The sequence below is a fragment of the Paenarthrobacter sp. TE4293 genome (genome assembly GCF_050435325.1).
Classification (GTDB): Bacteria; Actinomycetota; Actinomycetes; order Actinomycetales; family Micrococcaceae; genus Arthrobacter; species Arthrobacter nitroguajacolicus_C.
In genome coordinates this window covers 55,228-111,430 of the sequence record NZ_JBNJRY010000011.1, presented here as the reverse complement: position 1 = coordinate 111,430, position 56,203 = coordinate 55,228, and the positions used below count along the sequence as shown (strand labels likewise).

54 protein-coding genes (2 of these 54 running past the window's edge) are annotated in these 56,203 nt (G+C 62.4%); 31 read left to right on the top strand and 23 right to left on the bottom strand.

All coding sequences use genetic code 11. The annotated features are described in order from the left end of the window. Nucleotides 1-1,982: the 5' portion of a carboxypeptidase regulatory-like domain-containing protein gene (locus tag QF015_RS19770; RefSeq protein ID WP_429390509.1), read on the bottom strand. The gene continues 739 nt to the left of window position 1, outside the view; only the first 1,982 of its 2,721 coding nucleotides appear in the window; the start codon lies at nucleotides 1,980-1,982; the stop codon falls past the left edge of the window. 193 nt (nucleotides 1,983-2,175) lie between these two features. Between QF015_RS19770 and QF015_RS19765 the strand changes: the two genes are divergently transcribed. Together QF015_RS19765 and QF015_RS19760 are read left to right on the top strand one after the other, a co-directional pair. Beyond that, nucleotides 2,176-2,748, top strand: coding sequence for an RNA polymerase sigma factor (locus QF015_RS19765; protein ID WP_310208284.1), 573 nt, complete (start codon nucleotides 2,176-2,178; stop codon nucleotides 2,746-2,748). Between the two features lie 215 nt (nucleotides 2,749-2,963). Then, entirely contained in the window at nucleotides 2,964-3,569 is a 606-nt protein-coding gene (locus QF015_RS19760; protein WP_429390508.1) for a hypothetical protein, read from the top strand. A gap of 23 nt (nucleotides 3,570-3,592) precedes the next feature. Here QF015_RS19760 and QF015_RS19755 read toward each other — a convergent pair whose 3' ends face one another. Beyond that, nucleotides 3,593-4,309, bottom strand: coding sequence for a TetR/AcrR family transcriptional regulator (locus QF015_RS19755; RefSeq protein WP_310208289.1), 717 nt, complete (start codon nucleotides 4,307-4,309; stop codon nucleotides 3,593-3,595). A 106-nt stretch (nucleotides 4,310-4,415) separates the two neighbouring features. Here QF015_RS19755 and QF015_RS19750 point away from each other — a divergent pair, with 106 nt between their 5' ends. The 3 genes from QF015_RS19750 (at nucleotide 4,416) to QF015_RS19740 (ending at nucleotide 8,291) form a co-directional block, all read left to right on the top strand. Then, on the top strand, nucleotides 4,416-5,789 hold the full coding sequence (locus QF015_RS19750) for a flavin monoamine oxidase family protein (protein WP_429390507.1): 1,374 nt from the start codon (nucleotides 4,416-4,418) through the stop codon (nucleotides 5,787-5,789). 85 nt (nucleotides 5,790-5,874) lie between these two features. After that, entirely contained in the window at nucleotides 5,875-6,762 is an 888-nt protein-coding gene (locus tag QF015_RS19745) for a universal stress protein (protein ID WP_429390506.1), read from the top strand. A gap of 23 nt (nucleotides 6,763-6,785) precedes the next feature. Further along, a complete protein-coding gene (locus tag QF015_RS19740; protein ID WP_429390505.1) occupies nucleotides 6,786-8,291 on the top strand; it encodes an APC family permease in 1,506 nt (501 codons plus the stop codon). A gap of 2 nt (nucleotides 8,292-8,293) precedes the next feature. On the opposite strand, the gene QF015_RS19735 is transcribed toward QF015_RS19740, so the two are convergent. Further along, nucleotides 8,294-8,848 carry a hypothetical protein gene (locus QF015_RS19735; RefSeq protein ID WP_429390504.1) on the bottom strand — a complete coding sequence of 185 codons (555 nt, stop codon included), beginning with the start codon at nucleotides 8,846-8,848 and terminating at the stop codon, nucleotides 8,294-8,296. A 106-nt stretch (nucleotides 8,849-8,954) separates the two neighbouring features. Between QF015_RS19735 and QF015_RS19730 the strand changes: the two genes are divergently transcribed. Next, on the top strand, nucleotides 8,955-9,338 hold the full coding sequence (locus QF015_RS19730; protein ID WP_310208302.1) for a VOC family protein: 384 nt from the start codon (nucleotides 8,955-8,957) through the stop codon (nucleotides 9,336-9,338). Between the two features lie 66 nt (nucleotides 9,339-9,404). Here QF015_RS19730 and QF015_RS19725 read toward each other — a convergent pair whose 3' ends face one another. Continuing rightward, entirely contained in the window at nucleotides 9,405-9,854 is a 450-nt protein-coding gene (locus QF015_RS19725; protein WP_310208305.1) for a DUF5997 family protein, read from the bottom strand. 33 nt (nucleotides 9,855-9,887) lie between these two features. On the opposite strand from QF015_RS19725, the gene QF015_RS19720 reads away from it, so the two are divergent. Beyond that, nucleotides 9,888-10,613: a LysR family transcriptional regulator substrate-binding protein gene (locus tag QF015_RS19720; protein ID WP_397337216.1), complete on the top strand. Its 726-nt coding sequence runs from the start codon at nucleotides 9,888-9,890 to the stop codon at nucleotides 10,611-10,613. On the opposite strand, the gene QF015_RS19715 is transcribed toward QF015_RS19720, so the two are convergent. Beyond that, nucleotides 10,614-11,312, bottom strand: coding sequence for a GntR family transcriptional regulator (locus QF015_RS19715; protein ID WP_310208311.1), 699 nt, complete (start codon nucleotides 11,310-11,312; stop codon nucleotides 10,614-10,616). A gap of 109 nt (nucleotides 11,313-11,421) precedes the next feature. Here QF015_RS19715 and QF015_RS19710 point away from each other — a divergent pair, with 109 nt between their 5' ends. Genes QF015_RS19710 through QF015_RS19695 form a run of 4 tightly spaced genes read left to right on the top strand, consistent with a single transcriptional unit; the run spans nucleotide 11,422 to nucleotide 17,008 of the window. Then, nucleotides 11,422-12,180 (top strand): LamB/YcsF family protein, encoded by a 759-nt coding sequence (locus QF015_RS19710; RefSeq protein WP_429390503.1) that lies wholly within the window; start codon nucleotides 11,422-11,424, stop codon nucleotides 12,178-12,180. A 48-nt stretch (nucleotides 12,181-12,228) separates the two neighbouring features. Further along, nucleotides 12,229-13,578 carry an MFS transporter gene (locus tag QF015_RS19705; RefSeq protein WP_310208317.1) on the top strand — a complete coding sequence of 450 codons (1,350 nt, stop codon included), beginning with the start codon at nucleotides 12,229-12,231 and terminating at the stop codon, nucleotides 13,576-13,578. A gap of 6 nt (nucleotides 13,579-13,584) precedes the next feature. Then, a complete protein-coding gene (locus tag QF015_RS19700) occupies nucleotides 13,585-15,240 on the top strand; it encodes a 5-oxoprolinase/urea amidolyase family protein (protein ID WP_429390502.1) in 1,656 nt (551 codons plus the stop codon). A 7-nt stretch (nucleotides 15,241-15,247) separates the two neighbouring features. Then, on the top strand, nucleotides 15,248-17,008 hold the full coding sequence (locus QF015_RS19695) for an acetyl/propionyl/methylcrotonyl-CoA carboxylase subunit alpha (RefSeq protein ID WP_429390501.1): 1,761 nt from the start codon (nucleotides 15,248-15,250) through the stop codon (nucleotides 17,006-17,008). Between the two features lie 78 nt (nucleotides 17,009-17,086). Here QF015_RS19695 and QF015_RS19690 read toward each other — a convergent pair whose 3' ends face one another. Continuing rightward, nucleotides 17,087-18,334 (bottom strand): D-arabinono-1,4-lactone oxidase, encoded by a 1,248-nt coding sequence (locus QF015_RS19690; RefSeq protein WP_429390500.1) that lies wholly within the window; start codon nucleotides 18,332-18,334, stop codon nucleotides 17,087-17,089. Nucleotides 18,335-18,462: 128 nt separating this feature from the next. Here QF015_RS19690 and QF015_RS19685 point away from each other — a divergent pair, with 128 nt between their 5' ends. Next, nucleotides 18,463-19,467, top strand: coding sequence for a LacI family DNA-binding transcriptional regulator (locus QF015_RS19685; protein WP_400404504.1), 1,005 nt, complete (start codon nucleotides 18,463-18,465; stop codon nucleotides 19,465-19,467). Here the strand turns inward: QF015_RS19685 and QF015_RS19680 are convergent, their stop codons facing one another. The 3 genes from QF015_RS19680 to QF015_RS19670 form a co-directional block, all read right to left on the bottom strand. Then, entirely contained in the window at nucleotides 19,468-20,463 is a 996-nt protein-coding gene (locus tag QF015_RS19680) for a bile acid:sodium symporter family protein (protein WP_429390499.1), read from the bottom strand. A 165-nt stretch (nucleotides 20,464-20,628) separates the two neighbouring features. Next, nucleotides 20,629-22,125: a SulP family inorganic anion transporter gene (locus tag QF015_RS19675; protein ID WP_429390498.1), complete on the bottom strand. Its 1,497-nt coding sequence runs from the start codon at nucleotides 22,123-22,125 to the stop codon at nucleotides 20,629-20,631. A 21-nt stretch (nucleotides 22,126-22,146) separates the two neighbouring features. Then, nucleotides 22,147-23,253: a GTP pyrophosphokinase gene (locus QF015_RS19670; RefSeq protein ID WP_429390497.1), complete on the bottom strand. Its 1,107-nt coding sequence runs from the start codon at nucleotides 23,251-23,253 to the stop codon at nucleotides 22,147-22,149. A gap of 164 nt (nucleotides 23,254-23,417) precedes the next feature. Between QF015_RS19670 and QF015_RS19665 the strand changes: the two genes are divergently transcribed. The 5 genes from QF015_RS19665 (at nucleotide 23,418) to QF015_RS19645 (ending at nucleotide 30,618) form a co-directional block, all read left to right on the top strand. Continuing rightward, complete coding sequence (locus QF015_RS19665; protein WP_429390496.1) at nucleotides 23,418-26,129, top strand: Z1 domain-containing protein; 2,712 nt, start codon at nucleotides 23,418-23,420, stop codon at nucleotides 26,127-26,129. Next, entirely contained in the window at nucleotides 26,126-27,118 is a 993-nt protein-coding gene (locus QF015_RS19660; protein ID WP_429390495.1) for a PD-(D/E)XK motif protein, read from the top strand. Before QF015_RS19665 ends, QF015_RS19660 begins: the two co-directional genes overlap by 4 nt. 185 nt (nucleotides 27,119-27,303) lie before the next feature. Further along, nucleotides 27,304-28,944, top strand: a complete 1,641-nt coding sequence (locus QF015_RS19655; RefSeq protein WP_429390494.1) for a hypothetical protein — start codon at nucleotides 27,304-27,306, stop codon at nucleotides 28,942-28,944. Between the two features lie 196 nt (nucleotides 28,945-29,140). Next, complete coding sequence (locus QF015_RS19650) at nucleotides 29,141-29,812, top strand: hypothetical protein (protein WP_429390493.1); 672 nt, start codon at nucleotides 29,141-29,143, stop codon at nucleotides 29,810-29,812. Between the two features lie 2 nt (nucleotides 29,813-29,814). Then, the gene (locus QF015_RS19645) at nucleotides 29,815-30,618 is read left to right on the top strand and encodes a DUF6339 family protein (RefSeq protein ID WP_429390492.1); all 804 of its coding nucleotides are present in this window, start codon (nucleotides 29,815-29,817) and stop codon (nucleotides 30,616-30,618) included. On the opposite strand, the gene QF015_RS19640 is transcribed toward QF015_RS19645, so the two are convergent. Further along, nucleotides 30,552-32,099 (bottom strand): DNA cytosine methyltransferase, encoded by a 1,548-nt coding sequence (locus tag QF015_RS19640; protein ID WP_429390491.1) that lies wholly within the window; start codon nucleotides 32,097-32,099, stop codon nucleotides 30,552-30,554. The genes QF015_RS19645 and QF015_RS19640 overlap by 67 nt on opposite strands. Before the next feature lie 246 nt (nucleotides 32,100-32,345). Between QF015_RS19640 and QF015_RS19635 the strand changes: the two genes are divergently transcribed. After that, nucleotides 32,346-33,167, top strand: a complete 822-nt coding sequence (locus QF015_RS19635) for an alpha/beta hydrolase (RefSeq protein WP_310208338.1) — start codon at nucleotides 32,346-32,348, stop codon at nucleotides 33,165-33,167. A gap of 40 nt (nucleotides 33,168-33,207) precedes the next feature. Continuing rightward, nucleotides 33,208-34,143 (top strand): carbohydrate kinase family protein, encoded by a 936-nt coding sequence (locus QF015_RS19630; RefSeq protein WP_310208341.1) that lies wholly within the window; start codon nucleotides 33,208-33,210, stop codon nucleotides 34,141-34,143. A gap of 3 nt (nucleotides 34,144-34,146) precedes the next feature. Here QF015_RS19630 and QF015_RS19625 read toward each other — a convergent pair whose 3' ends face one another. Next, nucleotides 34,147-35,208, bottom strand: coding sequence for a glutathione S-transferase family protein (locus tag QF015_RS19625; protein WP_310208344.1), 1,062 nt, complete (start codon nucleotides 35,206-35,208; stop codon nucleotides 34,147-34,149). Nucleotides 35,209-35,292: 84 nt separating this feature from the next. Between QF015_RS19625 and QF015_RS19620 the strand changes: the two genes are divergently transcribed. Next, entirely contained in the window at nucleotides 35,293-36,102 is an 810-nt protein-coding gene (locus QF015_RS19620) for an HAD family hydrolase (RefSeq protein WP_429390490.1), read from the top strand. A 68-nt stretch (nucleotides 36,103-36,170) separates the two neighbouring features. Then, complete coding sequence (locus QF015_RS19615) at nucleotides 36,171-37,001, top strand: isocitrate lyase/PEP mutase family protein (RefSeq protein ID WP_429390489.1); 831 nt, start codon at nucleotides 36,171-36,173, stop codon at nucleotides 36,999-37,001. A 41-nt stretch (nucleotides 37,002-37,042) separates the two neighbouring features. Here QF015_RS19615 and QF015_RS19610 read toward each other — a convergent pair whose 3' ends face one another. Then, on the bottom strand, nucleotides 37,043-37,909 hold the full coding sequence (locus QF015_RS19610) for an SDR family oxidoreductase (protein WP_429390488.1): 867 nt from the start codon (nucleotides 37,907-37,909) through the stop codon (nucleotides 37,043-37,045). A 124-nt stretch (nucleotides 37,910-38,033) separates the two neighbouring features. Between QF015_RS19610 and QF015_RS19605 the strand changes: the two genes are divergently transcribed. Together QF015_RS19605 and QF015_RS19600 are read left to right on the top strand one after the other, a co-directional pair. Next, nucleotides 38,034-38,303: a hypothetical protein gene (locus QF015_RS19605; RefSeq protein WP_429390487.1), complete on the top strand. Its 270-nt coding sequence runs from the start codon at nucleotides 38,034-38,036 to the stop codon at nucleotides 38,301-38,303. Nucleotides 38,304-38,316: 13 nt separating this feature from the next. Beyond that, nucleotides 38,317-39,114 carry a glycerophosphodiester phosphodiesterase gene (locus tag QF015_RS19600; protein WP_429390486.1) on the top strand — a complete coding sequence of 266 codons (798 nt, stop codon included), beginning with the start codon at nucleotides 38,317-38,319 and terminating at the stop codon, nucleotides 39,112-39,114. On the opposite strand, the gene QF015_RS19595 is transcribed toward QF015_RS19600, so the two are convergent. After that, nucleotides 39,077-40,945: a glycoside hydrolase family 2 protein gene (locus QF015_RS19595; RefSeq protein WP_429390533.1), complete on the bottom strand. Its 1,869-nt coding sequence runs from the start codon at nucleotides 40,943-40,945 to the stop codon at nucleotides 39,077-39,079. The genes QF015_RS19600 and QF015_RS19595 overlap by 38 nt on opposite strands. A gap of 65 nt (nucleotides 40,946-41,010) precedes the next feature. Here QF015_RS19595 and QF015_RS19590 point away from each other — a divergent pair, with 65 nt between their 5' ends. Together QF015_RS19590 and QF015_RS19585 are read left to right on the top strand one after the other, a co-directional pair. Next, entirely contained in the window at nucleotides 41,011-41,982 is a 972-nt protein-coding gene (locus QF015_RS19590; protein ID WP_310208607.1) for a D-2-hydroxyacid dehydrogenase family protein, read from the top strand. A gap of 59 nt (nucleotides 41,983-42,041) precedes the next feature. Further along, entirely contained in the window at nucleotides 42,042-43,184 is a 1,143-nt protein-coding gene (locus QF015_RS19585) for a glycerate kinase (protein WP_429390485.1), read from the top strand. On the opposite strand, the gene QF015_RS19580 is transcribed toward QF015_RS19585, so the two are convergent. Further along, complete coding sequence (locus QF015_RS19580; protein ID WP_310208363.1) at nucleotides 43,185-43,427, bottom strand: DUF2630 family protein; 243 nt, start codon at nucleotides 43,425-43,427, stop codon at nucleotides 43,185-43,187. A 93-nt stretch (nucleotides 43,428-43,520) separates the two neighbouring features. On the opposite strand from QF015_RS19580, the gene QF015_RS19575 reads away from it, so the two are divergent. Continuing rightward, a complete protein-coding gene (locus QF015_RS19575; RefSeq protein WP_310208365.1) occupies nucleotides 43,521-43,964 on the top strand; it encodes a YdeI/OmpD-associated family protein in 444 nt (147 codons plus the stop codon). 31 nt (nucleotides 43,965-43,995) lie between these two features. Here QF015_RS19575 and QF015_RS19570 read toward each other — a convergent pair whose 3' ends face one another. Continuing rightward, nucleotides 43,996-45,255, bottom strand: coding sequence for an MFS transporter (locus QF015_RS19570; RefSeq protein WP_429390484.1), 1,260 nt, complete (start codon nucleotides 45,253-45,255; stop codon nucleotides 43,996-43,998). Nucleotides 45,256-45,311: 56 nt separating this feature from the next. On the opposite strand from QF015_RS19570, the gene QF015_RS19565 reads away from it, so the two are divergent. After that, a complete protein-coding gene (locus QF015_RS19565; protein ID WP_429390483.1) occupies nucleotides 45,312-46,265 on the top strand; it encodes a DUF5937 family protein in 954 nt (317 codons plus the stop codon). Between the two features lie 30 nt (nucleotides 46,266-46,295). On the opposite strand, the gene QF015_RS19560 is transcribed toward QF015_RS19565, so the two are convergent. The 4 genes from QF015_RS19560 to QF015_RS19545 all read right to left on the bottom strand — a co-directional run bounded on the left by QF015_RS19560 (nucleotide 46,296) and on the right by QF015_RS19545 (nucleotide 48,406). Continuing rightward, nucleotides 46,296-46,598: a DUF4193 domain-containing protein gene (locus QF015_RS19560; protein WP_310208373.1), complete on the bottom strand. Its 303-nt coding sequence runs from the start codon at nucleotides 46,596-46,598 to the stop codon at nucleotides 46,296-46,298. Nucleotides 46,599-46,786: 188 nt separating this feature from the next. Beyond that, the gene (locus tag QF015_RS19555) at nucleotides 46,787-47,338 is read right to left on the bottom strand and encodes a dihydrofolate reductase family protein (protein WP_310208375.1); all 552 of its coding nucleotides are present in this window, start codon (nucleotides 47,336-47,338) and stop codon (nucleotides 46,787-46,789) included. Between the two features lie 25 nt (nucleotides 47,339-47,363). Further along, nucleotides 47,364-47,687 (bottom strand): hypothetical protein, encoded by a 324-nt coding sequence (locus QF015_RS19550; protein WP_429390482.1) that lies wholly within the window; start codon nucleotides 47,685-47,687, stop codon nucleotides 47,364-47,366. Between the two features lie 152 nt (nucleotides 47,688-47,839). Then, a complete protein-coding gene (locus QF015_RS19545) occupies nucleotides 47,840-48,406 on the bottom strand; it encodes a type 1 glutamine amidotransferase domain-containing protein (RefSeq protein ID WP_310208381.1) in 567 nt (188 codons plus the stop codon). Between the two features lie 194 nt (nucleotides 48,407-48,600). Here QF015_RS19545 and QF015_RS19540 point away from each other — a divergent pair, with 194 nt between their 5' ends. Then, nucleotides 48,601-49,092, top strand: coding sequence for a DUF2975 domain-containing protein (locus QF015_RS19540; protein ID WP_310208383.1), 492 nt, complete (start codon nucleotides 48,601-48,603; stop codon nucleotides 49,090-49,092). Further along, the gene (locus QF015_RS19535) at nucleotides 49,092-49,355 is read left to right on the top strand and encodes a helix-turn-helix domain-containing protein (RefSeq protein ID WP_429390481.1); all 264 of its coding nucleotides are present in this window, start codon (nucleotides 49,092-49,094) and stop codon (nucleotides 49,353-49,355) included. The genes QF015_RS19540 and QF015_RS19535 overlap by 1 nt, the downstream gene beginning before the upstream one ends. Here QF015_RS19535 and QF015_RS19530 read toward each other — a convergent pair. From QF015_RS19530 to QF015_RS19520, 3 genes are all read right to left on the bottom strand, one after another. Next, nucleotides 49,352-51,850: a hypothetical protein gene (locus QF015_RS19530; RefSeq protein ID WP_429390480.1), complete on the bottom strand. Its 2,499-nt coding sequence runs from the start codon at nucleotides 51,848-51,850 to the stop codon at nucleotides 49,352-49,354. The two genes, QF015_RS19535 and QF015_RS19530, sit on opposite strands and share 4 nt — an antisense overlap. A 6-nt stretch (nucleotides 51,851-51,856) precedes the next feature. Next, nucleotides 51,857-52,543 carry a peptidoglycan-binding protein gene (locus tag QF015_RS19525; protein ID WP_429390479.1) on the bottom strand — a complete coding sequence of 229 codons (687 nt, stop codon included), beginning with the start codon at nucleotides 52,541-52,543 and terminating at the stop codon, nucleotides 51,857-51,859. A gap of 136 nt (nucleotides 52,544-52,679) precedes the next feature. Next, nucleotides 52,680-54,035, bottom strand: coding sequence for a uracil-xanthine permease family protein (locus tag QF015_RS19520; protein ID WP_310208396.1), 1,356 nt, complete (start codon nucleotides 54,033-54,035; stop codon nucleotides 52,680-52,682). A 254-nt stretch (nucleotides 54,036-54,289) separates the two neighbouring features. Here QF015_RS19520 and QF015_RS19515 point away from each other — a divergent pair, with 254 nt between their 5' ends. Together QF015_RS19515 and QF015_RS19510 are read left to right on the top strand one after the other, a co-directional pair. Continuing rightward, nucleotides 54,290-54,895 (top strand): malonic semialdehyde reductase, encoded by a 606-nt coding sequence (locus QF015_RS19515; protein WP_429390478.1) that lies wholly within the window; start codon nucleotides 54,290-54,292, stop codon nucleotides 54,893-54,895. A gap of 279 nt (nucleotides 54,896-55,174) precedes the next feature. Then, nucleotides 55,175-55,690, top strand: coding sequence for a 2'-5' RNA ligase family protein (locus tag QF015_RS19510; RefSeq protein WP_429390477.1), 516 nt, complete (start codon nucleotides 55,175-55,177; stop codon nucleotides 55,688-55,690). Here the strand turns inward: QF015_RS19510 and pgm are convergent. Continuing rightward, nucleotides 55,680-56,203, bottom strand: partial view of a phosphoglucomutase (alpha-D-glucose-1,6-bisphosphate-dependent) gene (gene pgm / locus QF015_RS19505; RefSeq protein WP_429390476.1) — the 3' portion only. Its footprint extends 1,138 nt past the window's final position; the window shows 524 of its 1,662 coding nt (coding positions 1,139-1,662); its start codon lies beyond the right edge, outside the window; its stop codon occupies nucleotides 55,680-55,682. The genes QF015_RS19510 and pgm overlap by 11 nt on opposite strands.

Below are 56,203 nucleotides of genomic sequence, written 5' to 3'. Positions count from 1 at the left end.
GGAACAACGGTCAGTACCGAACCGACCTTCGCTGTCCCGGACACCGTGGGAACCGGCGCAGTCAACGTGCCCGCCGCCACGACGGGTGTCGCAGCGGAGGTTTTCGCCGCCGTCGTAAATCCGGTCTTTGAACCGGTCACCCGGACGGTCATGGTCTTGCCGAGGTCAGCCGCAGCCAGGGTGTACGTAGCTGAGGTAGCGCCGGTTACGGCAACACCACTCCGCAGCCACTGGTACGCCAGGGTCACCGGGGCGGGTCCCCATGTCCCGGGAACAGCGGTCAACACCGAACCAACCTTCGCCGTCCCGGAAACCGTGGGGACCGGCGCAGTCAGGGTCCCTGAAGCAACAGTGACAGAGGCCTGACCGTAGTACGGCTGGAGCGGCCAGTCGTGGACGCTGAGCCGGGCGGTGACTTTTTTACCGGCGTCTGAGGCCTGCACGACGAAAGTTTTCGCGTTCGACCGGTAATCCTGGACGCCGTTGACGAACCAGTCGTAGTACGGGCCGAAGTCGGGCGCGGGATTCAAAGTGCCGTGGTCAATGGTCAGGGTATTTCCGGCGCTGGGCGTGCCCAAGATGGTGAAAGGCTTGGAGGCTGTGACAGCGTCGGCGCCCGATTTGCCGGCGTGCACCGTGTCATAGTGCGGAACGTACCCGGTCTTTGTGCCTGTGACTTTTGCCCAGATGTCGTACCCGGCATCAGAGGCGGTGGGTACATAGGTAGTTGCGGTGGCACCTGCAATGTCCTGGGGGAGGGCGTTGTCCTTGGAACGTTGCCACTGGTAGGCCAGAGCCACCGGAGCGGGGCCCCACACTCCGGGGTCGACGGTGAGCGTTTGCCCTGCCTGGGCCGAGCCGTAGACATAGGGCTTGCCGGGCGCCAATGACAGTCCCGCTACGTCCAGCTGCATGGTCAGCTTCACGCGCTGGCCGGCAGCGGTCGCCGTCAGGACAGTAGCTGTGTCCATGGTGGGAGTGTTGTCGTAGCACTCGGCCTTGTAGCGTTTGTCGCGGGGCGTGCCTTCGTAGACATTGTCCGAGACACAGAGTTTGTACTTCTTGCCCACGGTCATACGCCAGTAGATCTTGCCTTGCGCATCAGAGGTAAGAGGGCCCATTTGGGGGCCGTCCCAGGTTCCCGTTGCGTCGTTGTAGACCCAAGGGGTGTAGCCGACGTCGGCGATTGGCGAGCCAGCAGTGTCGGTCACCGTAGCTTCGATGATGGTTTCATCCTTGAGGACGAAGTTCACATTGGTCCATGCAACTCCGGACGGTACGGTAGCCGCCGTATAGGTGTCGACCATCCCGGTGCCGGTCCAGTACTGCTCCAGGTAGAGGCGTTGGCCCGACTCGTCCCTGACGCTGATGTATGCCTGGTTGGGCGGGATCTTGGTGAGGGTGAAGTAGCCGTTGGCATCAGGCTTGGTGCTGCTCACTTGTCCGCCGCCGCTGGGTGAGGCAGAGACGGACACTGCTGTCACGGGCTGGCCGGCTTTATTGGTGACCCGGCCGGTCATGCTGCCGAAGGCTTCCAGTTGCGGGTTGTACGCGGTGGTGGGGGCAGCATCGGTGACGGCAACCGGCGTCGAACCGTAGGAGCTGGACTTGTCCGCGTTCCACTCGGAAGCGTAGGTGGCCGAGCAGGGTCCGCTGCTGCAGGTAGTCCACATTTTGTAGCTTCCGGCAGCCGGCACGGTGAAGCTGTAGGAGCCATCGGGAGCAGACCAGGCACCGGCAACGAGGTCGGCCCGGTCGTCATTGGTGTACGCCCCCACCCACACGTCCCCCAGCGGGGTGGCCGTTGCGGTGGCCGTCAGTTTTCCCTTGACTGTTCCCTTGAAGGTGTAGGTTGCGGCCGAGGCGGGCGCAGCACCGGTAAAGAGGCCCGCGGCCACGAGGACGACGGCCACCAGGATGGCCCACACCCCCTGCCGTGAACTTTGAAGTGGATGGTCGGCGGCAGGTCGCGGCAACGGCATGGGTAAGGTCCTTTTCCCCAAAAAAGTGACTGAAGGGACCGAGTGGCCCCCTGTCATCGTAGGCGTCGGCCCGTGGCAGTGCCATGGGGAGTTCTGCCCGTCCACCAAGGCCGGGAATGCACGACGTATCAAGTTGCGGGAATATCCCGAGCGGCTGCAACACACTTAGGTACGTGGCGGACAGGTACAGGGTATGAGCTACCTTTCGAGAGCCCCGGACCGGGAAGAGGCCTTCCGGGCGCTTTATGAATCCGCCTACCTCGATGTACTGAAGTTTGCTCAGCGTCGAACAGATGCGGCGAACGCCGAGGACGTTGTGGCTGAGGCATTCCTTATCGTCTGGCGGCGGTTCCCGGAAGCGCCTCAGCGCGAGGAGGACGCAAGAGCCTGGCTCTTTGGTATCACGCGGAATCTCATGTTGAATGCCCGTCGAGGAGAACAGCGACGGCAGGCCCTGGGCGTCCGCTTAGCCGAGGCAACGGTGACGTCTCAGAGCGATAATTCCCACGCTGACCTGGTCAGCAGCCGCGTTGATCTAGGCAGAGCCTGGGCCCTTCTCTCCGAAATCCACCAAGAGACTCTCGGGCTTGCGATCTTCGAGAACCTGGCCGCACCCCAAGCGGCACATGTGGTGGGTATTTCTCCTGTCGCGTTCCGGCTCCGCCTGACCCGCGCAAGGCGAGCCCTCCGACTACTCCTTGGCCACACTCCCCGCAACGAGTCGCCAGCGCCGGCAACATCTCCCGAAAAGGCCACGACACCATGAAAAACAGCCGGAACATCGACATACTTCTGCGATCCATGGATGCAGCCGAGCGCAATACAGCTCCCGACGCGCGTCGCTCGCAGAACGACCTGGAACTGATTCTCAGGTCCCACCCGACTTCTGTGGGCAGCGGCGCTGGACCTATGGGATACACAACGACGACGTCGCGCCCAAGCCGCCGTCGTCGTCGAACCCTCGCTTTGGGTGCGGTTGCTATGGCAACCACAGCCGGATTCTTCATCGTGCCCGCACTTTCAGGGGGAGACCCGGCCTTTGCAACGTGGACCGCAGCCCCTGGCACACTGATCGGTACGGAGCGAGACAGCGCGGTCTCGGACTGCGTCCGCTCAAGTAAGGGTGTTGGTGATGGCATGTTCGCCAGTGACGTGGCTGCGGCGGAAGTCGCCATCGCTGAAAAGCGTGGCTCCTGGACCACGGTAGTCCTCTCGGGAGTTGACGGTTTCGAAGCAACATGCACCACGGATACAACGGCCCTATGGTTCAAAAGAGGATCCATCGGCTCAGTTGGCAAGCCCGGCAAAGGTCAGCTGCTCGCGCCCCGAGGAGTCAGAGCCACCCAACTTGGAACAGGTGTCATCGCAGACAATCCGCTTTCAATGGCGTCCGGACAGGTTGGTACTGACGTTGTGGCTGTCGCCTACACCGCGACAACTGGGGATCGGATCACAGCCACCGTATCCAAAGGCCACTTCGCCTTCTGGTTTCCCGGCACTGAACTGACAAACTCCTCTGACCAACCCGTTCCCGTTGAAGTGACCTACATCGACAACACGATAGAAACCCGCTACCTGAGCCTCTGACGGCCACTCCTGCACCAGGAAACCTACCCCCGCAGCGCACCGAACCCGGTAATCAGCGCCTCAAGCCCCAGGCTGAAAGCAACATCGGTCGGACGCGCGTGCCGTTCCAAAGCCAACCGGTCCACGGCGGCAGTGAAGTTGGGGACCTGGTCAGCCAACCTGCCGGCGTCGAAAATATCCTCCGGCGCGTTGACATCGTAAGCGGCGCCGAACACGAAGGCTTCCAAGGCGACGATCGCCGAGATGATTTTCTCCTCCGGGAACCCCGCCTCGCGGAAGCCTGCGGTGACGGCCTCGTACATCGCCAGAGTCTTGGGTGCATTTGCCACCGGAAGCACTGCAATCACGGGGATCAGCGGCGTATGCTCCGAGAACACATCCCGGTAGGACCATGCCCAGCGGCGCACGGCGGCATCCCACGGCTCCACCCCGAAGGCGGAGACATCCACCATCGCCGCCAAGTGGTCCTCCACCAGGAGCAACACGTCATCCTTGGAGGCCACGTGGTTGTACAAGGCAGAAGGTGCGACGCCCAGGGAACGCGCGAGGGCCGCCATGGTGAGTCCGTCGTAACCCTTGGCGCTGATCAACTGGAGGGCCGCCGTCGTAATGCCGTCCTGGTCCAGGACGGCCGCCGTCGGTCGACCCGCGCGGCGGCGCACAGAGCCCGCAGGACTGGCGGAGGGAGCGGGGGTGGGTGCGGGCATCGGAGGCCTTTCTGCTGCCTGTGTCCCCAGCATTATTCCATCGGGTCTTCACAGGTGCCGCCACCAACGCTACTATGGTTATAAATGAATGCCATTCATTTATTGGTCAGTCACCACGGACGGCCACGGAGAGGACAACATGCAGAATCTTGATCGCGACGTTGTGATCGTCGGCGCCGGACCGTCAGGGTTGACGGCCGCGCGCGAACTGAAGAAGGCCGGACTCAGCGTTGCAGTGCTTGAAGCACGCGACCGCGTGGGTGGCCGCACCTGGACCGACACCATCGATGGCGCCATGCTCGAAATCGGCGGCCAGTGGGTTTCTCCGGACCAGACGGCCCTCATGGAGCTGCTGGACGAACTCGGACTCAAAATGTACTCGCGCTACCGCGACGGCGAGTCCGTCTACATCGGCGCAGACGGCAAGCGCACCCAGTACACCGGTGACACTTTCCCGGTAAACGAGACCACCAAGGCCGAGATGGACAAGCTCGTCGCCATCCTGGACGAGCTGGCTGCCGAGATTGGCCCCACCGAACCCTGGGCACACCCCAAGGCACGCGAGTTGGACACCATCTCCTTCCACCACTGGCTCCGCCAGAACTCCAGCGACGAGGAAGCCTGCAACAACATCGGCCTCTTCATCGCCGGCGGCATGCTCACCAAGCCCGCACACGCCTTCTCCGCACTGCAGGCAGTACTCATGGCCGCCTCCGCCGGGTCCTTCAGCCACCTGACCGACGAAGACTTCATCCTGGACAAGCGCGTCATCGGCGGCATGCAGCAGGTTTCGCTGCTCCAGGCAGCAGAGCTGGGCGACGACGTGGTGCTTAACAGCCCGGTCCGCACCATCCAGTGGGCAGAAACCAACGTGACCGTCGTGTCCGAGCAGGCCACCGTCAACGCACGCTTTGTGATCATGGCCGTGCCGCCCAACCTCTACTCCCGCGTCTCGTTCGACCCGCCGCTGCCGCGCCGCCAGCACCAGATGCACCAGCACCAGTCGCTGGGCCTGGTCATCAAGGTCCACGCCGTCTACGACACGCCGTTCTGGCGCGAACAAGGACTCTCCGGCACCGGCTTCAGCGCCGGCGCACTGGTTCAGGAGGTCTACGACAACACCAACCACGGCGACACCCGCGGCACCCTGGTGGGCTTCGTTTCGGACGAAAAGGCCGACGCAGTCTTCGAACTCAGCGCCGAAGACCGCAAGAAGGCCATCCTCGAATCCATCGCCGGCTTCCTGGGCGACAAGGCCCTCACCCCCGAGGTTTACTACGAGTCCGACTGGGGCTCCGAAGAATGGACCCGCGGCGCCTACGCTTCCAGCTACGACCTCGGTGGCCTGCACCGCTACGGCAAGGACCAGCACGCCAACGTCGGCCCGATCTACTGGTCCTCTTCGGACCTGGCAGCCGAGGGCTACCAGCACGTGGATGGCGCCGTCCGCATGGGCCAGGCAACCGCCGCCCGCATCGTTGGAGCCAACAAGCTGGCCTCGGTAGCGGTCTAACCACCGCGACGACCACACCGGCGGGCCGGGGGAGCACCATTCCCCGGCCCGCCGGCTCCACTGTTTAAGCACTGAAAGGACCACCATGCGCTACGTAGTGGGCTACACCGCCAACGCGAGGGGGCACGATGCCGTTCACCTTGCCGTCGCGTTGGCCAGGAACCACGATGTCAGCCTGGACCTGGTCCTGGTGATCCCAGAGGACTCTCCGTTCAATGCCGTTTACCCGCCCGAGACCGGCTACGACGACATCCTTAATGACCAGGCGCATCGCTGGCTGGATGAGGGCCTTGCCCTGGTCCCGGACGATGTCACCGCCCGCGCCCACATTCGGCGCGGCGATTCCGAGGCGCAGACCCTGATTGCTGCTGCCGTGGAGATGGATGCGGCGGCACTGGTCATCGGTGCCACGAACAGGGGCCTGTTCAAGCGATTCACCATTGGCTCCGTGGCGAGTTCCCTGCTCCATTCCTCGCCGGTTCCAGTCGCCTTGGCGCCCCACGGTTATCACCGCACCGAGCCGATCACCCGTATGAGCTGCGGCTTCGGGACGCGCCCTGGCGCTGATGAACTGCTCGACGTCGCCGTTGAGTCCGCGCGCGACCGTGGCCTTCCGCTGCGGCTCGTCTCCCTGGTGGCGCTCGACGGCGGCGACTCGCCCCAGCTGCTGGACGCCGCCTGGGTGCATGCCGCCGACCGGCTTGCCGCCGTCGGGATTTCCGCTGACGCGGATGGCTCCGCTGGTTCTGCTGCCGACGTGCCTGAACCCGAGATCGTTGTGGCCCAAGGCCGCACTATCGAAGAAGCTGTTGATCGACTCGACTGGGAAGACGGCGAAATCCTGCTGATCGGTTCCAGCCGCCTGGCCCAGCAGCGGGCCACTTTCCTTGGCACCACCGCGAACCGGATCCTGCGTGCCCTCCCCGTACCCATGATCGTGGTCCCCCGCGACTACACGCGACAAAGCGCCTAGCAACCGCCTGAGAGGCAAAACCCATGTCAACTGCACCAAAGACGGTCCAGTCGAAAGAAACGCCAGCCCTGAGTGAAAAGGGGCTGAAGGCCGGATCGGTGGGCCTCATCGGCGCCGTCGTGATCGGCGTTTCATGTATCGCGCCCGCCTATACGCTGACCGCGGCCCTTGGCCCCACTGTGTCCGAAGTCGGTGTGCACCTGCCTGCCATTTTCCTGGTGGGCTTCATTCCGATGCTGCTGGTGGCGCTTGGCTACCGCGAACTGAACAACGCAATGCCCGACGCCGGTACCTCCTTCACGTGGGCGACGCGCGCCTTTGGACCGTGGATCGGATGGATGGGCGGCTGGGGGCTGATCGCGGCCACCATCATTGTTCTCTCCAACCTGGCGGCTGTGGCGGTGGACTTTTTCTACCTGATGCTTGCCCAGATCTTCAGCAACCCGGAGCTGGCCGATCTCAGCAAGATCCTGCCGTTGAACATTGCCACCACGTTGGTGTTTATCGCCGTCGCCTGCTTGATTTCCTACCGCGGCATGGAGACCACCAAGGGTGTGCAATACGTGCTGGTGGCCTTCCAGCTGCTGGTTCTTGGGTGGTTCGCCGTCTCGGCATTCGTGCATGTAGCAAACGGCACCGCCTTTGATGCCACGGCTATTTCACCGGACTGGTTCAACCCCTTCGCCGTCGACTCCTTCTCTTCCTTCGCCGCAGGCGTGTCGCTCTCGATCTTCATTTACTGGGGCTGGGACGTCACGCTGACCATGAACGAGGAAACCAAGAACCCGGAGAAGACCCCTGGCCGCGCAGCGACCATCACTGTGTTGGTTATCGTGATCATCTACATGACGGTTGCGCTGGCCACCCTGTCCTTCGCCGGCGTTGGCGAGACCGGGCTGGGTGCCGGGAACCCGGAGAACCAGTCCAGCATCTTCGCCGTCCTGGCCGGCCCGGTCATGGGCCCGTTCGCGATCCTGATGTCCCTGGCCATCCTGAGCAGCTCGGCAGCCTCGCTGCAGTCGACGTTCGTTTCGCCGGCCCGCACCATGCTGGCCATGGGCCACTACCGCGCCATATCGCCCAAGTTCGGCAAGATCAGCCCCACATACAAGTCGCCCAGTTTTGCCACGATTGCGGCCGCTATTGCTGCTGCCGCGTTCTACGTCATTACCCGGACGGTGTCCGAGAATGCGCTGTGGGACACCATCACCGCCCTGGGCATGATGATCTGCTTCTACTACGGCATTACCGCGCTGGCCTGCGTCTGGTTCTTCCGGGCTGAGGCATTCCGCGGCGCCCGTGCCTTCTTCTTCAAGTTCCTGGCACCGCTGGTGGGCGGCGTGATCCTGCTGGTGATGTTCGTGAAGACGGCCATGGACTCGATGGATCCTGAATACGGTTCGGGCTCATCCGTGGGCGGTGTGGGGCTGGTTTTCGTCCTGGGAATGGGTGTGATCCTGCTCGGCGTTGTGGTCATGCTGGTGATGTACCGGTTGCGCCCTGAGTTCTTCAAGGGCAAGGTTCTGTAGTTTCAGCTCGGCGTGGGGGTTGGTACTCCGGCTGCGCGTTCGGCTTCCCCGAGGGCTTCGGCGAGGCGCTCGACGGCGGCACGATAGTCGGTGCCGGCCGTCACCCTGCAGTATTCGGCCTCGCGCATGGCCCGGGTGAGCGCCGCGGTTTCCGCAGTCCTCACGTCCGTCATGGCCGGGAAGTCGATGGTTCTTGCAGGGTCGAGTTCGTACCTCTGCCATTGCTCGATGAGGTTCCGGTGGCGTGCGGCGTCGTCCAGGAAACCAGCACGACGCCGGGGCTCAGCTGCGTGGATCCGTGCCACTTTGTGGAGGCTCAGCACGGTAGCTGCCGTGGTGGCAATGCCGACGAAGACCATGATGAGGCCAGCCGGCGGCCACTGCACCGCAGGCACGAGGACGGCGGGAATGACGACAACCAAGCCCCCGAACAGGTCCCAGAAAACTCCGTCAGGTTCGGGGCCGCGGCCAACCGTCATTTTCCTGTGCAGGACATACGTGGTTGCTGCGCACGCAAGAACCAGAGCTACGCCCCACAGGAGCATCATGGCGGGCATCGGACCACCTCCAGGCGACATCACGTTGCATTGAATTCAGTATGCGCCAGTCCTTGCGTGGAGGCGAGGGCCGGGGGTGTCGTACCCGGGGCGTAGCCTAGGCAGCATGAGATTGAAAATGTGCAGCATCCACGTCAAGGACCCGGCGACGGCTCACGCTTTTTACACCGGGACGTTGGGCTTCGAGACCTTGATGGCCATGCCCGAGTACAACCTCTTCATCATCAAAGATCCCGGCGCGGACAACGACACTTCCCCGGGACTGCTGCTGGAGCCCAGCGACAACCCCATCGGTGCGAACTACATGAACGCCGTCTACGAGGCCGGGATGCCGGCAGTCGTCCTGGGCGTACCGGATGTTCGCGCCGAGTATGAGCGTTTGCTGGCTGCCGGTGTGACGTTCAAGGATGAACCTGCAGAAGATCCTTCGGGCATCAGCGCGGTCTTCGACGACGGTTGCGGCAACTTCGTTCAGCTCCACCAGGACTGACCCGGCCTCAACGGCTTAAACAGCTGTGGCCGGGACCCGTCGGTCCCGGCCACCACCTGCTAAGACTTAGGCGTGGTCGCGCTTGGAGGTTTTCGGGGCGTCGCGCTTCGCAGCCGCGTTGTCCCTTGCTTCCTTGGTTGCGGCCTTCTTGGCAGCCTCGTCCTTGACGCGCTGGGCTTCGGAGCGGACGGCAGCGTGCGTGGCGCGTTCGGTGACCAGCCACTGCGGGGGAGCCTGCAGCAGCTCGGTGATTTCCGCCGTCGTGAGTGCTTCCTCAACGCCGCCGCGTGCGAGGCCGCTGATGGAGACGTTCAGCTTCTGCGCAACCACCGGGCGGGGGTGCGGGCCGTTGCGGCGCAGCTCGGCGAGCCACTCCGGCGGGTTGGCCTGGAGTTCGGCGAATTCGTCGCGGGTGATGGACGAATCCTGGAACTCTTGGGGTGTCGCGGGCAGGTAGATGCCGAGTTTCTTGGCAACTGTTGCCGGCTTCATGGACTGGGAGTTCGAGGACGTCATGCTTCAAGGGTATCTGGCCGGTACTGTGAGTGTGTGCCAGACGCTGAAGAATCCACCGAAACAACCGAGCCCCTAGCTGGCCTCCGCTTCGCCTACGTCGCGGGTGTGACCCCTGGGAAATGGATCCGCCGGTGGGAGGAGCGCATGCCCAACTTTCCGCTGCACTCGTTCATGTCCGACGACGCCGCGCAGGTTTCGGTGTTGCATGACGGTTCCGCGGACCTCAGCTTTGTTCGGTTGCCCGTGGACCGCGACGGCTTGAACGTCATCCCCCTCTATGAAGAGCAGCCCGTGGTGATCGCTCCCAAGGGCCACGAGATCTCGGTGTTCGAAGAGGTGGCCCTCGAGGACCTGTCCGACGAAAACTTCCTCGACATTGAGGAAATGGGCGGGCCCGACATGGCTCTCCAAGTGGTTGCTTCGGGTGCTGGACTGGCGATTCTGCCCATGTCCGTAGCACGTCATCTCAATGCCAAAGACACTGTCATGCGGCGCCTGACCGGCGCTCCAACGACTCAGATCGGCCTGGCATGGCTCGTTGGCACGGACAGTCCGGTGGTCGAGGAGTTCATCGGGATTGTGCGGGGCCGGACTGCGCAAAGTTCACGCCAGCCCTCGGCCCAGCAGGAGAAACCCAAGAAGGCGCCCAAGCCCGATCGTCGCGGCGGCGGCCCCAAGAAGCCCGCGGTCGCGCAGCGCTACGCTCCGAATCCGGACAAGGGCAGGGGCAAGGGTTCCCGCAAGAAGGGCAAGCGCTGACTACGCTCCGTGGATTGCGGTTTGCTGTTGCTCTGACCGGTTGAGGTAGGCCAGGAGCAGGTCACCCGCGCGTTCAAGTTCTCCCGCTTCGAGGGCAGAGCAGATTTGCTCGTTTTCCGCGAGCCAGTCGCTGTAGAAGTGCGCGTTCAGCGTGGCCTTGTGAAAGTACAACCGCATCTCGGCCAGGACCTGGGCCATGATGGTGTCCAGCCGGTTGCTCTCGGCAAGGGCTACGATCGCGCCGTGAAAATGCTGGTTGGCGCTGCCCAGTCCTTCGTTGTCGTCGGCTTCGGCAGCGCGCTTCCCCTCCTCGACGGCGGCCCTGACGGCAGCGATGCGCTCCGGTGAACCACCCGCGCGGATGGAGCTGACCTCGATGGCACGGCGGACTGTGTAGACATCGTGGATGTCGCCGGCTTCCAGAGTGGCGACGTAGACGCCCTTGTTGGGCTGACGGAGCAGCAAACGCTCGCCGGCCAGTTCAGCGAACGCTTCGCGGACCGTGTTCCGGGAGACCCCCAGATCCTCCGCGATGGTGGCTTCGGTGAGTTTGGCACCCGGCACCAGGAATCCCTCGGCCAGTTGATAGCGCAGTTCTTCGGCGACTCTCTCGGCAACTGACGGAACCCTCATGCGTACCCGGGCCCGGGCACTATCAAGGCCAGCGCGTTCGTTCTTTTCCTGATCTGCACCGGCCATAACACCAAAATTACACGATTGCCGAAAACTTGGATCGCTGGATTGTTGAACAATCCAGCAGATTGGTGCATTCTAGATGTAACGCACATCACGAGGCAGGGATCACATCATGGCAATCATCGATCTGAACAGCGACGTCGGAGAGTCCTTCGGGCGCTGGACGCTCGGTGATGACGCCGCCATGTTTGAGTCCGTGTCCAGTGCCAACGTCGCGTGCGGATTCCACGCCGGCGACCCCAGCGTCATCCGCAGCACCTGCTCCAAGGCGGTCCAGGCCGGCGTCGTAATTGGAGCCCATGTTGGCTACCGCGACCTCGCGGGATTCGGCCGCCGTTTCATGGACATTGATCCCAAGGAACTGGCAGATGATGTGGTGTACCAGGTTGGCGCCCTGCAGGCGCTGGCAGCTACCACCGGTGGCCGCGTCCAGTACGTGAAGCCGCACGGCGGTCTCTACAACGCGATCGTCAAGCACACTGCGCAGGCGCGTGCCGTCGTCGATGCTGTGAAATCGGTTGACCCCAGCCTCCCGATTCTCGGCCTCCCCGGCTCCGAAGTATTGCGACTCGCTGAAGAAGCAGGTCTTCGGGGCGTCGCTGAGGCTTTCGCGGACCGTGCTTACAACCCTGACGGAACACTTGTTTCGCGGTCGCAGCCGGGCGCTGTTCTGCACGACCCCGCCGAGGTAGCCGACCACGTCCTGCGCATGGCTAGCGAGCAAGCCGTCCGGACCATTGACGGTTCCATCCTGAAAATCCGCGCAGAGAGCATCTGCGTGCATGGTGACTCACCGGGGGCCGTAGCAATGGCCAACGCCGTGAAGTCCGCACTGGGGCAGTCCGGCGTCACCGTCGGCTCGTTCCTCTAATCCGTTCCATCAGGCCCCGCACTACATCCCTCACCCCCGGAGGAAACCATGACCAGCACCAACAAGGCAGCCGCAGCCGTGACAAGGAAGCCACCGGCCGGCGCCGTCAAGGCATACGTTGCCAGCCTCACCGGCACCTCGCTCGAGTACTACGACTTCGCCATCTACTCAGTGGCCTCAGCCCTCGTGTTCCCCAAGATCTTCTTCCCGGGCAACGACGAGTTCGTTGCACTGCTCCTCTCCTTCTCAGCCTTCGCGGTGGGCTACCTGGCCCGTCCTATCGGTGGCATCATCTTCGGCCGCCTCGGTGACAAGATCGGACGCAAGTACGTCTTGGTCTTCACCCTGGTCCTCATCGGCGTGGCAACAGTCCTCATCGGTGCCCTGCCCGACTACTCCGTGATCGGGGTGGCAGCCCCAACAATCCTGGTGCTGCTGCGTCTCGCGCAGGGTATCGGCGTCGGCGGCGAATGGGGCGGTGCAGTGCTGCTGTCCAGCGAATTCGGCGATCCGAACAAGCGCGGGTTCTGGTCCTCCGCAGCCCAGATCGGCCCACCGGCCGGCAACCTCATGGCCAACGGTGTTCTCGCTATTCTTGCCGCTTCACTCAGCGACGAAGCCTTCCTTTCCTGGGGCTGGCGTGTAGCCTTCCTGGCCTCCGCGCTCCTGGTGGTCTTCGGTTTGATCATCCGCCTCAGGCTCGAAGAAACCCCGGTGTTCAAGGCCATCCAGGCCAAGGGCGACCGACCCAAGGCTCCCATCAAGGAAGTCTTCACCACGCAACCCAAAGCATTGGTCGCCGCAGCGCTGTCCCGTGTTTGCCCCGATATCCTCTACGCCTTGTTCACGGTCTTCGTGGCCGTTTACGCCACCAAGCAGCTGGGCATGACCACAGGCAACGTCTTGTCCGCCATCCTGATCGGCTCAGCCTTCCAGCTGTTCCTGATCCCGCTGGCTGGTGCACTTACCGACCGTTTCAACCGTCGCTGGGTGTACGGCATCGCCGCTGCCGCAACTGCCGCCTACATCCCGCTCTTCTTCCTGATGATCCAAGGCAAGTCCGTCGCCATGCTGACCGTCGGCACCGTGATCGGCCTGGCACTCCACGCCTTCATGTACGGCCCGCAGGCTGCGTTCATCACTGAGCAGTTCCCGGCCCGTCTCCGCTACGCCGGCAGCTCGCTGGCCTACACGCTGGCCGGTGTGATTGGTGGAGCCGTCGCCCCTATCATTTTTACCGCTCTCTACGGGGCAGCGGGTGGGGGCTGGTACCTGATCGCTGTTTACATCCTCGTCGCGGCTGTCGTCACGATCGTGGGCATGCTCCTGGGCCGTGACCCGAAGCCGGAAGAAGACGTGCGTTTGGTGCAGGGGACGCACGCTCAGCCGGCGGCGTAGCGAACAATGGGAACCGTGATGCATGCCGCCACTGCCAAGAGGGTTCGCTCCGTCAGGCCCGTCGGAACCCGTGCCGTCCTGGCCGAGCTGGACGGGCTGCAGGACGTCCTCGCCCTGCAGGACATGCTCAACAAGTCGCCGTTGCCGGGGCAGGTCGACGTTCTTGCCGCCGCAGAAACTGTCATGGTGGTGGGCGAGTCCGCATCGGCCACCCGGGCCATTGGTGTCCGCCTGCTTGAGCTGGAACTCGTAACACCGGAAGTCACTGACTCCGGGCTGGTGGTCATCGATACCGTGTTCGACGGCGACGACCTCGCCGACGTCGCGGAGCTCACCGGGCTGAGCGTGGACGGCGTCATCGCGGCACATACCGGCCAGATCTGGACCGTAGCCTTCGCGGGCTTCGCACCCGGCTTTGGCTACATGGTGGGCGAAAACGAGATCCTCACAGTTCCCCGACGATCCTCGCCGCGCACAGCCGTTCCCGCCGGATCAGTAGCTCTCGGGGGACAGTACTCAGCCGTTTATCCGCGCCGTTCACCGGGTGGTTGGCAGCTGATCGGCCGCACCGGGGCGCGGATGTGGGACCTGGACCGAGCGCAGCCCGCGCTGGTGAGGCCGGGCGACCGGGTGCAATACAAGGCCGTCCGCGAGGTCGTGACGGCCAGTGATTTTCCAGCGGGCGAACCCGACAAGGAGCACCACGCTGAGTCCGGACTGCGGATTCTCACTCCGGGGGCTCAGAGCCTGATCCAGGACCTCGGCCGCCGAGGTTATGGTCCGCTGGGTGTCTCGGCTGCGGGGGCCTTGGACCGCGCGTCGCTGCGGCGGGCCAATCGGCTGGTGGGGAACGCTGCTTCTGCCGCCGCCATCGAATCAGTCAACGGCGGGTTGACGGTAGAGGCCATTGGCGATCAGGTGATGGCCGTTGCAGGTGCTCCAACGACGCTGACTATCGAGTCGCCGTCGTGGGTTGAGTCCGGCGACGGCGACGCCCAGCCGGGCGCGCAGCGGACCGTTCCCATGGCTGCACCCTTTGCATTGTTGGACGGCGAAGTACTCACCGTGGGGGCTCCCGAGTCGGGGTTCCGTAACTACGTGGCGATCCGTGGCGGTGTTGATGCACTGGAGGTCTTGGGCAGTCGTTCAGCTGACACGATGTCCGGCATTGGACCCGCACCGTTGACCATTGGGCAGGCGCTCCCGGTCGGTGAAGCAACAGCGTCCACAGCCGTGGGCAGCCCTGAGCTCCAACCCGATTTCCCGGGCCAAGGCGTCACTGTACTCGACGTCGTTCCCGGACCACGGGCGGACTGGTTCGACGCGGAAGCCCTCGAATCACTCTGCAGCCAGGAGTGGCTGGTCACGCCGCAGTCCAACCGCGTCGGCATGCGTCTCGACGGAACCCCGTTGCAACGCACACGCGAGGGCGAACTCCCCAGCGAGGGAACGATGGCCGGAGCACTCCAGATACCGCCCGCAGGACTGCCCGTCCTGTTCCTGGCGGACCACCCCATCACAGGTGGTTATCCGGTGATCGGCGTGGTGCGCGAGGAACACCTGGACCTCGCTGCCCAAGTCCCGATCGGAGGGCGGATCCGCTTCCGTCTCGTTCCGGATTCACCAGACTTCACCACGACTTTCACCAAAACAGAGAAGTGAGAATTTGATGCGCAAGGTCCTGATCGCGAACCGTGGCGAAATCGCAGTCCGCGTCGCCCGAGCCTGCGATGACGCCGGCATCCTATCAGTCGCCGTCTACGCAGACATCGACGCCGATGCCATGCACGTCGGCGCTGCCGATGAAGCCTACAGCCTGGGCGGGAACTCGCCTGCTGATACGTACCTGAATATCGGGAAACTGCTGGCCGTTGCGGAGGAGTCGGGCGCAGATGCCGTCCACCCTGGCTATGGCTTCCTCTCCGAGAACGCGGACTTCGCCCAAGCAGTGCTCGACGCCGGACTCGAGTGGATCGGTCCGTCGCCTGAGTCGATCCGCCAGTTGGGCAACAAAATTACGGCCCGCGAGATCGCCGTCGCTGCCGGCGCACCCTTGGTTGCCGGCAGCGACGGCCCGGTTTCCTCCGCCGCGGAGGCCCGTGCTTTCGCTGAGGAACACGGCCTTCCGCTGGCCATCAAGGCTGCCTTCGGCGGTGGTGGCCGCGGGCTGAAGGTGGTCCGTGAACTCGCCGAAGTTGAGGAAGCCTTCGATTCCGCAGTCCGTGAAGCAGTGGCCGCGTTCGGCCGGGGCGAATGCTTCGTGGAGCAATACCTTGACCGGCCCCGCCACGTGGAAGCGCAGATCATCGCGGACAAAACAGGCAACGTAGTTGTGGTCGGAACGCGTGACTGTTCCCTGCAGCGGCGCCACCAGAAGCTGGTGGAAGAAGCTCCAGCTCCGTTCTTGAGCGATAACCAGCGGCAGCAACTCTACGACGGTTCCAAGGCCATTGTCCGCGAAGCCGGCTACTACGGGGCCGGAACGGTGGAGTTCCTGGTCTCTGCCGATGGAGCCGTGGCTTTCCTCGAGGTCAACACCCGCCTCCAGGTTGAGCACCCCATCACGGAAGAAACAGCCGGGATTGACCTCGTGCAGGAGCAATTCCGCATTGCCGCAGGTTTGCCGTTGAGCATCACGGAGGATCCTGTTGCGCGGGGCCACTCGTTCGAGTTCCGAATCAACGCCGAGGATGTGGGCCGCGGGTTCTTGCCGTCCCCGGGCACAGTGGCCTCCTTTGAGGCGCCGACAGGCCCGGGCATCCGCTTGGACACAGGGGTGCGGTCCGGCTCATTCGTGGCGCCGCAGTTCGACTCCCTGTTGGCCAAACTGATCGTCACCGGAGCTGACAGGCAGCAGGCCCTGCGCCGTGCGCGCCGTGCACTCGCCGAAATCAACATCACGGGGCTGGCCACTGTTCTGCCGTTCCACCGGGCCGTTCTGGAATCCGATGACTTCACATCGGTTGCCGGCTTGAACATCCACACCCGGTGGATAGAGACCGACTTCGCAGACCAGATTCCCGTGGATCCCGAATACAGCGTGGTTGCCCCGGAAGGGGAGCGGCGGACCATCACCATTGATGTGGACGGCAAACGCCTCGCTGTTGGACTTCCGGCGGACCTTTTGGATGGCTGGGCTCGATCCGGTCAGGGACTGCCAGCTGCCTCGGACCTGACGGGGCTGCCGGGTTCTGTCACCAGTGCAGACTCACCCGCCGAATCGGCCCTCGTCTCCAGCATGGCCGGCACTGTTGTGAAATGGCTCGTTGAACCTGGCGCCGACGTAGCTGCGGGTGACCCTTTGGTGGTTCTGGAAGCCATGAAAATGGAAACCCAGGTCCCCGCGCACCGCTCAGGTACGCTCTCCGAGGTCCTTTCCGCACCCGGCGGTGTGGTCACGGCTGGAGCAGTCCTGGCTCACATCTCGTAGATCGCACTCTTCCGTTGACAACCCGCTTTTCCATCGCTGCCCAGCGACGGAGAAGCGGGTTGGCAACGTGGTTGGTGGCTAGGACGTAACGGCTACGCCCAGCACGCTGTCCAGCAAGCCGTTCCGGAACTTGCCGGAAGGGTCATTGGCCTGAACCAGGGCACGGAAGTCCTCGAACCGCGGATACAAAGAAGCAAAGTCGTACTGGCCGGGCGTGAAAAGCTTGCCCCAGTGCGGGCGTGCACCGAACGGACGCAGGGCTTCCTCGAGCTCGGGCAGCACTGCTTCCACCTCGGTCTGAAGCGGTTTCCACGTGAAGTGGAGTGCCACGCTTTGCTGCTGGTAGAACGGGCTGAGCCAGAACTCATCTGCTGCCACAGTGCGGATTTCGGAGACGAACAGGAGCGGCGCGAGTTTGGGGGCGAGTTCCCGGACAGCCTGCAGCGCGGCCGGCGCCTGATCCAAGGGCAGGAGGAACTCGCTTTGGAGTTCCTCGCCGTTGCTCGGCGTGAACTCGTGACGGAAGTGCGGCAAGCGGTCCAGCCACTTCCCTGCGACGTCCAGCTGCTCGGTGCAATTCTCTGCAGACATGTCCGACAGGGGATGCATGGCTGCCGTCGCCGGGGTTGCCCCGAACAGGTCCGGTAGCGGGGCCTCGGTGTCCAGTGCTTTGAGCCAGACCTGGGGAATGGTGTCGCCGGTGTAGTTGGTGAAGAAGCTGACGCTGTAGGCACTGGATGCGATGGCCTGGAAGTTTGCCAAGGCATGTTCCCACGACAGGTTGGTCAGCACGCGCTGCCGGACTTCGTAGCTCGGCCGGACCGCGAGTTCCAGCCCTGTGACGATGCCAAGTGCACCCATTCCCACCACACTGGCGAGGAATTCGTCGTCGTCCGCTGTAAGGGTCACCAGCTCGCCGGAGGCGCGCACCAGGTCAACGCTGACGACGGCGGCAGCCAGGGAGGGGTTGTTGACCCCACTGCCGTGCGTGCCGGTTTGGATAGCGCCCGCAACGGAGATGTGCGGGAGGGAAGCGAGGTTGTGGATCGCGTAGCCCTGTTCCTCAAGAGCCCGGCCCAGAGCCCCGTAGCTGATGCCACCACTGACCTTGACCGTGCTTTTCGCGGTGTCCAACACCACTTCCTGGGGGAGGGCATCGAGCAGGATGTGAGTTCCGTCGGTGTCTGCAACGGTGTTGAAGGAGTGCCGGGAACCAAGGGCTTTGATCCGGATTGCATGAGTTACGAGCTCGCGCAGCTGATCCACGGTGGTGGGCCGTTGAACGTCCGCTGACGAGTACTCAAGATTTCCTGCCCAGTTCTTCATCGAATGATCTCCCGCTTGTATTTGTAGACTCCCGCAATTGTTAACGTTCACAACTAATTGCGTCAAGAGGAGTCCAACTCCGCAGCGGATAGAGTTCAAGAAATCCGCTGTCTACCAGGAGTTGCAACGTGAGCAAGGGATCCAAGCCCACCATTCGGGATGTGGCCAGGGCGGCGGACGTCTCGCTGACCACCGTGTCCTATGTGCTCTCAGGTCGCCATGGTGGCACCACCCGTATCAGTCAGCCCACGCAGGACCGTGTTTTGGCAGCGGTCAAGGAACTCGGGTACGTGCCTAATCAGGCCGCGCGGGGGATGCGACGGGGCAGGACGGACGTAGTGGCTGTGGCCATTGGGAATCTCGAGTGGCCGTGGGACAGGGCCCTTGCCACGGCTGCAGCAACAATCCTCCCGCAGCACGGCTACCAACCGGTGATCCTGCTGGGCGACGACTGGCGGAAGTTCATGATGTCCGGCGGCGCCGATGGCGTCATCATTGGCTACTTCCCTGAGGCGAAGTCCGAGGATGAAACCGTCACGGAGCTGGCTCGACGCGGCGTTGCCCAAGTGGTGATCTCAGGGACCATGGAGCCTGCTGGATTCGACGTCCTTGCTCCTGAAGCCGACGCCGGACTCGCAGAGTGCATGGAGTTCCTCACCGCGTCGCACCGCAGAATCGGCTGCATCCGGAGGGCTGACCCTACCGGCCGGCCGAAGAGCCGCTTTGCTGCCTACGCAGCGGGGCTGGAGAAGGCTGGGATTCCCTTGGACGAGGCCTTGGTCAGGACCTCACATCACCGCCCGGCCTCTGCGTATCAGTCTGCTCTTGAGTTGCTACAACTGAAGGACAGGCCCACGGCCATCCTCTGCACCGACGACATGGAGGCGCTGCAAACGATTCGTGCCGCTTACCGTCTTGGCCTCCGGGTGCCTGAGGATGTCCAGATTGTGGGGGTTGGGAATTCCACGGAGGGGCAAGACTACGATCCCGCTTTGACTACCGTTGGCCCGGACCCGATCTTCGAGCAGGTTGTCCGCATGTTGCTGGATCGCTTGGCGGGGTCCACCCCCGTTGAGGGAGTCCGGATTGCGTCACCGTGGAAGTTGCACCGGCGCGGCACTACCAACGGCTGACTAGTCCTTCAGCGGGCGGCGGGCCAGCCAAGCAGCCACGATCGCGCCCGAGATGTTGTGCCACAGCGAGAAGACGGCTGACGGCAGCGCGGCCAACGGGCTGAAGTGAGCAGTGGCCAGCGTCGCAGCCAGGCCGGAGTTCTGCATTCCCACCTCGAATGCCAGGGCACGGCGTGCCTTGTCATCCAGGCGGCCGAGCTTGCCGGCCAGGTATCCAAGCCCCAGGCCGAAACCGTTGTGGAGGACTACGGCCAGGAACACGATTCCTCCGGCGGCAACGATCTTGCTGGCACTGCCCGCTACGACGATCGCGACAATCAGGGAAATCACGACGGCGGAAGCCCACGGAAGCGCCGGGAGAACCTTCGCCACAACCTTGGAAAGGAAGAGGCGGGCGAGGAGGCCTGCGATGACCGGCAGCAGCACGGTCTTCACGATGTCCATCACCATGGCACCGGCATCGATATGCAGGAAGGATCCGGCCAGGAAGAGCGTCAGCGCGGGTGTCACGAGGGGTGCTATGAGCGTGGAAACCGAGGCGACAGCCACGGACAGGGCAACATCACCCTTGGCAAGGAACGCCATGACGTTGGATGCAGTGCCGGAGGGAGCGCAACCAACGAGGATCAAACCGACGGCCAGCTCCGGCGGCAGCTGCAGGAGGACCGCAATGAGCCAGCCTGCTCCGGGCATGATCACGTAGTGCGCCACAATTCCCAACGCCACAGCCCATGGCCGGCGGGCCACCGACGCGAAGTCCGGCGGGGTCAGCGTGAGGCCCATGCAGAACATGATGACGCCCAGCAGGTAAGGGACGGCAACACCCATCGGTTTGAACAGATCCGGAACCAAGAAGCCGAGAACGCCGGCAACCACCACTAGAAGCGGGAAGACCGTGACGGCAACGCGCGCAATCTTGGCTTCAGCGGCCAATGCTGCATTGACGGGCCCAGCGGGTTCTTCGGTTTTGGAAGGGGAATTGGTTGCCTCAAGCATTCATCCATGCTCACATTGGGGGCCCACGCGGAGCGAATTCGTTACATTCGCCGAAGTGTATATGTCAGATGACCGCTGTTTCCAACCCAACTGAGTAGCAGTTCAGGTCGTTCTGAGGGCTCAGAACGACCTGAACTGCTACTCAGTTGGGTGAGGAGGGGGAGGTTAGGAGTTGAGCTTCCCGGCCAGCCGCTCACGCATGCGAACACTCGCCTCGTTGAGCCCGATGAACTCCACCTCACGCCCGTGATTCCGGTACTTCTCGGTGACCGAGTCCAGCACAGCAACCGTGGAGGCATCCCAGATGTGCGAGCCATGCAAATCGATGATCACCCGATCTATGCCCTCTGAGGAATCTTTCGCATAGTCGAACTGGGTGTACAGATCATTGGAGGAAGCGAAGAACAGTTCGCCGTCAACCGTGTACGTCGCAACGTTTTCGCCGTTGAGTTTCAGTTCCGTCCGCTCAACGGTCGCGAAATGGGCCACCCGCCGCGCAAACAGAACCATGGCGGTCAAGACGCCGACGCCGACACCCACCGCGAGGTTGTGCGTCGCCACTACAGCGGCAACAGTAACGAGCATGACGGCGGTTTCAGATTTTGGTAGCCGTTTGAGGGTGGAAATCCGGATGGAGTGCCAGTCGAAGGTAATCAATGAAACGAAGATCATCACCGCCACCAACGCCGCCATGGGGATCATGCCCACAACATCGCCCAGGACCACCACCAGTACCAGAAGGAAAACGCCGGCCAGGAACGTGGAAAGCCGGCTTCGAGCCCCCGAGCCCTTCACGTTGATCATGGTCTGACCGATCACCGCGCAACCACCCAGGCCACCAAGGAAACCAGTGATGATGTTGGCGGCACCCTGGCCCCAAGAGACACGGGTCTTATTGGAACGGGTGTCAGTGATGTCATCCACCAGTTTGGCGGTCATCAGGGATTCCAGCAGGCCCACCATCGCCATGGACAAGGCGAAGGGTGCAATGATCTGGAACGTCTCCAGGTTCAACGGAACGTTGGGCAGGAAGAACCCGGGCAGGCTGTCCGGGAGTTCACCCTTGTCGCTGACGGTGGGAACGTCGATGTTCCCCAGAGCAGTCGCCAGCGTGATGACCACAATCGCTACCAGCGGCGCGGGTATGGCTGTGGTGATGCGCGGGAGCCCGAACACGATCACCAAGCCCACAATGACAATGGGATAGACCATCCACGGCACGTTGAAGAGCTCCGGCATCTGGGACATGAACACCAGGATTGCCAAGGCATTCACGAAGCCGATCATCACGGACCGCGGGATGAAACGCATCAGCTTGGTGACGCCCAGAACGGCCAGGATGATCTGGAAAACGCCCGCCAGGATGATCGTGGCAATGAGGTAGTCGAGCCCGTGTTCTTTCATCACCGGTGCGATCACCAAAGCAACAGCACCGGTGGCCGCGGAGATCATGGCGGGACGCCCGCCCACCATTGCAGTGACCACGCCCATGGTGAAGGAAGCGAACAGCCCGATCCGGGGATCCACTCCGGCAATCACTGAGAACGCGATGGCCTCGGGGATCAGCGCCAAGGCCACCACGAGCCCCGCGAGGGATTCCGTCAGCAGGCGGCGGGGCGAGCGGAAGGTCGCCCGCAGTGACATGAGTTGCTCGGGTGTCATGGGTCCTTAAAATGCGGTCTTTTACAAAGCAGTCTGGCGGTAACGCTCAATCTGCTTAAGACGCCGCAGGAGGCTGTCGCGCCGCGGGTGCGGGACGACGTCGGGCGCCTCAGCGGTGAGATCAATGTGTTCGGTTCCGTACTGCCACAGCAGGAGGTCGTCCAGGAGGCGGTCGGGGCCGGGGGAGTAGCGGTGGTCCAGGGCCTTGCGGACCTCGGTGATCCGGTTGGCACTAAGCAGCCCGGCGAGTTCCACGGTTTTGGTGAGTCCGTGGGCGGCGAGCAGTTCAGCGGCCCATCCCCAGTCGTCGTCAACTTTACGGTCAACGTGCGGCAAGAGGGTACGCCAGACGTCACGAACCCGGTTTGGCGTCAGCGGCGAGCCACCTTCACCTTCGAGGTCCCAGTAGCTACGGACTTCCTCGTAGCGCTCATGAAGATCCGCGAAGGCGCTCTCCACGGTTTCCAACATGGCCGCTGTGGCCGTGAACTGGCGATCGAAATGCGGCGTCCAGGCGCGCGGGTCTTCGGCCTTGAAGCGGATGTCGTGCTCGATCTCGCTCCAGGCATGCGCAAACACGGTACGGATCTGGCATTCGAAGAAGTAGCTGCCGTTGGCGGGCATGTCCGGGTTGAAGACGTGCTGGTACTCCTTGACGGCCTCGTTCTGGATGGTCCGCAGAATGAGGTGCCGGCTGGAGTATCCATAGGTTCCGGACTCGATGGAGCCGATGTCCTTCTCGCGATCGCCGCGGCAATCAAAAAGTTGGCGCTGCCGTTTGATGATGTTGGCTACCGCCGCGTTTTCCGCCGGCAGTTTGGTGATGACACGGATGCCCACCATGTCATTCAACGTGCGGAAAGGGTCCGGGAATTTCAAAACCCGCGGACCGCCCGGCTCCAGGGGATCATCCGTGCGGGAAATCTTTTCGCGGAATGACTCCACGGTTTTGGTCCGTCCCGTGACGAACAAGGGAGTGACCTCAGCGTCGTTTAACATGTCCCGCAAAGTGAGCAGAACATCCCGCGTGACCCGCTTCAATGCAGGGCGAACACGCTCATAGAGCGCCACGTTCGCATCCACAGAGTCACGCTGAGCCTGGTCCAGGCTGTCCCAATTGCTTGCCATGCCCCCAGCTTACGGGGCGGGTCCGACACTGAACCGAGCCACCCGCCGTCGGGGTGCCTCTAGCCTTTCCGCCGCGTCCCGGTGTCGCGAACAGCTCGACAGTCAATATTGTCATCGGATGAAGCTAGCATCGGAAATGGATAATTATCCGAGGTTGACTATGAGTGGCACGAAACATGGGGGCAGTGATGGCGGACAAAGGCTTTTCCGACGCGGAAGTCGCGAAAATGGCGGACACAATTGCCGGCTTGGTGGCCGGTGGTTTCACCTTGGAGGGTGCGCAGAACGCGCTGAGCTACGCACCGGACGAACTGGTGTTTCAAGCTCGCTCGCTCTATGAAAAGAGGAAGGGGCTGATAGCCGAGATATCGGACCCTGGAGCGCTTGTCGAAGCGGAAGCCAGGACGGGGTTTTGGTACTCCGGACCGCGCGAAGAGGACAAGATCTGGCCGACTCTTAAGACCATCCTCGACGGCGAGCTGCCGGAATCAGCGGTTGATGGCATAGACCGAGCATCGTCAAGAGTCATAGGGCTGAGTAAGCCCCCCGGCCAATCGCCCATCGAATCGCGCGGCTTGGTCCTTGGGTATGTTCAAAGCGGTAAGACCACGAACTTCATGTCGGTAATCGCTAAGGCGGCCGATGTGGGGTACCGGCTGATTGTTGTCTTGACCGGGACCACGGAAAACTTGCGCACTCAAACGCAGGAACGGATCGACGACTATCTGGTTAAGCCTTGTGGTCCAACGTGGCATCCGTTGACAACAGCTGTCCATGACTTTTGCGAGACCACCGGTTCGGATGCAGTGCTCGGAGCTGTAGGCATGCGTTCGATTGCGGTGGTGAAGAAGAATCCTGCCAGGCTGCGGCGTCTCCGTGACTGGATCAGCACCGCTTCGGCTACAACACGTGCTGCCTGCCCAATTCTGGTAATCGACGACGAGGCCGATCAAGCATCCATCGACGTGGGTACCAAGCGACAGTCAACAATCAATCGGTTGATCCGCGAGATCCTGGACAATCCGAAGGCTGCCTATATCGCGTACACGGCGACCCCTTTCGCCAATTTTCTCATTGATCCGAACTTTGAGAAGGACCTGTACCCAAAGGACTTCATAATCGACCTCCCCAAGCCTGAAAACTACTTCGGTGCGGAGAGGATTTTCGGTAGCCCTGAGCCCCCTGCAGATGGCCAAGACCCCGACGACGGGTTGGATGTTGTTCGTACGATCCCCGAGGTCGAAGTCGACATCGTTCGACCCCCTAAGGGGCGGGAAGCGCTCGAAGTTTGGGTCCCCGAGGTGCCGGAATCCATGCGGACGGCCATCATGTGGTTTCTCCTGGCGACGGCAGCACGGCGGATTCGCAGTGGGAAAATTTCTCACTCGTCAATGCTGATCCACACGTCCATGCTGGCTGCAGCGCACATGCGCACGGCAGAGGCTGTTGAGGACTGCTTGAACGGTCTTCGGAGTGCCATGGTCAACGAATCGACCTCAGCCTTCAGCGAGTTCCGAGAGCTTTGGGAATCCGAAACCGGTGTAGTCCCTGCAGACATGTTCGGGCACGAACCTGTCCTATATAGCGATATAGAAGATGAGCTGCTCGCTACTGCCCAGGCTACGACCATTGTTGTGGACAACTACCTTTCTGAGGACAGGCTTTACTACGCCAAGGACAAGCCCCAGACCGTGATCGTTGTCGGGGGAAATACCCTGTCCCGAGGCCTGACCTTGGAAGGGCTCATTTCAAGCTACTTCGTAAGGGCCTCGTCGGCTTACGACACTCTCCTTCAGATGGGTCGATGGTTTGGCTACAGGGTTGGGTACGAGGACTTTATCCGCATCTGGATGTCATCCGAACTTCAAAGCTGGTTTCTTATGCTGGCCTTGGTGGAATCGGAGATACGGGAAGAGATCAGCGTCTATGAGAAGGAGGGCAAGACCCCTCGGGAGCTGCCCGTGCGTATCCGCACGCATCCGCAGATGTCCGTGACAGCTGCGGCGAAGATGCGTCAAGCAGTTAGTGCCTCGGTAAGTTACTCGGGAAGCCGTGTGCAGACGATCTTGTTCAAGGAACACAATGAGGAATGGTTGCGGAAGAACATAAACGCAACAAGGGCTCTAGTTTCGGCTGCACTAGATGATGAGCATGAAGTTCAATCTCTCGGCAACGGTAACCGTGGATTCACGGGTGTGTCTGCAGATCACGTACTGAAGTTCCTGGATGACTACCAACTTCACGAAGACGCTCGCTCAATTGATAAGAAGGCCGTTCGGAAGTACGTCGAACGGGAACGGCGAAGCGGGGCGCTGGAGAGATGGAACATCGTTCTTATGGAGCCTCGAAGTGGGAGGGATGCAGAACTCGATCTCGGGCTAGGGGCGACAACTAAGATGCTGCGTCGTAAAAAGATGTATCTTCCGGGCAGTGATGGAACGGCGAATCTGAAGGCAGTGGCTTCGACACCAGACCGGGTCTCCGACTTGGACGTAGAGATCGAAGCAATTCGGAAGTCCTTGGGTCTGGGTACGGGGGAACGCGTAACCGATGCCCAGCTCATACAGGTACGAGAAATGAGGGGACTTCAGAGGACGGGCCTGCTGTGCATTTATCCGATCGCTAAGCATTCGGACCCCGACTTGGCCCCTGCCGATGATGAGACAAATACCGGTCGCCGCACCCCGCTGAGGGCGGCGGACCATGTCATCGCGATAAGTCTCATGTTCCCGCGCTCTCAGAATCCGCAATCAGCTGTGGACTACGTCTCCGCACGGATCGATACAGACTACTTGGAAGACGCCGAACGAGAGTTCGACGAAGCTGACAAGATGGATGAGGCCAAGGCCAAGGTCGAGGAAGTTACTCAGGCATGAAAGAGACCTCTTCTTCCGTTTATCAGTTTTTGGCGCGGGAGCTTTCTGGAAAGGGTAAGTTCCGTGTAAGGGACTCGGGCGTTGAGTGCTCCCAGGGAGTAGTCTTCCACGCAGTGGACTCGATGGGCAGGTTGACAATACTTGTACCGTTGAGCAATTCCGAAGTGGGGTTTGTGGACTGGAATTCCAAGGCGTTATCACTGGAGTTTAAGTCGCTGGAGTTCCACAACGAGCTAAGCCCATTTCTGATTTTGCAGTGCACTGACGACAAGCTGGACAGCCAGTTCGCGCTGTTGTCTGACGAGGTCCTTGATGCGATTGAACTTGAGCCGGCTCAGGCCCTGAAGGCGACGCTCTCAACCTTGGACCGATGGAGGCGCCTGTTTGAATCAGATAGGCTAGGCATCCTAGGACCTGCACAGCTGGCAGGACTCTTGGCGGAGCTCTCGGTTCTCGAAAGACTAGTCAGCGCCCACGGACCTAAGGCGCTGGCCACATGGCAGGGGCCGAACGGGAACCGCCACGATTTCGTATTGTCTGAATGCTCGATCGAGGTTAAGGCGACTACAAACCACAACAATATGGTGGTCACCGTCCATGGCAGCAAGCAGCTTCTAGCCCCCGAAAATGCTGACCTTTATGTCCATGCCTTCCAGATGGAACCCAGCCCGGAAGGTACCTCGGTGCCTGAAAAGATTGGTGACTTGCTGGCCCTCGGTGTTGGCCGCTTGGACCTGCTTGCCAAATTGGATGGCGCCAAATATAGCGACGCTCACTCAAAAATCTATCGTTCGATACGTTTCTCTCCACTGATGGACAAGACCTATAAGGTAGATTCAGCGTTTCCCCGGATCACGGCAGAAACAGTGTGCCCTCCCGAAGTGTTGGAGAAGCTGTCGAACCTTAGTTACGCAGTTGATTTGGGCCAACTCGAAAGCTACCCCCTTGACGTAGCCCGCTTGCAGTTTCATGCCGTCGGAGGCCTGTAATGCTGTCATTATTCCGCCAACCATATGGGGCTGACGGCGGGGTCGACGCCCGGTCCGCGGAGAACGCGATCGGACGGACCTCCTTGGATCTGTGGGATTTGGTGCTTCGAGAGTCCCTGCAGAACAGTTGGGACGCAAGGAGGGACGTAAACGGGCCGATCTCCTATGCAGTCGATGAGTACAACATGACTGTCGACCAGACAGATGTGCTTACCAATGAGATTTTTGCTGAGTTACCACCGCACTGCCAGTGCACCGACCTCAGGCGACATATATTCGACCGGCGTCTGCGAGTAATGGTCATTTCCGACTCAGGGACTAAGGGCCTGGGAGGCCCAGTGCGGGGGCACCTGGCAGGTTCGGGTGAACGCCGTGACTTCGTTGATTTCGTGCGCAATTTGGGTAGATCAAGTGCCAAAGGGCTCCAAGGCGGCACGTACGGGCTTGGAAAGGGAGTCCTGTATAAGGCCAGTAAAGTTGGTACTTGCGTCATATACTCACAAACGTTTCACGAGGGTGTGATCCAACCCCGCATAATCGGAGTCTCGGGTGGGGACGGCGACTACGACGACGAAGGCCTGCGATACACCGGTAGGAACTGGTGGGGTGTGCTTGGCGACGATGCGATCGTGGACCCATTGGTTGGCGAACCAGCTCGCGAGCTTGCCCTAAGCCTTGGCATGCCCGTACCGGAGGCAAACAACACTGGGACCAGCATTATGATCCTGGCCCCGGAAAACGAAGGCTACGAGGCTGGCCTGGATAGGGTGCAAGCCATGGCCGCCGCCGCCTTGAAATGGGCATGGCCGCACGCAATCGACGCAGGCAAAGGGCCAAACATTCTATTCTCCTTTACAGCGGATGGCACGGAACTCCCAGTGCCGAACCCGCTTCTTTCCAGCGAGTATCGAGAGTTTGCATCTGCCTACATTGAGGGTAGAAAGCGTATCCTGGATCCTGAATACGCTCCTGACTGGCAAACAACGTTCACGCGAATAGAGAGCAAGCGTCCGCACAAATTCTTGGGCCTGTTGGTCCACCGGGTGAGCAGCTCGCCTGTATCGACCTCGTCGGAGCTCGAAAATACTGTGGCACTACTTCGTGCACCTCGTATGGTGGTGAAGTACATGCCTGTGGCGGCTCAACCGAAGGGTATTCCAACTTACGGGGTTTTCATCGCCGCTCATGACTTGGACCAGACCTTCGCCAAGTCCGAGCCAGTGACGCATGACGACTGGGTTTACCAGAGGGCATCGGTTTCAAAAAACTCGGCCAACCCCGTGAAAATAGCCTTGGACCGCATTCGGGACACATTCAAGTCCTTGGCCGTTGAGGGTGTTCGGGGATCCGGAGGGGTTGCGTCGAGGGGGGCTTCGAGGGTGTCTGCGTCCTTAGGAAGTTTGCTCTCTGGTTTCACCGGCAACGGCGCAGAGCAGCAGTCGGAGCGTGAAAGCCGTTCCGGCATCAGTAGACAGCGGAAGGCCAGGGTCAAGCAAGTTGCCGAACCGGGATTGTTGTACACGGACCAAGGTATAGCTGTCCGCTACTCTTTCAATGTCATCGGTGGCCGGAATGGTGATCTCGTCGATCTCAACGTCTCGGCCCACGTTGTCACCGAGTCGGGGGCTACTGAAGGATCGGTACCTGCGAGTGCAGATACCCCGGCGTTTCTGGGCTGGGAAGCCGATGGATGGTTGGATCCCAACCCCACCTTGCGGATCGAAGTGCCGACAGACCGGGTCTTTGTCGCCGTCTTTAGACAGCCCCAGGATGCGGCCATGCGGGCCTCGGCGCAGTTGAAGGAGGTTGCATATGCAGGCAGTTAGTTACGGTCACTTGACTCTCCCCGTGGAGGCTTCACCGCGACTTTCGTGGACAATACACATAGGGGACGCCCTCTTGGAGCCCGGAGAAGAGGTTGCTGAGGGGTGGACCTACTATGACGACGTCCACGTGACGTGCTCATATGACATCGATCTTGCTGATGCACAATCCCGCCTCCATCTTCCGGAGGATGCCTCCTTGAGCGCCGTTTTGATTGCTAGATGTTCAGGCACGCCCATAGTGCAAACATCGGGCGTTGAGATAGTCAGATCGGGAATCCAGCAACTGAGCGTATCTCTTCCCGCCGAGCAGTTGGCCGGAACGTTGAGTCTGGAGTTCCAAATTTCATCCGCTCAAACTCTGAATCCTGGGATCAACGCTATTTCTCCCCATAAGCTAGGGCATACGGTCTTTCGAATGGACCGGCGTGTAATTCTTGAGGGAACGGCGCCACGACTCCCCATGCTGCCCGTCCGTTTCTCAGAATATGATCTGCAGAATAGCCAAGAGTCATTGTGGTGGCTAAAGCTCATGACCAAAGACCTCCACGCCTCTGCTGCTTCTGCAGTCTGGCTTTGGATGAATATCGAGAATCCGTCTGTCCAAGCCATGCTTGACAACCCGGACGCGCCCGAATCCGGAGCTTGGCTGAAGTTCTTGAAGATTGACTTTGCCCGGCAATTGCTTCGAGAAGCACTAGATCATGAGGAGTTGACGTTGTCGGAAGGGTATCCGGAGGCGTCGCTTGGACATGCGCTGTCGGGCGTAGTGCGTCTTCTGGGCGAAACAGTGGAATATGTTCGTGCCCGCTACAACGACGATCCTGGTCGGGTGGAGGCTCAACTCCAAGCTAAGGTCGGTGACGCGTAGGAATGTCTGACATTACACAGCTTTGTTACCCGCGCATGTCCATGGCTGAGGCGTCGTTCCGCTGGGAGACTCTGAAAACACAGCCTCTTCATGTGATAGCTTCCGAGGTTGATGTCCACGGCGCCAGCGGCGAGTTTTACCCCCTAGCCCGCCGTCGAGCAACCCCTGACGATCTCTCCGCGTTGCGCGCCAAGATTGTTAATGTCGCCTCCGAATTTGGCTACCCATCATCCATTCGTGGGCGTCGTCTCACCGAATTCGACCGAGCTGTAGGGCCGGTCGTTCACCAACAAATGGCAATTATGCCTGTGGATGCATCTAGTACTGAGGTGTGGAATTACATCAATACTATTCTCGTGCCGGACATAGTTTTGTGGAGGTATGGCAGATTCGATGATATTTCGGGTAGATGGACCATCTCGGTGGACCGCTTGTTCGATTTGACGCGAACCGCCATCGGACGCTTGTGGTGGCGAATACAGCTACTTGGTGAGGATGTGTCTGCCCGGCTTGGGGAAGACGAAGTTGTTCAGCTTCTGGAGCGGCCCAGGATCGGCGGCTACGCTCCGCTGGCAAGGGCAATCGGTGGACTGCACCTTCGATACGTCTCCGACGATGAGGCAATTCCGCGCATGGAGATCTTTCGGGATGTGAACAAGCGGCTGCTTCGACGGATGGCGGTTCAGTCTGTGTACGTCATGTCAGCTGCCCAGATAGAAGAATTTGTGGATGCGCTGTATCAGGAGTCAATGGCCGCCGTTTTGGGGGTGGGAACTTCGCCGCGCATTAGCTCAGCGATTGACTGACCGATCTTAAACGCGAGTAGCGGTGGCACAGCATTTCCTACTTGGGTGAATTGCTGTGTGCGGTTTCCGCAGAAGAAGTAGTTGTCGGGGAATGTTTGAAGGCGTGCTGCCTCGCGAACCGTGAAGCTGCGCATCTGTTCCGGGTCCGGATGTATGTAGTAGTGACCGTCCTTGGCAATGTGGGAAACGATAGTCGTTGAGGGCTTGTCCCAGATCTGGACCCGAAACCTATCTTCGAAAGGCATAGAGTCGCTGTCTACGTTCTTGTGTAGTGGCCAAAACTGCCGTGGCAGGTCCCGTACCTTGGGGCTCCGTTCAAAGGACGGCGCCTTGCTGGCCAGCAGAAAGTAGCGTTCCAGATCCTTTTCCATATGACCGCGTGCGTGATGCTGGAGAGTTGAAGGAGCGGCATCCTGCTGGATCCATTCGTGAAAGATCTTGGCTGAGTCCTTATTCAGAACTTGATCGCCAGGGCCCTCGGGCGCACCTTTTGACATGGGCTCGAGGGTTGTAAGTTCCGCGAAATCGGATCCTAACGTTGGAGTGAGTGCTCTTGCAAGGCTCACGCTCGAACGACGCACATCAGCCCACTTGAAACCTAAGGGATCGACCGTCCGAGACACGGTCGAGCGAACTTTCGGAAGGTTGCCAATAGCGTCCTTTACAGTGACAGGAGTTTCTTTCGTCAGAATCTTCGGTGCCCCGTAGCCGCTGTCTTTACGGATTCCAACCAAGATGACGCGATGTCGCTTTTGAGGTATCCCGTAGTCTTCAGCTTTTATGATGAAACTGCTTGGTGATAGTTCGGCTATATCGCTTTCCTCGACCATCGAGAAAAGATTGTATTCCAAGCCCGGTGCGGGGTTAGTCAGGTCCCCACGTATTAGGTCAAACATCTGACGCCCGCCATTGACCGCAGAGAGAAGACCCTTAACGTTTTCCATAACGAAAACGCTGGGACGAAACTTTTCAATGATGTGCAAGTACTCAAGGTACAAGAAGTGCTTATGGTCATCCTGAAAGGTCTTGTCGTTGGTTCGACGAGATCGACCGGCTAGCGAGTATGCCTGGCAGGGTGGTCCACCGATGAGTACCCAATCCTCGATATTCTCTCCCAGCGCGGCTGAAATCAGTTTGTCTGATTCCGGACGCGACTCCATCGACAATTCAAACTGCTGGACCTCAACCTCTGCATGTCGGTAAGCATCTGCCACCGCGGGGTCCGAGAGCAAGGCATCCAGGGAGATGCGCTGGTTGAGGAAGTCGGTGTAGGCCTCCGGAAGCCCGGTGGGGCTTCGGAGCAGGTACCTGTAGGCGGCACGGAGCGTCAGCGTTTTAACAGCCGCGGCTTCCATCTCAATTGAAATCGCCGTCTGGAAGACGTACTCATTTGTCTCGGGGTCACGAACGCTTGAAAAACCCTCATTTAGACCGCCGGGGCCCGCAAATATGTCAACGACTGGAATCATCTCGGCCTCCACCAGAACTAACTAACAATCCAGGGTACCAGGTGGACCCGGTGTTGCTTGGAACGTTACCCATGTCCACTGACAAAGTTAGAACTCAAGCCCACAAAACCTACTGACAAACCCGCCCCTACAGGGGATTGCTTGCCATGCCCCCAGCTTACGGGGCGGGTCCGACACTGAACCGAGCCACTCGCCGTCGGGGTGCCTCTAGCCAAACTTCCGAACCGTCACGATAGGCTCAGTACAAAGGAGGGCGCAATGTTGCGGCACAAGTACAGCTACGGCGAACACCCCAGTCAGTGGGGCGAACTCTTCATACCTGAACCGAACAACGGAAACCATCGCGGCGCATCAGCTGTGGCCGGTGGAGTCGCCGTTGTGATCCATGGCGGCTACTGGCGTTCACAGTACGGCGCTGAGCTCGGTGAGCCCCTGGCGCGCGACCTTGCGGCGCACGGTATCACCGCATGGAACCTCGAGTACCGGCGGGCCGGAAACGGCGGCGGCTGGCCCCATACCTTCGAGGACATCCTGGCCGGCATCGACCATCTGTCCGAAATCGCCGGTCAGCACGACCTCCAGCTCGGCAAAGTGGTGGCGCTCGGCCACTCGGCCGGAGGCCACCTGGCCGTTTGGGCTGCAGGTCGCCAGCGGCTGTCCGATATTGGGACGCCCGACGCCGACCGGCAACTCCAGCGCAGCCCCGAGGACAACGCGGTGCATCTGACCGGCGTCGTCAGCCAGTCGGGCCTGCTCAACCTTGCGGCCGCGGAGAAGCTGAACCTCAGCAACGGCGCAGTCTGCAACCTGATGGGCGGCGATTCCGCAAGATACCCCAAACGGCATAAGTACGCGGACCCCATGAGTTCCCTGCCGCTCGACGTTCCCGTATATGCCGTGCACGCCACGGACGACGAGGACGTTCCGGCCAGCCAGTCCGAGGCATATGTCGCTGCGGCGATGGCAGCCGGAAGCGCCGCCCAGTTGCTCCGCGTTCCCGGCGACCACTTCGACCTTATCGACCCCAAGGCCGTGGCTTACAAGAAGTGCCGCGAACTGGTGCAACGACTGCTGTCGTAATCTGTGGTTCGCGGGGGCCCGCCTCTGGCAGAGTGGTCCCATGCTGACAGTCATTGGTGAGGCCCTGGTCGACGTCGTTCAACGCTCCTTGGGAATTGAGGCGCACGTTGGCGGAAGCCCGTTGAACGTCGCCGTCGGTTTGGCGCGCCTGGATCACCCGGTGCAGTTCATTGGCCGTTATGGCCGTGACGCCTACGGTGATTCCGTTGCTGCCCACCTGCGCTCAAGCTCGGTGATGGTGCCGCTTCCACCGGATGAGAAGCCAACCAGTGTGGCCACTGCCCGGATCGACGACGACGGCGCCGCCACCTACGTTTTCGATCTCACCTGGGAACTGCCCGGACTCGCCGGACGGTTGCCGCTGATGCTGCAGGGCTCCACGTTGCTGCACACCGGTTCCATTGCCACGTTCCTGGAGCCCGGCGCCGCGGAGGTACTGGCCGCCGTCGAGCATGCGCACCCGGGGAGCACCATCAGCTTCGACCCCAACTGTCGCCCCAGCATTATTACTGACGTTGAGTACGCACGAACCCAGGCCGAGCGCTTCGTGACCCTGTCCGACGTCGTGAAGGCCTCGGACGAGGACCTTGAGTGGCTGTACCCCGGCGTTGACCCGACGGAATCCGCACGCCGCTGGCTCTCCCTTGGCGGCGAGGAAGGTCCGGCCTTGGTGGTGGTGACCCGCGGTTCGCGCGGTCCCTGGGGTGTTACCCGGGCAGGAGAAACCCAAGTGCCCGCGCCAAGTGTGGATGTTGTGGACACCGTCGGTGCAGGGGATTCCTTCATGGCTGGGCTCTTGTCCGCGATTGTGGACCATGGGCTGGATGGCGCGCAGAACCGAGGCGAGTTGAGGGCCATGCCTGTCGAAACACTGGCCGCGATCCTTGATCACGCAACGCGCGCTGCGGCCGTCACGGTCTCACGGGCGGGCGCGAATCCGCCCACCCGCGCCGAGCTCAACCATGGCGTTGCTTAGGGTCTAGCCGGCCCCGTGTCCGGCGGCGACTTCTTCGCCGGCCTTGACCGGTCCAGGGGGAGTGCCGTTGCCGAACGGTCTCCCGCCGAGCGATTCCCGCCCGTGGGCTGTCAGCCACCCGGAAAGATCAGGTCCTGCAGGGACAATCTGCGTGGGGTTAATGTCCTCGTGGACGATGTAATAGTGCTGCTTGATCTGCACGAAGTCGATGGTGTCGCCGAACCCTGGCGTTTGGAACAAGTCCCGGGCATAGCCCCACAGTGCGGGCATTTCGCTGAGCTTGTTGCGGTTGCACTTGAAGTGTCCGTGATAAACGGCATCGAAGCGGGCCAAGGTGGTGAAGAGCCGGACGTCGGCCTCGGTGATGGTGTCGCCTACCAGGTACCTCTGGCCGCTGAGGCGCTCTTCGAGCCAGTCCAAGGCGTTCCACAGGCGGACGTAGGCGGCATCGTAGGCTTCCTGTGAGCCGGCAAAGCCGCACCTGTAGACGCCGTTGTTGACCTCGGTGAACACGCGTTTGTTGACCTGATCGATTTCTTCGCGCAGGTGCCCGGGATAGAGTTCGGGGGCGCCGGGCCGGTGGAATTCGGTCCATTCCGTGGAAAAGTCCAGGGTGATCTGGGGGAAGTTGTTGGTCACCACTCCGCCGCTGGGAACATCCACGATGGCCGGAACAGTGATGCCGCGAGGATAGTCCGGGAACCGGCGGAAGAACGCTTCCTGCAACCGCTCGATGCCCAGAACGGGATCTTTACCGTGAGGGTCCAGGTCGAACGTCCAGGACCGGGCGTCGTGGGTGGGCCCGGGCTGGCCGAGGCTGATGACGTCCTCCAGCCCAAGGAGCCGGCGGACAATAACAGTGCGGTTGGCCCACGGGCAAGCACGTGCCGCAATCAGACGATAGCGTCCAGGTTCTACGGGCCAGCCGGGCTCACCGTTCGGTCCTGAGGCGCCGTCGCGGGTGATGCGGTCCTCGATGTAGTTGGTGTCCCGGGTGAACTCGCTGCCGGTGACGTACGCACCGCGGGTGCTGTGTTCTTTGGTTGTTCCGGTCTTCTCGCTCATGAACCCACCCTAGGGGGCACTTCCAGGGCTGCGCTATCACTTGGCTCCGCCGCCGGCAGATCAGCAGCCACGTAGACTGGCATGATGCGGCTCGTAGCAAGTGATATTGACGGCACCATCCTCGGTCACGACGGAAAAATCAGCGACAGGACCATCAAGGCATTCCAGGCGTGCCGCGACGCAGGGGTGGAACTTGTTTTTGTCACCGGGCGTCCGCCGCGCTGGCTGTATCCGCTCCAAGAGCAACTGGGACACAGCGGAATCGTGATCTGTTCCAACGGCGCAGTGGTGTGGGACCTCGAAACCGAGAAAGCCCTGTCCTCCTGCGTTCTGGACGCCGACTCCGTGTTTGAAGCCCGCCGCATCATCAAGGCCCTCAGGCCGGATGCCCTGTTCGCTGTTGAGACCCTGACGGGCTTCCAGCTGGAACCGGGCTTCATCGAGAACGAAACCAGCGAACTCCTCGCTGAGTTCAAACCCGCACCGCTTGCCGAGACGCTCACGGCGGATGACGCCGTCGTGAAATTCCTGGCGATCACCCGCAAAGGTACCCCGGATGACTTCCTGGCCGAAGTTCAGCCGGCCGTAGCCCACCTCGTGTCCACAACGCACTCCGCACCCCGGACGGCGATGTTGGAAATGTCCGTTCCCGGCATCAACAAGGCCGTCACGCTCGCCAAGTATGCCGGGTCGCTGGGGATCGAGGCTGCCGATGTGGTGGCGTTTGGGGACATGCCCAACGATATTGAGATGCTCCGTTGGGCGGGCCATGGTTATGCGATGGCCAGCGGTCACCCGGAAGCCATCCTGGCCGCCGGCCAGCAGGCACCGCACTTCGACGACGACGGCGTGGCCCAGGTTCTCGAGGCGAAGTTGACGGAGCAGCGGGTCTAGTTTCGCCAGGTCCTGGTCATGTCCGATTCCTGCCAGACATCCACCGTGGTGGCTGGTGGAATGGACCCATGAATCCGGAACAGAACCGAACCGCAGCCTACTTCAGATCCCTCCACACCAGCCGGAAGCCCCTGGCGCTCAGCAACGCCTGGGACGTCGCCAGCGCCGTCATCACGGAGGCAGCGGGCGCACCTGCTGTAGCGACCACCAGTGCAGGAGTTGCCTGGTCTTTGGGTGTGCCCGACGGCGACCGACTGGACCGGGAGCGTGCCGTGGCCGTGGTGGCAGGCATCGTCAACGCGGTCAAGGTGCCCGTCACGGCTGACATTGAGGGTGGTTTCTCCACCACACTGGAAGGCGTAGGGAGAACGGTCCGCGACATTCTTGGGGCCGGGGCGGTGGGCATCAACATGGAAGACGGCTCCCGCGAGCCCGCAGAGTTCTGTGCCCGGATTTCAGCCGCGCGCACAGCAGCCAGCGAGGCTGGTCAGGATTTGTTCATCAATGCGCGCACTGATGTTTTCCTGGCCGGAGCAGGCACTTCTGAACAGCAAGTCGCCGAAGTCCTGGCAAGGGCAGACATGTACGTGCAAGCAGGAGCCGATGGCATCTTTGTTCCTGGAGCAGCCGACGCGGAAACTGTTGCCGCACTGACCGCGGGCATATCAGTCCCCGTCAACGTCATGGTGGGCTCTGGATCGCTCAGTGTCGCCGGGTTGGGAAGACTGGGAGTGGCCCGTGTCAGCCTGGGTTCGAGCATCGCCCAAGCTGCCTACGCGGTTGTTAAGCGGGCAACGGAAGAGCTGAATTCCGTGGGGACTTACAGCACCGTGGCGGATGCCCTCGATTACGGCACTGTCAACGACCTGCTCGCCACCACGGGCAAGGCCGTCCGATAACCACTAAGTAACCGATAACCACTAAGTGATGGAAGGCTGACTCACGGGTGCCGGACGCCCTCACCGGCCAGCAGCGCCCGGTAGCCCTCTTGGTACGTGGGAAACGTGAACTCGAAGCCGGTCGCCCGGAGACGTTTGTTGGAACAGCGTTTGTCGCCGGGGCCGGCGTCGGACGCGCCGCCGGGTGCCGCCGTCGGGGGTTCAGGGCATCCCAGCTCGGAGGCGAGGAACCGCATGACCTCGCCCATTTCAACGGCGTGATCGTCAACGCCGACGTACACGGGCTCCGGGTCTTGGTCCATGGTGGTGAGGTGGACGATCATGGCGGCCGCATCGTCCCGGTGGACACGGTTGGTGTGCCGGGTTTGGGCGGGAATGACGGCTTGGCCGCTCCGGACTTGGTCGATCAACCGCGTGCGCCCCGGGCCGTAGATACCGCCGAGCCGCAAGGAGATCGGCTGGGTGTTGGTCCCCAGCGTTCGGGCGAACAGCAGGTCTTCGGCTTCGACCAGGACTTTTCCGCTGAACCGCGTGGGTTCGGTGGGCGTCGTCTCGTCCACCACAGCCCCGCCGGAGTCCTTGTACACCGCCGTGGAGGAAACGAACAGGATCCGCCGCGGCTCCAGGGACTGCCGTTCCAGTGCGTCCAGGACGTTCTTCACGCCGTTCACGTACGCAGCACGATAGGCCTCTTCGGTGGAGGAATCGGCCGCAACAGCCACTACAACAAGGTCCACATCTGCGGGCAATTCCGGCACTGCATTTGAGAGGTCGGCATACACGCCGCGGATTTCGGCAGGCAATTTCTCCGGAGACCGCCGCAGGCCCACCACTTCGTGGCCCGCTGCGGCAAAGCGGAGTCCGGCTTCCGTACCAAGGTCGCCGCATCCGGCAATCACGACAGTCATGACTCCAGTCTGGCAGGCTTCGGGCTGTCACCTACTTCCCAGCCTCCATACAACCGGCGTTCACCTTGCGTCCGTAGGCTTCCAGCCAAGGACCCCGTTAGCTCGTTGAAGGTGTAGGGAAATCATGGCCAAGCGTAGGATCAACGACTTCAACACTGCCCCGTTGCGGCGGATCGAGCCCGATCACCACTGGCGCTCGCTCCGGCAGGGCGACCGTGTCAGCCTTACGCTGACGCCGGGCTACGAGTCAGCCGGCGTGGTGGACGCGGTGACAGGCGACGCCACCGCCGTCTGGGTAGAGCTCGACGGCGGCCGTGGCCGTACGCTGGTCCACGTCAGCGACGGCGTGGCGATCGTTCCGCAAGACCCGGCCAGCGTCCCGCAGGAGTCCTGAACACGCCCTCGCGATGGGCTACGCTACGGATGTGACGCTGCCCTATTTCCTCCGCAAGGACGGTTCAGTGGGCCCTTTGGCCTTCGCGCACAGGGGTTTCTCCTTGAATGGCCTGGAGAATTCCATGGCTGCCTTCAAAGCCGCGGTGCAGCTCGGGACTGTTCATCTTGAAACCGACGTCCACACCACGTCAGACGGTGTGCTGCTGGTCTTCCACGATGCCTCCTTGGACCGGGTGACGGACGCCGCGGGCCGCATTGCCGAGCTGACCGCTGACCAAGTGTCCGCGGCGAGAATTGGCGGCGTAGAGCCCGTTCCAACCTTCGATGAACTGGTTGCCGCGTTGCCCGATGCCCGGCTGAACCTGGACGTCAAAGACTGGAACTCCGTGGGCCCCATGGCAGCGGCGATCGAGCGGCACGCAATCCATCACAGGGTCCTGGTGACGAGCTTTTCGGACCGCCGCCGCCGGGCGGTCCTGGCCGGGCTGTCCCACCGCGTTGCCTCGTCGGCCGGCAGCACCCTGACAGCCTTGTTCGTCCTCCTCGGCCCCGCGCTTCCGGCTCCTCTGGCACGCAGGCTGCTTGCCGGCGTCGACGTTTTCCAGGTTCCCGTCCGCTACGGCCGGTTACCCGTAGTGACCCCCGGGTTTATCCGCCGTGCGCACCGGCTGGGCCGGCAGGTGCACGTGTGGACCATCAATGATCCCGCGGAAATGGAACGTCTCCTGGACCTGGGCGTGGACGGGATTGTGTCGGACCGCCTCGACCTGCTCAAGGAAGTCCTGGTCCGCCGGGGGCAGTGGGCCTGAGCCCTCCCGCCGGCTGGTTCCGGGTTTCGATGGCCGCCGGCCGCCTTTGGCTCGCGCGGATTCTTGCCAGGTCAAACTTGGAGCCGCGATCGAAGGTGAAGATGCCGTTCTTCTCCTGGAACACATCCGTCAGCTGGGTGTAGCAGTAGCCGAACATCTCCGGATTCTCCAGCAGCACAGCGCAGAGTCCATCGAAGCGGGCATAGAACTCTTCCTCCGAACCAACCCTCTGGCCGTAACCCCAGGAGGTGGCGACGTCGGTTCCCTCAACGGCTTGGCGGGCCTCGGCCTCGTTCCACCAGATGCCGCCGAATTCCGAGACGAAGTAGGGCTGGCCAGCGTAGGGCACCGAGTATTCCCCGCCATCGGCCTTGCGATTGACATGGGGCTTCCCCCCGGCGAGGCCCTGCTGTTCGATGCGGAAGCGGTCCGGGTCCTGCTCGTAGGAGTGGGAATCGTAGATGTCAGTCTCGCGGATCCTGTGGGCGTAACCGGAAGCGTCGATGACGGGACGGGTCGGATCCGCCAGCTTGGTGGCCAGAAACATGGCCTCGGTGACGTCGTCCAGGACGGTCAGCCGGTCATGCAGGATCTGGTGCGTCTCATTGAGGGGGCACCAGCCGATGATGGACGGGTGGTTGAAGTCCCGTTTCAACACCTCCAGCCACTGGGCGACGAAGCTCGCGGTGGGCTTCTGGTTGTGGCCGATGGTGCCGCCACCGGAAACGCCCCAGTCGCCGAACTCGCCCCACACCAGGTAACCGAGCCGGTCGGCGTGGTAAAGGAAACGCTCCTCGAAGACCTTCTGGTGCAGGCGGGCGCCATTGAAACCCGCGGCCATGGACAGTTCGATGTCCTTGATCAGTGCTGCCTCGTCAGGCGAAGTCATCAGGGAATCGGGCCAGTAGCCCTGATCCAGCACCAGCCTCTGGAACACTGCCTTTCCGTTGATGCGGACCACCCTGCCGTCCAAAGCGATCGACCGGACGGCCGTGTAGCTGGTGACGTGATCCACGACTGCCCCGGAACCGTCCCGCACGCTGACTTCAAGGTCATAGAGAAACGGGTCCTCGATGGACCAGGGCCGCAGGGATTCGGCGGGAATCTCCAGCCGGAGAGAGGGGGTAAGGTCCAGATCCGCCCGGGCCTCGGCTTCGATCCTCAAACCCGAGCTGTCAGTGAGCGTCGCAACAACCACGTGACCGGCCCGGTTCCGGCTGATGGGAAGCTCCACTGTGATGCTGGAGTCTGCCAGATGAGGGGTCATGCGGAGCCGCTTGATGTAGACGTCCGGCACCGCTTCCATCCACACCGTCTGCCATATCCCGGTGGTACGCGTGTACTGGCAGTGGGTGTTGTTGTACCAGGTGGCCTGCTTGCCGCGGGCTTGCATCTCGTGCCGCGAATCCCTGGCGCGCACCACAATCACGGCATCCGAGCCGGGTTCGGCTACGCCGCCGAGGTCAGCGGTGAAAGGCGTGAAGCCGCCCCGGTGCCTGGCGACCTCAACGCCGTTTACCCACACCGTGGTGTCGTGATCGACGGCTCCGAAGTGAAGCAGAACGTTGTGGCCTGACCATTCCTCCGGGATGGTTACGGTTCGCCTGTACCAGACGGCTTCCATGAAGTCGACGTGTTCAACTCCGGAAAGTGCCGATTCCGGCGCGAACGGAACCACGATCCGGCTGTTGAATTCGCGGGTGGTGAGGCCGCGCTCCAGGCCGGAATCACCGGCGTCGATCTCAAAACCCCAGGTACCGTTGAGGTTCATCCACTTCTCACGGACCAGTTGCGGGCGGGGATGCTCGGGCTTGGGCATGGCGGTGGTCACATTTTGGCTCACACTCAAAAACCTAACGTGAGATGGGGTTGAGTACCACCGGCCGCCGCGCGAGGATGGGTGACGTGACCCGATTCCGTTTAGCCATCCTGGACGACTACCAGCAGGTCTCCGGCGATTACGCCCCGTGGGACTCATTGCTCGACGACGGCGTGAAGGTAAGCGTTTTCAGCGCGCCTTTCGTCTCCGAAGAGCAGGCCGTGGCCGCCTTGGAGCCGTTCGACATCATTGTGGCGATGCGCGAACGCACCCGTTTCCCGCAGGATGTCCTGGAATCCCTGCCCAACGTAAAGCTGCTGGTGACCACTGGCATGGCCAATGCTGCCATTGACCTGGAGGCAGCAACTGAGCGCGGCATTGTGGTGTGCGGGACGGGTGGTTCACCGGCTGCGGCTCCCGAGCTGACGTGGGCTTTGTTGATGGCTTTTGCCCGGAATCTGACGGTGGAGGAGAACTCGCTGCGCGCGGGTGACTGGCAGTCCGGCGTCGGCTTTGAACTTGACGGCAAGACCCTGGGCATCGTTGGGCTCGGCAAGATCGGCAAGCGGGTGGCGGGCTACGCCAAAGCGTTTGGGATGGACGTCCTCGCGTGGAGCCAGAACCTCACGGTCGAAGCTGCCGAGGCTGCCGGTGCCAGGAAGGTCAGCAAAGAGGAGTTGTTCAGGGAGTCCGACGTCGTGACGCTTCACCTGCGGTTGTCCGACCGAACGGAGGGGATCGTCGGTTCCAAGGAACTGCGGCTCCTCGGTCCGGAGGGCGTACTCGTCAACACTGCGCGTGGACCCTTGGTGGATGAGGCTGCGCTGACGCAGGCTTTGGAGGAAGGGTGGATCCGTGGCGCAGCCTTGGATGTCTTTGACGAGGAACCCCTGCCGGCCGGGCACTCGTTGCTGCATTCGTCGCGGACAGTCCTCTCGCCGCATATCGGCTACGTGACCCACGAGAGCTACCGGCAGTTCTATGGCGGTGCCTTCGAGGACGTGAAGGCGTGGCTCGATGGAGCACCGATTCGGGTCATCAACGGCTGAATTCCGCAGGATGACGTAGTGGGCAAGCGCTTTCCGAGTAAAGCTGGCAAGATGGACCCATGCGTATCCTCATCGCCCCGGACAAGTTCAAGGGATCACTGACCGCCGCCGAAGCCGCGTCAGCCATGGCCGAAGGCGCCCTCCGCGTGTACCCGGATGCCGTGACCACCCAGTTCCCGGTCGCCGATGGTGGTGAAGGCACGCTGGACGCCGCTATTGCCGCGGGTTATGAAGAGCGCAACAACGCCGTGGTTGGCCCCATCCTCAAACCCGTGGGCGCTTCCTGGGCCATCCGCAAGGATGCTTTCGGTGGGGCAAGCGCGGTCATCGAGACCGCGATGGCATCCGGCCTGGCACACATGGAACCAACGCCGGAGAACTCACTGCGCGCCCACAGCTACGGCTGCGGCCAGCTCATCGCGGCCGCCCTGGACGCCGGTGCCACCGAGATCGTGCTCGGCCTGGGTGGCTCGGCAATGTCCGACGCCGGCAGTGGCGCCCTGCGTGCCTTGGGGCTCAAGCCCCTGGATGCTGCCGGGAATGTGGTGCCGCTCGGCGGGGGTTCCCTGGCCGACGTCGTCGCCATCGACGTCTCCGGGCTGGATCCGCGGCTTTCGGCCGTGAAGTTCCGCATCGCCGTCGATGTCCAAAACCCGCTGTACGGTCCGGACGGCGCCGCACACATTTTCGGCCCGCAGAAGGGCGCCGATGAAGACGCTGTCGAGAAGCTCGACGCCGGTCTGCGCAACTGGGCGTCGCTCCTTCGCGAAGCCACTGGCCGGGATGTGAACGTACCGGGAGCCGGGGCGGCTGGCGGCTTCCCGGCGTCGTTCCTGGGCTTCACTGACGCCGCGCTGGAAGGTGGCTTCGCGTTGGTGGCGGGCTTGACCGGGCTCGCTTCACACTTGGGCGAAGCGGACCTGGTGATCACCGGCGAAGGTTCCATGGACGAGCAGTCGCTCACGGGCAAGGCGCCGATCGCGCTCGCCGACGCCGCAAGCGTTCACGGAATTCCCGTGATCGCCGTCGCTGGCCGCATCACCGTGACGCCTGAAGACCTTGCGAAGCATGGCATCGTGGCCGCGGCGCAGTTGCTGGACGTGGCTCAGCGCAAGGACGGCGTTCCGGACGTCGCCGACGCCGTAGCCAATGCCGCGAAGTACCTGGCCTGGGCTACCAGCCAGGTACTCGAAGGGGCGTAATTACTGCCGGTAGCCCTCGACTTCGCTGACAGGGCGGGGTTCGGCTTCGTCAGGGTTTTCGCCTGCGTCCTTCTTGGCGCGGCGCTGGCGCAGCAGGTCCCAGCATTGGTCGAGTTGGGCTTCAAGCTGGGCCAAGCGGGCGCGGCTGTCGTCGCCGTCGTTTTCTGATCCTGAAGAGTCACGCAGGCGGTGCTCCTCCTCCACCAGCGACTGAATGCGCTCCAGAAGATCCTGGTTGTCCATTGACTCTCTCCTCAGTACGGTGTTGCACGGTTACCTCGAACCTAGTCCTGACGATGGGGTGCGTCTACTGGTGGCTGACGGCATACTTGGGTCATGGAATTCACTACGACCATCGTCGGCGATGGAAACAAGGCGGGCATCGAAGTTCCGGACCACATCGTTGATGGACTGGGTGCGGGCAAGCGGCCGCCGGTGGTGGTGACCATCAACGGTAGGAGCTACCGCAGCAGCATCGCCGTGATGGGCGGGAAATACATGGTCGGCGTCAGCTCGGCCAACCGTGAACTGACGGGTGCCTCGGCCGGGGACACTGTGGAAGTTGGCCTTGAGGTCGACACGGAGCCGCGCGTCGTTGAGGTACCGGAGGACCTGGCCGCTGCGCTCGATGCTGAGCCTGAGGCGAAGGCCTTTTACGGGACCCTGAACTACAGCGCGCAGCGGCGATACGTGGAACCGATCGGGGATGCGAAGACGGAGGAAACCCGGGCGCGACGGATCGCGAAGGTGGTTTCGGATTTGAAGGCCGGGAAGAAGTAGCCCTGATTGACCGTGGGCTGGCCATGCGACGTTAGGCGAGTGCCGTCGTCGTCGATGCCCTCCGGGCTATCAGTGCGATTCCTGCCGCCGATGCAAGGAAAACGACCGCGAGGATGGCCCACCCGAGCGGACCATGGTCGACGACGGTGGCGGTCACCACGAGCGGTGCGAGCATGGCCCCCAGGGCAGAGCCCATCCCGAACATCCCTTGGTAGGCCCCGGCCTGCACGGGGTTGGCGAGTTCGAAGCTGAGTCCCCACGCTCCCGCTTGCGAAAGGATTTCCGCGAACGAGTGCAGGAGCGCCGCGCCGCACAGGAGGACGACCGCGGCAATGACCGGCGCTCCGCCTGCCAACGCGTAGAGGGCGCAGGCTACGGCCATGAGTGCGCCACCGGTCATCACGATTTTTCCGGCCCGGCGGGGGTCGTCTGTACCCCGTGAGAGCGGCACCTGGAGCAGAACCACGCACAGGGTGTTGATGACAAGGACCACAGATATCAAAAGATCCGGTGCGCTGGTGTCCTGGGAAATCCACAGCGGGACACCCATCTCGGCCAGTCCGAACTGCATGCCGAAAATGCCGGACAGCACGGTCAGCAGGACGTAGCGGCGATCCCGAAAGGGGGAGGCCCCCCGCTTCGGGGCAGGGTTGGCGGGGTCGTGGCGCGGCGCGTCAACCCGGGTGGGCAGGCGGCGGAGGTGCAGCGCGCTCAGGATGTACACCACGCCGGCGCTGATCATCATTCCCCGGAACGCGTCGGCTGTTCCGGCCAGCAGGGCCAGGCCTGCGATCATGCCTCCGGTCGCGATGCCCAGGTTGGTGATGGTGCGGAGGACGGCGCGGGCATTGACGCGGTTCGGCCCATTAAACGCCCGGGCGATGATCGCGGAACGGGTGGCATTGGCGCCTCGATCCACGCCTACGGTAATGCAGGCAATCACGACGGCGGTGATGAAGTTCCCGGCGAAGGTATACGTTGCGATCGCGAGACCCTGGACGGCGACCATGCCCACTAGGAGGCGACGTGCGGAGAAGCGGTCGGCGAGCCGCCCGCCAAGATAGGAGGTGGCGACGCCGACCCCGCTGGAAACGGAGAGGATCACGGCGATTTCAACGGCGCTCAGCCCCACAAAACGGCTGAAGTAGAGCACGGTCAGAGTGAGGAAGATGCCTCGACCCACTGTGGAGACAAGGATGGCAGAAGCCAGGATCTTGAGCGTGGGATCAGAGAGTGCGACGCGGAGCGTCTGCCGGGGAGCGGGGACGGTGTCTGCGGGAGTTGTAGTCACCCACCCATTTCTGCCACCCCCCGGATGCCATCGGTATTGATGTAGCGTTGTGCTTCATGTTGAAGTATGAGTTGTCCGAGGCAGATCTCGGCGGCGTGCGCTTTGGCATCTCTCCCTTGTGCGAACTTGGACTTTCCCTCAGGGCCATCCGTGACCCCAGCCAGTATCCACTGCAGCTGCCTTGGTTGCGCCGGACAGAAGAGGCCCGCGCACGCCTGGACCTCGATGGATTGCTGGCCCTGGTTGATGACCGGCTGTGGACGCCGGACTTCCTGAACCCCCGGCCAGAGTCGCCGCTCACCCGGATCGACGACGAGTTCGCGGCCTTGGAGCGGATTTCCGCCGAACAGTTTCATGGGGACCTGATCCGGGTGCACGGTTCTGTTCCGGCTGCCTATTCGGGCCCCGCCGGCCCGGCAATCCGGCGGATGGCCGGTATCCTCCAGGACTTTTGGGACACGTGCTTCGCACCGCACTGGCTGCGCATGCGCACCATCCTGGAAGCGGACATTGTCTACCGCGGCCGGCACATTGCGCAGGGCGGCCTGTTCACGATGCTCAACGATTTGTCGGGCGCTGTGGAATTCGACGGCCGGGTCATATCCGTGCGGTTGAAGAATCCCGCATCAAGGACCGAGAAGACTGAAGGCCTGGGGCTGACCCTTGTTCCCACCATGTTCACCCGCAGGGCCTCTGCTCCCGTGAACCATGGCGACCCGCCGATGCTGATGTACCCGGCGCGGGGACAAGGCGCCATGTGGGAGGCGGAGCAAGTGAGAAGCCCTGCCGCCGTTGTGGCGGTGCTCGGCGAGGTCCGGACCAGCCTGCTGACCGCGCTCGCTGCCCCTGCGTCATCCACGGAGCTCGGAGCGCGCTTTGGTGTGACCACGTCCGCGGTCAATCAGCATCTCAGGGTGCTCAGGAATGCCGGGCTCGTGACATCCACGCGCTACGGCCACAGTGTGCTCTACTTTCGGAGCGAGTTGGGCTCCGCATTGCTGCTGGGGTGAAGCCTGTATCACGAAATGGATCGAAGCGGTTTAGCCCTCGCACTCGATGCAATACGAGTGGCCGTTGGATTCGCGGGCCAACTGGGATCGGTGCCGGACCAGGAAGCAGGAGTAGCAGGTGAACTCGTCCTCGGCTTGGGGAATGACCTGAACGATGAGTTCCTCGGAGACAATTTCTCCCCCGGGCGTCAGGCCTTCATCGAAGGCATCGGCCTCGTCCAATTCGGTGACCACGCTGCGGGCGTCAGGCGCGTTGGCGGACTTGAGCGCTTCCAGCGATCGATCCTGGGTTTCCTTGACGTCGGAGCGGACTTCGTCGTAATCAGTTGCCACTGAGGTGATTCTCTTTTCTGATGTTCGATTCTGACGACTCTGCAACGCGTACCACCGCGACATTGTTCCCGGAGATGGATGGCCCGGGTGACGCCAAGGGCGCTCACCGGTGGCATTCACCAAATCCACCTGGATTCACCCGATCCTGGAGAGTGCCATCCGCCCCAGGTGAGTGCCGCCGTCGTGCGTTAGTCCTTACGCAGGCTGTAGGTGCTGACGACGTTGCCCTTGCTGGTGGCGTACTGGTCCTCCAGTGTGAGCCGGTGCAGTGGATCGCCGTCCTCGAAGAGACGCCGCCCGCTGCCCGCCACGACGGGGTGGGTCATGAGGGTCAGCTCGTCGAGTACGCCTGCGAACAGCAGTTGGCGAACCAGGGAGATGCTGCCGCAGACTGCGATTTCACCGCCGTCGCGGTTCTTCAGCTCGGTGACAAACTGCTCTACATCGCCCTCGATCAGGTGCGAGTTCTGCCACTCCAAGGGCTCCGTGAGGGTGCGGGACGCAACGAACTTTTCAACGGGATTGATGAAGGCCGCGAAATCGTCGTCCTGTGAAGCGGTGGGCCAGTAGCCGGCCCACTCCTGGTAGCTGACCCGGCCAAGAACCACGGTGTCCACGGAGTTGATCATCTTGGTCAGCCCCTTGCCCAGGTCTTCGTCGAAACTGTCGAACTGGAACTTGAACGGATCCTGGACCACGCCGTCTACGGAGTGGAACAGGCCGGCAGTGACTTTGCGCAAGGGGTCCTCCTGTTATGCGGCGTTGTTAGGCAGCGCGGCTGGTTGTCTGAAGTGGCCGGGACGGCAGGGCGGTCACATTGCCGGCTTCGGACGGAAGGCGGACGGGCACCTCATGGAGTTCAGCGTAAATCTTCAGCTGGTCCAGCGCATCTGCATCCACGCTTGCTTCCGTTAGGTCCATCTCCACGTCGAGTCCGCCGAAGCTCTTGGTGCGCTGGACCACGGGGTAGAGTCCCTGAAGGCTCAAGGCGGTCACGCGACCGGTTGCTGCGATCTGGATCTGTTCGCCGTCCACGTCGACTCGAACAATTACGGAGAGCTTCTCGCTGTCCAATGCACTGCCTTTCATCCTTGCTGCGACGCTGCAGCGTCCCCCAGCGTATGTGCCGCATGTGACCTGCGCAACATTACGACGGCGGGACGGAGGCGAGTGCCGCCGTCGTACTCCAGGTGAAGTACGACGACGGCACTCGTCTTTTGCTGCTGTGTTGCGGTTGACCGCTAAGCGGTCTGGCCCGCGTGCTGACCTTCAGAGATCTCCTCGACCACCTTGGCGTTGAACGCCGGGAGGTCGTCCGGGTTGCGGCTGGTGACCAGGCCTTGGTCCACCACGACTTCCTCGTCCGTCCAGTTGGCGCCCGCGTTCTTCAGGTCGGTCTGGAGCGTGTGGAACGAGGTGACGTTGCGGCCCTTGATCACTCCGGCGTCAATGAGGATCCACGGTCCGTGGCAGATCGATGCCACTGGCTTGTGTTGCTCAAAGAAGGCGCGGGTGAAGTTCTGCGCATCCGTATCCACGCGGAGGTTATCCGCATTCACGACGCCGCCCGGGAGTACGAGCGCATCAAAGTCGGATGCATTGGCGTCCGCGACTGCGAGGTCTACGTCGAAGGTGTCGCCCTTCTCCACGCCGTTGAAACCCTGGAGCTTACCCTTGCTGGGGGCCACGAGGGTGGGCTCGCCGCCGGCATCCTTGACCGCCTGCCACGGGCTGGTGAGTTCCACCTGCTCCACGCCGTCCGTCAGCAGAAATGCGACCTTCTTGCCTGCGATGTTGTGTTCTGACACTGTTCCTCCTCGGTGCGCAGCGGGGTGCCTTTTGAGCGTGCGCCGCCGCTGTGAGAGTTGTTTGTCTGACCTGTTCCAGCCTAGGGAACCTCGCTTTAGTAAGCAAGCTGACTATCATCTTCACTGCGCGGAATGGATTGCTTAACAATCGAATATCGATAGAATCAGGTTGTTGTTCGATAAAGGAGACCCTCTTGGGAAAGTTGACGATTCTAGCGCTGCGGATGGTGATTGCACTGGTGCTGGTGGGTTCCTTGTTCGTTCAGGTGCGGATGGTGCCCCTGCTGTCTGCCGACCTGGTGGAGGCCGGCGCGCCCGACGGTCCTCGGATTTGCTTGCTCGTGATCATCGTTCTGGGGATCCTCTGCGTGCAAGTGGTTGCCGTCTGCGTGTGGCGGCTGCTCACTATGGTGCGAAGCGGGACGGTGTTTTCGCACCGTGCCTTCCGCTTTGTGGACATCGTCTTTGGGGCCATTGCCTTTGCTGCGGTCCTCATGTTCGCGATCGCGGTCCTGTTGGCTCCAGGTGACATTGCGCCCGGGGTGGTGCTGTTGGTCTGTGGGGCTGCGTTGATGATCGCCGGCGTCGCACTTCTCGTGCTGATCCTGCGAACCTTGCTCGCCCAGGCCGTCGCGCGCAACATCGAAGCCGCAGGTCTGCGCGCCGAACTCGACGAGGTCATCTGATGCCGATCATCGTGGACATCGACGTCATGCTCGCCAAACGAAAGATGCCGGTGGGCGTGCTTGCGGAGCGGGTGGGTATCACGCCTGCGAATCTGGCCGTGCTCAAGAATGGGCGGGCAAAAGCCGTGCGGTTTACGACGCTTGAGGCGTTGTGTGAGGTGCTGGAGTGCCAGCCGGGGGATTTGTTGCGGTGGGAGGCCGACAGCGTTGGCGGGTCTCTTGAGGCGCACTCGGTCGGGAGTGACCGGACCGGCACCTCCTAGCCCCCGGCTCCCGGAGCAGCGGACGGTGCGCCCGACCCCGCCGGCGCCGGAGTAGCGGGCGCGGGTGCCGTTGGAGGCGCCTCGGCAGGAGCCGTCTGCTCCGGAGTTGGCACAGGGGTCCCCGCCGGCGCGGAAGCAGTCGGAACTGGAGCGCTGGAGACCGGAGGCGCAGAAGCGGCCGGTGCTGCAGGTGCCGAACCCGGGGCTTGTGACGCCGCACCTTCTGAGGGCGCGGCCTGCGACGGGGTGACCGTTGGTGTTGCCCCCGAACTGGGCGATGCAGGGCTGGGTGTAGCCCCCGGGCCAGCCGTAGAGGGGGCGCCGCCGGCGCTGGGATCAGCGCGGATCACCTCCACTATTCGCTCTTTGTACGCGGTGAGTCGTGCTTGGATTTCGGACAGAGGAACATTCCGCAGGTTACGCCCGAACTCCGCGATCTCCTGCCACAGGGACTCCAGCTTGGACAAGGCGTCGTGGCTGAGTGGACCGTCGAGGGTCAACACCAGCTGGCTTGCCAGTGCATAGGTCACGCACGCAACGCAGTTGTAGTTGGCGGCCGCGGACAGATTCTGCGGCACCACGACATCGGCCTGCCCCACAATGAGCACCACCTGGAACCCGACTGCTACAGCCGCGCAGCCGGTGCAGTTCGCGAAGGCGTACGCTTCGTTGGTGGTGTCCACCGGTTGCCCTTCGTTCGCCCACACCAGGGCAAAGGCGACGTCGTAGACCACCGATCCGTCGGTGGTGTTGACCGCGAGTGCTTGGTTGCCGTCGTCGTCAGGGGCCGGGGGTTTGTTGAACGGGAAAACCCACGACGGCGCTGCCTGGCCGCCGTCGACGGCTCCAGGGTCAGGAGCCTCACCAGCCGCCTGGGCAGAGTCCGCGCGGGGAACCATGACAAGGCTGAGTTCCGGGTTGTCGCGCGTCGGAAGTTCTTGGCCCTCCGGCCATAGTGCAACAGTCTGTCCGGGACGGCCCTCGACCAGTGCAGTCGTGCCAGCTACCGTCTCCAGGGCTGGGGCGGCGTCCAGCAAGGTCCCTCGTTCATAGGGCTGGACCGGGGCGTAGTTTCCGGGGTGCGGCCACCAGGTCCAAGCCAGCCCGGCTCCCAACGCTGCGACGAGGACGAGTGCGACGCCACGCTGGACGGCCTTGCCTTCAGTCTTTTTCCACAGGCCCCGCAGCGTCTGCCCGGCCACACGGGCCAGGACGAGCAGAATCGCGAGGACCGGCAAGGCGACGGCAAGCAATGCAAGGAAGCGGGCCCCCGCCCCGGCAAAGTCACCCGTGTCGGCAGTCTCCGTGAGCGCGGCGAATTGCGCTGCCGCACTCGACCATGCGGTGCCAAGGAGACGCGGCAACGAGATAACCATTAACAAGACACTGAGTAGCAGAAGCGGGACAGTCACCAGCACCCATACGGTGACCAACGCCCGCGCCCACGGCTTCAGTGCCTGGGCCTCGGCGTTGTTCCTGTGCCACGGCAACAGGGCCAGCAGGGTGGGTTTGATGCGCTGGAAAAGGTCAGGGACACCCGTGGCGTCAGCCAGGATGTGGTAGCCGTCGAATCTCAATAGCGGAAGGAGCTGACGCACCATCTGCAGAACCTGGGTGGCAATCACCAGCAGCCACGCGTCGTCGTGCGTCAGTAGCCAAACCGCCATGATCGCGACGGCGGCAATCGCGTTAAAGTACAGCCCACCCAAGTCCGTCCGGAGCCGTCCCCCACGGCCGAGGCGGTAGGAATCGGTGACGTCGGTGAAGAAAGCAGGCCACACCAGGTAGAGCCCGGCACCCATCCTTCCGGGAACAGCCCCGCCGCGGGTTGCGGCCGCTGCATGTCCGAACTCGTGGAATCCCGCGGAAAGGATGGTGATAAGGAAAACCAGGAGGAGCAGGCCTGGATTGGCAAACGCGTTATGGGTGGCGGACGCGAGGCCTTTGACCATCAATACCCACCAGCACGCCGCCGCGAACGCCGTGATGATCACGGCAACGATGATGGGATGGAACAGGACGGCGAACGGCGTCGTCAGTTTCCGGGTCAACGTCGGATCCGTCACCGTGAATCGGAAGCGCATGCCCAGGAGGGGATCTGCCCGCTTCACTTCCGGTTGCGATCCGTCCGCCAAGCGCAGCAGGCCCAAGGGCAGCAGCTGTGATCGGACCAAGGCAGCCACATTCCCGGCGCTGACCTGCCGGCCGAAAACAGGGGTCACATGGTGGGCGATGTCATCCAGGCTCCGGGTGCCATCGGCAGCCTCCAGCACCAGGAACAGCAGCCGCGTCAGTTGGAGTGCCTGACCGTCGGCGCGGCGGACCAGCGAGGGCGGTTCGCGGTAGCCCGAACCCTTCGCCTCGCCCAACAACTGCACGCCGTCGGCCTGGACCGGAAACTCCGGGAGGCCGTCCGTGTTAATGGAAAAGCGCTCGGGCAGCGTTGAACGAGGCGGCCCGTCCTGGGTGAAGGAACCGCCGCTCGCCGTTGTCATGGTGGCCTACTGCTTCAAGTCGGACTGCTGGTCCGCGCTGGCCGTTGCTTCGCCGGTGATGTTCTGGTTGATGATCGCATCCTGCTGCGATACCGCCGTGGCGCTGCTGTCGATCGAGCCGATGTTCGCGGCAACGGCTGCGTCTATCGGGGCGGCCACGTTGGCGTTTGCTGCCACGGCGCCGTTGATCGGGGCGGCGATGTCGGCGCTGGCGTCCAGGTCGACGTTGACGTTCAGCAGGTCGCCGTCCAAGGCGGCGGTGGCGTCCGTGGGGAGGGCGCCGACGTCGGGGGAGCCCGCGTCCGGCAGTGCCCCGCCGTCTGTGGGGGCCGTGGCGCCACCTGTTGCGCCGTCATCGATGGTGTCATTGCCTTGATCAATGGTGCTGTCCTGCCCGGACTCCGCCACTGCGTCGGCTGTGATGCCCTGATCGATGATGACGCCTTGATCGGACAGGGCCTGCGCTTCAGAACCGGAGGAAAGAATGTTGGCGGACGCTGCGGCGTCGATAGGAGCAGCAACGTTGGCGTTGGCAGCGACGGCAAGGTCGATGGGGGCGGCCGCGTCAATAGCGAGGTCTAGGTCGGCGTTCAGATCCAGCACGGATGCCACTTCCTTGTCCGGGAGGGCTGTGCCTTGCTGTTGCAGCAGTTCTTCGTCGGACAGCGGGGGAAGATCGTGTTCAGTGCTCACGTCCAGGCTCCTATCCTGCACCGGCCAGCCGCCCCGGATAGGCGGGCTTCACACCGGTGCGCGTCATGCGAATAGATAGTAAGCATAATGATGAATTTGTGGAAGCTGGGTCCGCCGTGTGACCTCGATAAACGCTCTACTTCCCCTTCTTCCCGCCCCGCTTAGCAGCAGCATTCATCGCCGACTTCGCCGCAGGCGGCAGCCCCGCCGTCTCGGTTTCCGGCTCAGCCACAGTCCCGCGCCAGCGAGCCAGTCCCTTCATGCCGTGGTAGATCACCAGGGCAGCGGCGGATCCGAGGGCGATGCCGGTGAACTTCAGTTCGCCGATGGTCCACGTGTAGTCCGCGATGCCAATGATCAGGGCCACGGCGGCGGTGGTCAGGTTGATGGGGTTGGAGAAGTTGACCTTGTTCTGCACCCAGATCTTCACGCCGAGCACGCCGATCATGCCGTACAGCATGGTCGCGGCGCCGCCCAGCACACCCGCGGGAACGGTCGCGATCAGTTCGCCGAATTTCGGGGAGAAGCTCAGCAGGATAGCGAAGATACCGGCCACCCAGTACGCCGCCGTCGAATAGACCTTGGTGGCGGCCATGACGCCGATGTTCTCGGCGTATGTCGTGGTTCCGGATCCGCCGCCGAACCCGGCAAGTACCGTCGCGGCGCCGTCGGCCATCAGCGCGCGGCCGGAGACGCCGTCGAGGTTTTGGCCTGTCATGGCGGCCACCGACTTCACGTGCCCCACGTTCTCGGCTACCAGCACCAGAACCACCGGCACGAACAGACCCACCACCCCGATGTGGAACTCAGGCGTCTGGAACAGCGGCAGGCCAACCCACGCGGCGGCGTCCATCTTTTCGTATGAAACCTCGCCGCGCATCATCGCCACGAGGTAACCGACAACAACACCCACCAGGATGCTCAGGCGCCCTAGGATCCCGCGGAAAAGCACAGAAACCAGGATGATCGTGACCAGTGTGATGAGGGCAGTAACCGGCGCGAGGTCGAAGTTCGCCTTGGCAGCCGGAGCCAGGTTAAGGCCGATCAGCGCCACGATGGCACCGGTGACGATCGGCGGCATGAGCCTGTTGATCCACTCGGCGCCGAACTTCTGGACCACCGCACCGATCAGCGCGAGGACGACGCCGGCAAGCACCACCCCGCCCAAGGCGCCACTGACGCCGTACTGCTGCTGGGACGCCATGATCGGGGCGATGAACGCGAAGCTCGAACCCAGGTAGCTGGGCACGCGGCCCTTGGTAATGACCAGGAACAGCAGGGTGCCAATGCCGGAGAACAACAGCGTGGTGGCCGGTGGCATGCCCGTGATGATGGGGACCAGGAAGGTCGCGCCGAACATGGCCACCACGTGCTGCATGCCGATGCCGATGGTCAGGGGCCACGCCAGCCGCTCGTCGGGTGCCACCACGTGGCCGGGGCGAATGGACTTTCCGTTGCCGTGGAGCTTCCATTTGATGCCGAGCATGCTCATGGCGGGCCTTCCTCAGAAGAGTGTTGGGATTCGGTGCAACATTACCGCCATTGCGGGGCCCGCTCTACGCGCCTCACGCGCTGAATAACGCGCAAAACGGGCCTCACAACGCAAGGAAACGACACGCGGAGTCACGATGTGTGCCCAACGTCACGGGCCGTCACGGGAAGAGGACAACGGAAGTTGAAGTTGCAACCATGGAAAGCAGAAGTGCCCGGCCGGCTCAGGGCCAGGGCCCAGCGAAAGGTTTACCCATGACGATTGCACACGAAGAAGCAGTCATTGACGCCGCAGCAGTCGACGCCATCTTTGCCGAAGCCCGCACCGCCAACAGCTTCGCCGGTGAGGTCACCGACGAGCAGGCCCGTGCCATCTACGAGCTCACCAAGTTCGGCCCCACTGCCTTCAACTCCCAGCCGCTCCGCGTGACCTACGTCCGCTCGGATGAGGCCCGCGCCAAGCTGGTGGACACCCTCTCCAACGGCAACAAGTCCAAGACCGCGTCCGCGCCGCTGGTCGCCATCCTCTCCTACGACACTGACTGGCAGGGTCAGTGGGACAAGTTCCTGCCCGCCTACGGCGCGCCCAAGGCCATGTACGACGCCGATCCCGCTTTCGCCGCTGCTACGGGCAACAACAACGCTCATTTGCAGGCCGGTTACTTCATCCTGGCCGTACGCTCCCTCGGTTTCGCCGCTGGCCCGATGACCGGTGCAGACTTCTCCGCCATCGACGCCGAGTTCTTCCCGGCCGGCGACCAGAAGAGCTTCCTCGTGGTCAACATCGGCCAGCCGGGCCCGGACGCCTGGGGCGAAGCCAAGCCGAAGTTCGCCTACGACGACGTCGTTCGCACCGTCTAGGACCTCACAGCAGAAACGCCCGCCCACACGTATATGGGCGGGCGTTTTTCGTTGCCACTCAGCTGGCAGGGCCAGCACACCAACCCCGGGCCTCTGGGAAGGTGAGAGAGCGTCGGGGTTCGGGTGGCGTTAGGTGAGAGGGCGTCGGGGAATTCCCGCCGTTAGGTGAGAGAGCGTCGGGGTTCGGGTGGCGTTAGGTGAGAGGGCGTCGGGGAATTCCCGCCGTTAGGTGAGAGATGGTCCCAACGCCAGGACGGAATGCGGTGGCACACTATGCCTATGCGGAACCTCATTTGGGTGGCATTTACGGAGCCTGTTACGCCGGGGCTGGTCTTTCCACGCAGCGATTGGCCGTTGCACATCACGCTCTTAAGGTTCGACGTCGGCGATGAGGCGAGTGCCGACGTCGCCGATGTCCTGGCGGAGGTGGCCGAAGCGCCGGTCAGGGGTGCACTTGGAACCAAACTGAGGGTTGGCGAGGAAGCCGGTTTCGGGCACATGGGGTCGATCCCCGTGAGCCTGATCAACCACCATCCGCTGCTTCAAGGGCTCCACGAGGAAATCGTTGAAGCAGCTGTCAGCAACGGCGCAAGAATCGCTACGCCGAACTACATCCTGGACCATTACCGGCCGCACATCTCGCGCCACGACGGCAAGCGCCCCAAGTCCGGAGACGTCGTCGTTCTTGACCAGGTAGCCCTGGTGGACATGGCCCCCGACGGCGACCACACCATCCGGCGCATCCTCAGGCTCTGGACGCAGGACGCCCAGAGCCTTGAGGAACCTACGCGATAACCCCGTCCACCAACGCCTTGGCTTCTTCTTGAACCTGCTTCAGGTGGTCCGCGCCCTTGAAGGACTCGGCGTAGATCTTGTAAACGTCCTCAGTGCCGGAGGGTCGGGCCGCGAACCAGGCGTTTTCGGTAACAACCTTCAGGCCGCCGATCGAAGCGCCGTTGCCGGGAGCCTCGGTGAGCTTGGCCGTGATCTCTTCGCCGGCGAGGGAAGTGGCGGTGACGTCGGCGGCGGAGAGCTTGCCCAGCTTGGACTTCTGCTCGCGCGTGGCGGCAGCGTCGATGCGGGCGTAAACGGGTGCGCCGAACTGGTCCGTCAATCCCTTGTAGAGCTGCGACGGAGACTTGCCCGTGACGGCGGTGATCTCCGACGCCAGGAGTGCCAGCAGGATCCCGTCCTTATCCGTGGTCCAGACGCTGCCGTCGAGCTTGTTGAAGGATGCGCCGGCCGATTCCTCGCCACCGAATGCCCCTTCGCCGGACAGCAGGCCGGGCACGAACCACTTGAACCCAA

Bases quoted from the DNA above. Each gene is read 5' to 3' on its own strand.
- QF015_RS19745 (WP_429390506.1), top strand. From the start codon at position 5,875: ATGCGCTACGTAGTGGGCTACACCGCCAACGCGAGGGGGCACGATGCC.
- QF015_RS19515 (WP_429390478.1), top strand. From the start codon at position 54,290: ATGACGATTGCACACGAAGAAGCAGTCATTGACGCCGCAGCAGTCGAC.
- QF015_RS19565 (WP_429390483.1), top strand. From the start codon at position 45,312: ATGTTGAAGTATGAGTTGTCCGAGGCAGATCTCGGCGGCGTGCGCTTT.
- QF015_RS19535 (WP_429390481.1), top strand. From the start codon at position 49,092: ATGCCGATCATCGTGGACATCGACGTCATGCTCGCCAAACGAAAGATG.
- QF015_RS19715 (WP_310208311.1), bottom strand. From the start codon at position 11,312: ATGGCCGGTGCAGATCAGGAAAAGAACGAACGCGCTGGCCTTGATAGT.
- QF015_RS19635 (WP_310208338.1), top strand. From the start codon at position 32,346: ATGTTGCGGCACAAGTACAGCTACGGCGAACACCCCAGTCAGTGGGGC.
- QF015_RS19705 (WP_310208317.1), top strand. From the start codon at position 12,229: ATGACCAGCACCAACAAGGCAGCCGCAGCCGTGACAAGGAAGCCACCG.
- QF015_RS19600 (WP_429390486.1), top strand. From the start codon at position 38,317: ATGGGCTACGCTACGGATGTGACGCTGCCCTATTTCCTCCGCAAGGAC.
- QF015_RS19585 (WP_429390485.1), top strand. From the start codon at position 42,042: ATGCGTATCCTCATCGCCCCGGACAAGTTCAAGGGATCACTGACCGCC.
- QF015_RS19675 (WP_429390498.1), bottom strand. From the start codon at position 22,125: ATGACACCCGAGCAACTCATGTCACTGCGGGCGACCTTCCGCTCGCCC.
- QF015_RS19695 (WP_429390501.1), top strand. From the start codon at position 15,248: ATGCGCAAGGTCCTGATCGCGAACCGTGGCGAAATCGCAGTCCGCGTC.
- QF015_RS19575 (WP_310208365.1), top strand. From the start codon at position 43,521: ATGGAATTCACTACGACCATCGTCGGCGATGGAAACAAGGCGGGCATC.
- QF015_RS19620 (WP_429390490.1), top strand. From the start codon at position 35,293: ATGCGGCTCGTAGCAAGTGATATTGACGGCACCATCCTCGGTCACGAC.
- QF015_RS19700 (WP_429390502.1), top strand. From the start codon at position 13,585: ATGGGAACCGTGATGCATGCCGCCACTGCCAAGAGGGTTCGCTCCGTC.
- QF015_RS19755 (WP_310208289.1), bottom strand. From the start codon at position 4,309: ATGCTGGGGACACAGGCAGCAGAAAGGCCTCCGATGCCCGCACCCACC.
- QF015_RS19660 (WP_429390495.1), top strand. From the start codon at position 26,126: ATGAAAGAGACCTCTTCTTCCGTTTATCAGTTTTTGGCGCGGGAGCTT.
- QF015_RS19610 (WP_429390488.1), bottom strand. From the start codon at position 37,909: ATGACTGTCGTGATTGCCGGATGCGGCGACCTTGGTACGGAAGCCGGA.
- QF015_RS19710 (WP_429390503.1), top strand. From the start codon at position 11,422: ATGGCAATCATCGATCTGAACAGCGACGTCGGAGAGTCCTTCGGGCGC.
- QF015_RS19670 (WP_429390497.1), bottom strand. From the start codon at position 23,253: ATGGCAAGCAATTGGGACAGCCTGGACCAGGCTCAGCGTGACTCTGTG.
- QF015_RS19725 (WP_310208305.1), bottom strand. From the start codon at position 9,854: ATGACGTCCTCGAACTCCCAGTCCATGAAGCCGGCAACAGTTGCCAAG.
- QF015_RS19625 (WP_310208344.1), bottom strand. From the start codon at position 35,208: ATGAGCGAGAAGACCGGAACAACCAAAGAACACAGCACCCGCGGTGCG.
- QF015_RS19590 (WP_310208607.1), top strand. From the start codon at position 41,011: ATGGGTGACGTGACCCGATTCCGTTTAGCCATCCTGGACGACTACCAG.
- QF015_RS19580 (WP_310208363.1), bottom strand. From the start codon at position 43,427: ATGGACAACCAGGATCTTCTGGAGCGCATTCAGTCGCTGGTGGAGGAG.
- QF015_RS19630 (WP_310208341.1), top strand. From the start codon at position 33,208: ATGCTGACAGTCATTGGTGAGGCCCTGGTCGACGTCGTTCAACGCTCC.
- QF015_RS19690 (WP_429390500.1), bottom strand. From the start codon at position 18,334: ATGAAGAACTGGGCAGGAAATCTTGAGTACTCGTCAGCGGACGTTCAA.
- QF015_RS19530 (WP_429390480.1), bottom strand. From the start codon at position 51,850: ATGACAACGGCGAGCGGCGGTTCCTTCACCCAGGACGGGCCGCCTCGT.
- QF015_RS19740 (WP_429390505.1), top strand. From the start codon at position 6,786: ATGTCAACTGCACCAAAGACGGTCCAGTCGAAAGAAACGCCAGCCCTG.
- QF015_RS19655 (WP_429390494.1), top strand. From the start codon at position 27,304: ATGACTGTCGACCAGACAGATGTGCTTACCAATGAGATTTTTGCTGAG.
- QF015_RS19680 (WP_429390499.1), bottom strand. From the start codon at position 20,463: ATGCTTGAGGCAACCAATTCCCCTTCCAAAACCGAAGAACCCGCTGGG.
- QF015_RS19730 (WP_310208302.1), top strand. From the start codon at position 8,955: ATGAGATTGAAAATGTGCAGCATCCACGTCAAGGACCCGGCGACGGCT.
- QF015_RS19520 (WP_310208396.1), bottom strand. From the start codon at position 54,035: ATGAGCATGCTCGGCATCAAATGGAAGCTCCACGGCAACGGAAAGTCC.
- QF015_RS19605 (WP_429390487.1), top strand. From the start codon at position 38,034: ATGGCCAAGCGTAGGATCAACGACTTCAACACTGCCCCGTTGCGGCGG.
- QF015_RS19750 (WP_429390507.1), top strand. From the start codon at position 4,416: ATGCAGAATCTTGATCGCGACGTTGTGATCGTCGGCGCCGGACCGTCA.
- QF015_RS19765 (WP_310208284.1), top strand. From the start codon at position 2,176: ATGAGCTACCTTTCGAGAGCCCCGGACCGGGAAGAGGCCTTCCGGGCG.
- QF015_RS19645 (WP_429390492.1), top strand. From the start codon at position 29,815: ATGTCTGACATTACACAGCTTTGTTACCCGCGCATGTCCATGGCTGAG.
- QF015_RS19615 (WP_429390489.1), top strand. From the start codon at position 36,171: ATGAATCCGGAACAGAACCGAACCGCAGCCTACTTCAGATCCCTCCAC.
- QF015_RS19735 (WP_429390504.1), bottom strand. From the start codon at position 8,848: ATGCCCGCCATGATGCTCCTGTGGGGCGTAGCTCTGGTTCTTGCGTGC.
- QF015_RS19510 (WP_429390477.1), top strand. From the start codon at position 55,175: ATGCGGAACCTCATTTGGGTGGCATTTACGGAGCCTGTTACGCCGGGG.
- QF015_RS19760 (WP_429390508.1), top strand. From the start codon at position 2,964: ATGGCAACCACAGCCGGATTCTTCATCGTGCCCGCACTTTCAGGGGGA.
- QF015_RS19550 (WP_429390482.1), bottom strand. From the start codon at position 47,687: ATGAAAGGCAGTGCATTGGACAGCGAGAAGCTCTCCGTAATTGTTCGA.